We start from the raw sequence: 57671 nt of genomic DNA on the forward strand, positions 1-57671 counted from the left end.
AATTAAAGATTAAAACAGACCTTTAATGGTTTCATCAGTCAATTGGTTCAAAAGTTTATCAGACTAACAACATAATTGCTGGATAATAAAAATGACGGTAAAATAAAGGGCTTAACAAATTTGTTAAGCCCTTTATTATTTTCTAAGATTTTATAGTTAATTAACCATTTAACGAATGATACTAATGAACTAATATGTCTCGCTATCCGGCGGAATGCCATAGTCGATAAATTTCTTTGCTTTTTTATCTTTACGGGTACCAAACCAGCCTTTAACAGAATTATAAATGGCTGATAAATGCTCAGCATCTAAAGATTTACCCACTTTCCCTGAAACAAGGCCAACCGCTGCTTTTGTTAAGAAACCTGCGCCTCTAAAAAGAGTTTTGTTCATCACCATTGGCAACAGTAGAGACATTGCAGTACCGCTGATGTTTAATTTATCATCTGCTTTAAATAAATTACCGGGAGTAGCATACTTCTTAATTAATGCACCAAAAGTAAATTGTTTCGCAAATGTTTTGGTGTCTGCAACCAACAGATTCTGTTTGAGTGTGTACTCTACCTTAAGTTCTAATTTTTTAGCTTGCAAAGCTTCCAGATTACTGATGTTTTTATAACTTCTCATCTTCTTCCTCCTTATCTGCAAGTTTGTTGAAATACTTACTAATTGCGATATTTATGATTGCCTTTTCAATGTATTTATCCTTAGTTAAATACACCACAACGGCAAGTAAAATATAAATCAATGAAACGCAGCCAAACCCTCCGGTATAACTCCCTAAAACGCTGGATAAGAAGAGGGCTAATGTTACACTACCAAATAAAAACGCCAGGATAAAGCATACAATTACTACCGTATTAGTAACTAAATCAGCAAATATTTTAGAAACCTTTTCTACGAGGTAGAGTCGGGTATATTCTACTCTCGCCTCTAAATAGCCCTTGGCATCCTCGAAAATATCCTCGATACCTTTCTCTTTATTTTCTTGCATAGTTAGGATGAAATTTAACTGGGCGCAGTTGTACGCCCAGCTATTATTTTATTGCTTAGGCGTGCTCTACGTCGTCACTATACTCTTCTTCAACACTTCTCAATTTGGTTTTAATTGAGGTTACAACTTTATCTTTCAGGCTAGATAAGCTGTTAATTTCATCAGCAGCTTTGTCTTTAATAGAATCGCCTAAATCTTTTAAAGACTGGCTTAATTTGTCGCGGGTTTCGTCACCTTTATCTGGTGCAAATAAGATACCTAAAGCGGCACCGGCAGCTAATCCTGCTAAAAGAGCAACTACAACTTTCGAGTTATCATTCATAATTATTTATTTTAAGGGTTTAACATTTCCAATATAAGAAATACTATATTATTTAATTGTTAAGCTATGAATTATAACTCATTATGCTCAATATTTGTTTTAATTCTTTCTAATCTTTCTGATGCCAATGTACTGGATTCATAAATCTTAATCAGCAGAATAAAATAAGATAGCAAAAGTGGTCCAAAAACAAGCCCAAGTATTCCGAATAATGGAATACCAATAATTACGCCAATTACGGTTATAATGGGATGAATATTGCCGACTTTTTTCGCAATAATGAATCGGAGAACGTTATCAATATTGATGATAACGATAAATCCAAAAGCAATCATTGCCCATCCTTCGAAATTATGTCCGTTTACAATCTGCAAAATAGCTGCCGGCACGAAGACTACCGGCGGGCCCAGGATGGGGATAAAGGAAATAAAGGTTGTGATCACTCCCCAAAATATTGGATCCTGATAGCCTAATACATAAAATGACAAACTTACAAGCGATCCCTGCACCAAACAAATTAAGCCCTGGCCAAGCACATTTGCGAAGGTTGTATTTTTCATTTCATTCCCAAAACGCAGGGCATTCTGTTCGCGGAAAGGGGCGTATTTCACTAATGATGCTTCAAATTGCTTCCGTTCGATGAGCATAAAGTAGAGTAAAAAGTACACCACCAAAAGACTCAGTATAATATTTACGGCGCTTGAGATTAGGGATGGAAATAGTTGGGTTGCCCAATTGCCCAACCTGTTCAATCCTTCCTGAATGACATTTTCATTGATTTCAAATGGCAAAAGATGCTGAAGTTTAACCAGTAAATTTTTAAAGAAGATTTCATTTTGCCGCAACTCGGAAATTTTGCTGATTACCATACTGCTTAAAGCATAAAAAGGCAGTACAATGAGAACCAAACTGATCGCAATTAGCAGGATGGCAACAAAACGTTTGTTCCAGTTTTTTACTTCGGCTAAGTGAATGTAAACCGGGCGAAGAATGGTATATAACACCAATGTACTCAGTATTGCTGAAAAAATATCTTGTAGGGAATAAGCGATGAGCACGCCAAGTGCAATGATGATAACAAGATTGATGTTTTGGCGCTGTTTATAAGAAAATACTGACATAAGTTAATGCTCGGTACCTCTTTAAATAGCAAAAGCAACCAATTTGTTTTAACATTAATCAGATTGCGGTTAGCCATCTAATCTAATGCCTTTCATTTTATTGTAAAGTGTTTTCCGATCTATTTTTAATATCTGTGCGGCTTTGGTTTTATTGAAATTCACTTTAATTAAAACACTTAAAATAGCATCATATTCTGCTTCCTGTGCTGCATTTTTTAAACCGAGTGGCTTATCTGCAATATCAGCTTTCATTTGAACAAGCGGTTTATCAGGTTCGCAAACTTTAACGTAATTCAGTAGCTCTAAAGGTAAAACATCTACCTGAATTTCATTGCTTTCTGTTAGCAGTGCTAATCTTCTTACTACGTTCCGTAATTCGCGTACGTTACCTGGCCAGCCGTAATTAAGAAAGCATTTTTTAACTCCTTCAGAAAAACCCCTTATTTTTTTATTGAGTTCGGTGTTAGCAACTGCGAGAAATTTATTAGCAAAAATTAAAATGTCGTTCCCGCGTTCTTTCAATGATGGCAAATGAATAGAGAACTCATTAAAGCGATGAAATAAATCTTCTCTGAAGGTGCCCTTATCTATATTTTCAGCAAGGTCTTCGTTGGTTGCCACAATGATTCTTACATCAAGTTCAATTTCTTTAGTACTACCAATTCGCTTCACCTTCCGTTCCTGAACGGCTCTTAATAGCGTTGCCTGGATTTCATAAGATAGATTACCCACCTCATCTAAAAATAGCGTCCCTCCGTTTGCCTGCTCAAAATGTCCTATTTTCGTAAATAACGCACCGGTAAATGCTCCTTTTTCATGCCCAAAAAACTCACTTGTGGCAAGTTCTTTGGTTAACGATCCACAGTCCATTGCCACAAAGGGTTTTTCCCTCCTTAAACTATTTGAATGAATAGTTTTGGCTACACATTCTTTACCTGTACCGCTTTTGCCCGTTAAGATGATGCTATAAGAGGTTGGTGCAATGAGTTGGATCTGCTTAAATAAGCTGGATGATGCCTCACTTTCCCCATCGATATATTCATCATCATTAACATCATCAGGTTCATGCTCTTTGTTGGCGCTGCTATCTGTACTGTTTTTTGTTTCTTTTAAAGTTTTTTGAGCTGCCAATGCTTTTTTAATGGTATTTAAAATCTCATCAGGGTAAAGCGGTTTAGTGATGTAATCATATGCCCCAAGTTTAATCAACTCAACAGCAAGTTTAATATCAGAATATCCTGTAATAATGATTACGCTGGTAGAAGGATAGTTTTCTTTTACTTTTATTAAAATTTCACGCCCGTCTGTATCGTGAAGGCGATAATCACAAAGAATTAGATCAAATGTTTCTCTAGAGAGAAATTCCAGTGCAGAAGCTCCGGAGATAGCATTGGTAACTTCAAAGCCATCTCTGGTGAGGAATTTTGAAAGTAGCAATCCTATATTGACTTCATCATCTACTATTAAAATCTTCTTTTTCATGAGCGATACACGGTAGTTTGGCTAAAAGATCTCCATGTTGGCGAATAGAAACATTTTGGAGAGCGTGACACCATAGAATGGTATGGAGACACATTATCCGCTTAAACGTTTTTAACCGGGGAATATTTCCTCAATTAATGTAAAAACGCAATTAATCAACTGCTTTTTTCTAATTCCCTTTAAAAAAAGCTTTGCGCTTATCAATAAATGCAGATACCCCTTCCTTAAAATCTTTTGTTTCGAAACACTTTCCAAACTCGGCTATTTCGATCTCAAAGCCGTTACCTTCATTAACGGATGCATTAATAGATTTTATTGCAGCTGCCACGGCTAGCGGAGCACGTTGTTTAATCAGGTTCAATATTTCTTCTGCTTTAACCATTAAATCTGCTTGCGCTACAGTATGATTCACTAAGCCAATTTTTAAGGCTTCACTTGCTGTAACCATTCCCGCTGTAGTGATTAATTCGATTGCTTTTCCTTTTCCAACGAGCTGGGTTAATCTTTGTGTGCCACCATAACCCGGAATTAAACCCAGCGTTACTTCAGGCAATCCTAATTTTGCAGTTTCTGATGCTACCCGCATGTGGCAGGCCATCGCCAGTTCCAAACCTCCGCCTAATGCAAAACCATTTATGGCGGCAATGAAGGGCTTGGTCGAATTTTCAATCGCATCAAAAACATTGATCTGTCCTTCTCTGGCTAAGCCCTCTCCTTGTTCCCCTGTATAATCAGCGAACTCTTTGATGTCTGCACCAGCAACAAAAGCTTTTTCACCTGCCCCGGTGAGGATCACTCCCCTAACCTCTGCAGTTTTGTCCGCGTAGGCAATTACATCAGCAAGTTCGGTAAGTGTGGCTTTATTTAAAGCGTTTAATGCTTTTTCACGGTTTATGGTAACGTAAAGTATATTTTCTTTTATTTCTGAAATTAAATTCTGATATGCCATAGTTTAAAAATTTCTGTTTTCTATAACCCAATTTTGAATATATTCTACAATACTTGCCATGGTAGTTCCCGGAGGGAATAGTTCTCCAACACCCATTTCAGCAAGCTTTTTACGGTCTGCTTCAGGTATAATTCCTCCTCCGGTTAACAACACGTCATCTAACTGCTTTTCTTTCATGAAATTGATAATCTTAGGAAAAACAGTCATGTGTGCGCCAGAGAGAATAGATATTCCGATGGCATCTACATCTTCCTGCAATGCCGTATTCACTACCATTTCCGGGGTTTGGCGCAAGCCTGTATAAATCACTTCCATGCCAGCATCCCTTAGCGAAGTCGCAATTACCTTGGCACCTCTATCATGGCCATCCAAGCCTACCTTAGCAACCAAAACACGTATTGGCCTGTTTAATACTTTGCTCATAGTGAATATTAAGTTGATGTAAATGTATCGATTTTGGGGAGATAAGGAAATAGCTAGTGTGGAAATATAAAGGGAGAAATGGGAAATAGATAAAAGGCACAGGTGCCAGAATAGGTCTCTCCTTATTTTATATTTCCTATTACCGGTTTTCTATTTCCTTTTTTTTTCATTATCCATTTTCTATTCCCTTTTTCCGCTCATCTATTTACTATTCCTTACCTTATTATGCTCAATCTTTTTAACTTTGCATTCCTAATTTACAGGTTTTTATGAGTGAAGAAAAGTCATTGAACTTTATTGAAGAAATTATTGAGAACGACCTAAATAATGGTAAGTACGAAACTTTAGTTACGCGTTTTCCGCCAGAGCCTAACGGTTATTTACACATTGGGCATGCGAAGGCGATATGTTTAAACTTCGGATTAACACAAAAATACGGCGGTTATACCAACTTGCGTTTTGATGATACCAACCCGGTTACCGAAAAAACCGAATATGTAAATAGTCAACAGGAAGATATTAAATGGCTGGGCTTTAACTGGAAGAATGAATTATATGCATCAGATTATTTTGATGAATTATATTCTTTTGCTATTAAACTCATTGAGAAGGGTTTAGCATATGTTGATGAAAGTTCTGCTGATGAAATTGCCGCTTTAAAAGGCACGCCAACAGAACCTGGTCAGGATAGCCAGTACCGGAATCGCAGCATTGAAGAGAATTTAGACATTTTTACCAGAATGAAAAATGGTGAATTTGCTGATGGCGCCTATATTTTACGGGCGAAAATCGATATGGCGAGTCCGAATATGTTGATGCGAGACCCAATTATTTACCGCATTAAACATGCAGAACATCACCGTACAGGCAACAAATGGTGCATTTATCCTATGTATGATTTTGCACATGGACAGAGCGATAGTATCGAAAACATCACGCATTCTATTTGTACTTTAGAATACGTTTCACACCGTGAATTATACGATTGGTTTATCGAAAAATTAGAGATTTTTCCATCTAAACAGTATGAGTTTGCGCGTTTAAACCTTACTTCGACAGTAATGAGTAAGCGTAAACTGTTGCAGTTGGTAAATGAAAATTTAGTTAACGGCTGGGATGATCCCCGGATGCCAACCATATCTGGTTTACGCAGGAGAGGCTTTACACCTAAAAGTGTTCGTGAATTTTGCGACCGTATCGGGATTGCAAAACGCGAAAACCTGATTGAATTGAGTTTACTGGAGTTTTGTATCCGTGAAGATTTAAATAAATCTGCTAACCGTGTGATGGCGGTTTTAGATCCGATAAAATTGGTAATTACCAATTATGAAAAAGGAACAGAAAATTTGATCGGCGAAAACAATCCTGAAGCTGAAGATGGTGGTGGCACCCGTATAATCCCTTTCAGCAATGAACTGTGGATTGAGCGTGAAGATTTTATGGAAGTACCTGCAAAGAAATGGTTCCGTTTGGCACCAGGTACAATGGTTCGTTTAAAATTCGCCTACATTGTAAAGTGCGAAGATTTTGTGAAAGATGAAAATGGAAATGTAACAGAGATTCACTGTACTTACATTCCGGAATCAAAAAGCGGGAATGATACCAGTGGCATTAATGTGAAAGGAACGATTCACTGGGTGAGTGCACAGCATGCTAAAACCGCAGAAATTAGGTTATACGATCGCTTATTCACGTCAGAAACACCAGATGCCGAAGAAGGAGATTTCAAAGATTATTTAAATCCGGAAAGCTTAACCGTTCTTCCAAGCGTTTATATTGAACCAGCTTTAGCTGACGCAGATTTAGACGGCCGTTATCAGTTCATTAGAAAAGGTTATTTCTGTTTAGATAGAGATTCGACAGCAGATAAATTGGTTTTCAACCGGACGGTTACCTTAAAAGATACTTTTAAGAAGGCAAAATAGATTTTTCTTAATAAAAAAACACGGATAAATTAATCTTATCCGTGTTTTTTTATGACATTTTTCAGAAAAAGCATTGAGCTAAAAATGGCGTTTAATACATACAACATTATCATTACAAAAATTTAGTTAAATTTGAATTAATGAAAGTGATTGAAAATCATATTGATAGCATAAAAGAACTTTGTAATACCCATCATGTAGATAAAATGTATCTTTTTGGTTCGGCCCTGAATTCGGATTTTAATGACAAAAGCGATATAGACTTTCTGGTGAGATTTAAGGATATAGAGCTTTCAGGATATTTTGATAACTACTTTAATTTCAAAGAGAACTTACGAAGCCTTTTTAAACGTAACGTAGACCTGATTGAAGAACAAACATTAAAAAATCCAATATTAATTAAGTCCATAGACCGCAATAAGGAACTTGTTTATGGATGAGAGAATTATTAAGTGGCTTTTTGATATTAAAATTGCGATAACAGAAATTGAAGGATACTTTCTTGAATACCCGAAAGACTTTTTCAAATACCGTAAAAATGTAATGTTAAAACGCGCTGTTGAGCGAGATCTTGAAATAATTGGAGAAGCAATGAATCGAATTTTAACAAGAGATGTTGAGTTTTAAATCAAAATTACTGATGCAAAATTAATCGTAGGTCTTAGAAATCAAGTTATTCATGCCTATGATAATATATCTGATGAAAGTATTTGGTCTATATTAATCAACCACCTTCCAAAACTTAAATTAGAAATAGATAATCTTCTAGAAAACAACCTGCCTTATAGCTGACTTGTAATTGTACAACCTAAAATAAGGGAGCGAAAGAACAATTATTTAATCATTGCGAATTAGACCCGATAAATATCATAATAACAGATAATTAACTTCGAGCTTCATTCAAAATCAATTTAATACTTAGTATAAACATTATACAACACCAACAAATCTACCGGTGTTAGTTTCGGTGTAATATCACTTTGTATAAAATGGCGTTTAAAACCAATAATAGCAGCATTCAAATCGCTGGTATCATAACCCATTAATTTTAATGCATTTGGCCCGTCGAAATTTACAGGTGGGTTTTGAAGCACATCATCATACCAATAACCAAAGCCCTTTAAGGCCAGTTTTTTCCATGGAAACTTATTAGGATCGGGCTTGCGTTTTGGAGCAATATCAGAATGACCGATAAAATTTGCCGTTGGGATGTTATAGGTTTTCTTTAAAGTCTCCAATAATTTAACCAGGCTATTTATCTGTGCATCCGGCCATGGATCTGTTGTTCCGTTATTATCTAACTCTATCCCAATTGATGAAGAGTTCAAATCTGTATCTTTTCCCCATTTACCTACACCGGCGTGGTTAGATCGTAAATAATCATTTACCATGTGCACTACTTTTCCATCCCTGCTAATTACATAATGCGCACTCGTAGCTGCTTTGGTAGAGTGAAATGTTTTAATGGTTTGTGCTAAACTATCTTGCGCGGTATGGTGAAGGATCACAAAATTAGGTTTTCGGATTCCAAAATTTACAGAACCAACCCAGGTTTGATTTGTTGGATTAGCTAAATCATACAACTGGCCTGCAGGTGGCGCAGCAGAAATGATGGCTGCAAAATCTTTTGTCTTTTGCTTATAAATTTTTTCTGTTGCAGCATATTTATTCGTGCTGCATGCAGAAATAAGTAAGGCCAATGTTAAAATAGAAGCGCCGCGGAAAGAATGAAATTTTACTGGAAACATGGTAATATTTTAATAGAATATGAAGTTACAAAGTTATACTAAACTTCATCCAATACATCAAACTTTATACAAAGCTTTCAAATTTTAGTAATTTAGCAACGATATTTTGTAATAATGAAGAAACTATACAAACCCATACTCTTTCTCTCTGCAATAGCCTGCTCTGCCAGTTTATTTTCTGCTTGTACCAATACAGGCAAACCTACTGAAGAAAAAACAACGGTGGTACAAAAAGATAGCTTAACGGATTATGTTGCCAACAGACTCCCTGTATATGAGAGGGTAAAACTGACCACCAACCTTAACCAACTGAGCGTTAACGACCGGAAGATTTTACCCCTTCTGATCCAGGCCGCTGAGATTATGGACGAACTTTACTGGAAACAAGCTTATCCGCAACGCGATAGTCTGATGGCTACAATTAAGGATGAAAAAACCCGTGAATTCGTAAACATTAATTATGGTCCCTGGGATAGACTCAATAATGAGAAGCCTTTCGTTGCAGGTGTGGGAAATAAACCGGAGGGGGCATCCTTTTATCCAATAGGCGTTAAGAAAGAAGAAATTGAAAAGGCAGATTTAGCTGATAAATACGGTGCTTATTCGGTAATAAAAAAGGATAGTACCGGAAAATTTATCACCGTGCCATACCATGTGTTATTTGCATCTGAGTTACAAAGGGCAAGTTCTCTATTGAAACAAGCAGCACTAATTGCTGAAGATGCCGGCTTAAAAAAATATTTAAACCTGCGCGCAGATGCCCTGGTAACAGATAAGTTTACGGCGAGTGATTATGCCTGGCTGGATATGAAAACAAACGGACTGGATATCATTATTGGTCCGATTGAAAATTATGAGGATAAACTTTTCAATGCCCGGACCAGCTACGAAGCTTATGTTTTAATTAAAGACAAGGAATGGAGTAAACGCCTGGAGAAATACGTAAAGCTTTTACCAGAGTTGCAAAAGAACCTTCCTGTGCCGGCAAAGTATAAAAAAGAAACGCCTGGCACAGATTCTGAACTTAATGCTTACGACGTAGTTTATTATGCCGGCGATTGCAATGCAGGATCTAAAACCATTGCTGTTAACTTACCCAATGATGAAAAAATTCAGCAGGAAAAAGGAACCCGCCGCTCGCAGCTAAAAAACGCAATGCAAGCAAAATTTGATAAAATTCTGCTGCCAATATCTAAAGAATTAATTGATGCAGACCAACAGAAATATATAAAGTTCGATGCTTTTTTTGCCAATGTGATGTTTCACGAAGTTGCCCATGGTTTAGGCATCAAAAAAACAATTACCGGAAAAGGCTTTGTTCGCGAAGCTTTAAAAGAACAATATAGCTGGCTGGAAGAAGGCAAAGCCGATATTTTAGGTCTGTACATGGTTACCGGTTTACTAAAGAAAGGTGAACTTCAGGGCGATATTAAAGATTACTACACTACCTTCATGGCAGGTATTCTGCGTTCTGTTCGCTTTGGTGTTTCAGAAGCTCATGGCAAAGCAAACATGCAATGCTTTAACTACTTTGCAGAAAAGGGTGCTTTCGAGCGTACATCCAAAGGAACATATAAAGTTAATTTCGAGAAGTTTGGCTCCGCTATGAATGAATTAAGTGCATTCATTATTACTTTACAAGGAAACGGTGATAAGGCTGCTGTAGAGAAAACACAAAAAGAGAAAGCAGTTATCCCTGCTACACTTCAGCAAGATTTAGATCGCCTGACTAGAAAAAACATTCCGGTTGACATTGTTTTTGAACAAGGCGTGGACGTTTTAGGCGTAAAATAAAAGTATAAAATCCAACGCCGCTTTGGGCGAACATGATAAACCCCTGAATTAAAGGTCGCTAGGTATCTTTATTTCAGGGGTTTTTCTTTTTTTTAAAAAAACCCGTAACCTTTTAAAAAAACGGTCGTCTGATTAATAACTAAACAGCGGGAACTATTCGTTCCGAGCCAAACTTTAAACAAGAAGGCAAAAAAATGGAAAACGTATGCACATGCGTTATGGAAAACATTTTGCCAAATTTTTAAAACTTAAGACCAAAACAAATGAATTTTTTTTACAAAATATCACTTTTCACCATCGCTACTTTCTCTTCTATGAGTTTGTTTGCACAAACTACTCCAAAGGTTAACGTAACAGGAACCATCCTCGACGAGAATAAAAAACCAGTAGATTACGCAACTGTAGTACTATATAAAGCAGCAGACTCCAGCATTGTAAAAACCAGTTTCACAGATCAGAATGGTGTCTTCGGCTTTTACGTAAGTACAAAAGGGCTTTATTTTTACAAAGCCAGCAATATGGGCTATAACACGATTAAAAGTAAAATCATTACACTTGCTAATGAAAATCAGAAAGTAGATTTTGGTTCAGCGGCCCTTGTTTCGAGCACCCAAAATTTAAAAGAAGTTAGCATTGCCATAACCAAGCCCTTAATTGAGCGGAAAATGGATAGAGTAGTTATGAACGTTTCCAGCAGCGCAATCATGACAGGATCAAATGCGCTGGAAGTTTTACAGAAAGCACCTGGTGTTTCGGTTGATCAGAATGATAACATTTCAATGCAGGGCAAACAAGGCGTATTAATTCAGCTCGATGGAAAACAAACCTACATGAGCAGCGCCGATGTTGCCAATTTACTTCGAAATATGCAGAGTTCAGAAATCGAAACGATAGAGCTGATCACGAATCCATCTTCCAAATATGATGCAGCCGGAAACTCCGGAATCATCAATATCAGAACCAAGAAAAACAAAGCTGGCGGCACCAATGGAAGCATCAACGCAACGGCTGGTTATGGTAAAAACTTTAGAGGCAATACGGGCATAAACCTGAATCATAGGACGAAAAAACTCAATCTGTTCGGAAACTACAACTATGGAAATACCACACGGGAGAATATCATCACCATTGACCGGATCTCAAACGGCACGCCTGATACTTATTTCATGCAGTCTGGATCTAGCTTAAGGAAGCAGCAAAACAATAATTTTAAAGCCGGTTTAGATTATTTTATCAACAAGAATAATACTATAGGCGTGTTAGTAAACGGTTATTTTAACAATGGAACAGAAGCTTCTAAAAACAATACCTTAATTGGTCCGTCTTTTCAGCAGGTAGATTCAACGTTAATATCCAACAGCCTGCAAACGAACAAATATAATAATGTGTCTTATAACCTTAATTATAAATCGGTTTTGGATACTGCAGACTCTGAAATTTCTGCAGATTTTGATTATTCGAAATACAATGGAAACGACGGTTCCGAATATGAAAATGATTACATGTTCGCCAATGGAAACAGAATTCGCCCGGTAAATTATACCAGAAATGGTACACCATCGAAAATTGACATCAAAGCTTTTAAGGTTGATTATAAAGTTGGTTTGAGTAAAACAATCAAACTGGAAGCCGGCATAAAAAGTAGCTGGGTAAAAACAGATAACGATTTGCAGGCAGAAGAGTTGGTTAACAATATCTGGCAAAACGATGTTCGCCGCAGCAATCAGTTTATTTACGATGAGAACGTAAATGCGGCTTATACAAATATTAATAAACAGTTTAAAAACACCAGTATTCAGCTTGGTTTAAGAGTTGAGCAAACCAATTCTAAAGGAAACCTCGTTACCACAAATACGGTAGTAGAAAGAGATTATTTTGATTTTTTCCCTACGCTATTTGTGCAGCAAACGCTTTCAAAAAACCATCAGTTGGGTTTCTCCTACAGCCGCAGAATAGACCGCCCAAGTTATGATGCCTTAAATCCGTTTATTTATTACCTTGATCAATACACCTACAATAAAGGTAATCCATTTCTAAAACCTCAATACACCAACAATGTAGAGTTGAGTTACACTTTTATGCAGAAATATTTGCTTTCGGTTGGTTACAGCAGAACTAATGATGTAATTACAGAAGTTTTGTTACCAGATTCTGCGCAGAAAGCATTATTTCAAACAAATGAAAATCTTGCTAAAAATACCAGTTATAACGCAAATTTAAATATCCCTGTTCAGGTAGCGAAGTGGTGGTCTATGAACAACAATCTGAACGTTTTCTACCTAAGCTTCGAAGCACCTGATTTGGCTGGTGTAGCTTTAAAAACGGGTAAAACATCTTTCCAGTTTAAATCTCAGCAAAGTTTTACCATTGCCAATGGCCTTACGGGGGAACTAAACGGAAGTTACGAGTCTCCTTTAGATTACGGCACACTTCGAATTAAAGCACGTTACTCTATTGATGCGGGTTTAAGTAAATCGCTTTTTGATAAAAAGGCAACTTTGAAACTGGCTTTATCAGATATTTTCAATATGTATAAAAACGATATTTCAAGTGCATATCCTGGTTTGAAATATGAGGTACATCAGAAAAATGAAAGCCAGATTGGGAGAATCAGTTTCACTTACCGTTTTGGTAAAGAGATTAAACCCGCCCGTCGCCGTGCTACGGGAACAGAAGCTGAGCAAAACAGGATGAAGAATTAATTATCATTATTGCCATGGGCTTAAGCCCATGGCAATAAACAAAAAAGGCGATGTTTCCATCGCCTTTAGCTCTTATTATTTACTTAGATACATTGATTTATCTTTGTACAGCTTACGGAAGTAAGGATCTTCCAGATCTTTGATAAAACGAATCGCTTCACCTGTTGATTTCATTTCAGGACCTAACTCTTTCTGAACTTCAGGGAATTTATCATAAGAGAAAACAGGTTCTTTAATGGCATAACCTTTTAGTTTACGAACAATGGTAAAATCTTTCAATTTTGCTACACCTAACATAATTTTAGCTGCAATATTGATATAAGGAACATCGTAAGCTTTCGCAATGAAAGGAACCGTACGTGACGCTCTTGGATTCGCTTCGATTACATAAACTTTTTCATCCTTGATGGCAAACTGAATGTTCAATAAGCCACGTACATCTAAAGCTTTTGCAATTTTGATCGAATACTCTTCCATTGCCTTCGTTACCGTTTCTGGCAAGCTAAAAGTAGGGAGTACCGCGAATGAATCGCCTGAGTGAATACCTGCAGGCTCGATGTGTTCCATCATACCCACAATGTGAACATCATCACCATCAGAAATTGAATCAGATTCAGCTTCTTCTGCCCGGTCTAAAAAGTGATCAATCAATACACGGTTCCCGGGTAAATCACCTAATAATTTCACTACTGCTTTTTCGAGGTCTTCATCGTTAATTACGATGCTCATTCCTTGTCCGCCTAATACATAACTCGGGCGAACCAAAACCGGATAACCTACTTCATTAGCAACTACAATTGCTTCTTCAGCGTTTTCCGCTACCCCATATTTCGGATATGGGATGTTTAATTCTTTTAACAAATCTGAAAAGCGACCACGATCTTCAGCAATGTCCATATTCTCGAAAGATGTTCCGATAATTTTAACCCCAATCTGCGTTAATTTCTCCGCCATTTTAAGCGCCGTTTGGCCACCTAACTGAACAATTACGCCCACTGGTTTCTCTAACTCGATAATTTCACGAACGTGTTCCCAGAAAACCGGCTCGAAGTATAACTTATCGGCCATGTTAAAATCTGTAGAAACCGTTTCAGGGTTACAATTTACCATAATGGCTTCGAAACCAGATTCTTTCGCAGCTAATAAACCGTGCACACATGAATAATCAAATTCGATCCCCTGACCAATACGGTTCGGACCAGAGCCCAGAACAATCACTTTTTTATTTTCCGAAGGGATAGATTCATTTTCTTCATCAAATGAAGAGTAGTAATATGGTGTTTGTGCCGGGAATTCCGCGGCGCAGGTATCAACCATTTTGTATACCCTATTTATACCTAAGGCTTTACGGCGATCGTAAACTTCATCCTCCGTTACATTTCCTAGCAACCAGGCAATCTGAATATCAGAGAAACCTTTTTGTTTAAGGGTGAAGAAAAAATCCTGAGGGATGTTATTTAAAGAATATCTTTTTAGCTCAATCTCCAAGGCAACAAGCTCCTGAATTTGGTTTAAGAACCACTTATCAATTTTGGTTACCTTACGGATAGATTCCAAAGGCACACCCATTGTCATGGCATCTTTTATTAAGAACAAACGGTTCCATGAAGCATGCTCCAGACCATCCATAATTTCTTCGATATTGCGGACTTGCCTGCCATCTGCACCTAAACCTGCGCGGTTTATTTCTAAACTCTGACAAGCTTTTTGCAGTGCCTCAATGAAAGTACGGCCGATTGCCATTACCTCACCAACAGATTTCATCTGTAAACCAAGTTCTTTATTGGCACCTTTAAATTTGTCGAAATTCCAGCGAGGGATTTTCACAATTACGTAATCTAACGTAGGCTCAAAATATGCCGAAGTTGTTTTGGTAATTTGATTTTCTATTTCATCAAGGTTGTAACCGATTGCCAGTTTCGCTGCAATTTTAGCGATTGGATAACCCGTTGCCTTACTTGCCAAAGCCGATGAACGAGATACACGTGGGTTAATTTCTATGGCGATAATGGAATCATCTGCAGGGTTAACAGAGAACTGAACGTTGCAACCACCAGCAAAGTTACCGATAGCACGCATCATTTTAATGGCCTGGTTACGCATATCCTGGTAACAACGATCAGATAAAGTCATTGCTGGTGCTACCGTGATCGAATCTCCTGTGTGGATTCCCATTGGATCGAAGTTTTCAATCGAACAGATAATGATTACGTTGTCGTTGCTATCTCTCAATAACTCTAACTCGTATTCTTTCCAGCCTAAAACGGCTTTCTCTACTAAAACCTCATGCGTTGGAGAAGCTTCTAAACCACGTTTAAGTGCGGCATCAAATTCTTCTTTTTTGTGCACAAAACCACCACCGGAACCACCTAAGGTATAAGATGGACGAATTACTAACGGAAAGCCGATTAGCTGGGCAGCTTCTTTACCTTCTAAGAAAGAATTGGCAATTTTCGACTCTGCCACTCCTACGCCTATATCCACCATTAACTGGCGGAAAGATTCACGGTTTTCGGTTTTCTCAATCGCATCAACATCAACCCCAACAACCTTCACACCATATTTTTCCCAAACGCCACGTTCTTCTGCTTCTTTACAAAGGTTTAGTGCCGTTTGGCCACCCATTGTAGGTAATACAGCATCAATTTTTGGCAGATCAGAAGAAGCAATGTGCTCTTGCAAAATCTCTTCGATCGAATCAACTGATAAAGGTCTCAGGTAAACATGATCCCCGATTACCTTATCCGTCATAATCGTAGCCGGATTGGAGTTGATAATGGAAACGGTAATCCCTTCTTCTTTTAAAGAAAGTGCCGCTTGCGAACCCGAGTAGTCAAATTCACAGGCCTGGCCAATAATGATAGGTCCTGATCCGATGATTAATACTGAGCGTATTGAAGTGTCTTTAGGCATGATAAAGCTTAAACAATGATTAAAATTCTAAAGTAAATTGGCTCCATTTTGAAACCATGAAAGCAACGAGATTTTGTGCTTGTAAGAAGAAAAATCCCAACTGTTCTGTCGGGATGCAAAGATAGGTTTTTTGAAGCGTTTTTTAATTTAATTTTTCAAAATTAAAATGTGCATTGAAAATACATTAAAGCATGGCTGATTTAACTCGCATAAGCACATTAAATTTGGATGATGAAATCATTAATTGTCACCTAAAATGATGGGGAAGGGACTAGATCTAAAACAATAAATAAATGATAATAAAAATGCATAAAATCAAAAAAGGAGCATGTGCTCCTTTTTTGATTTTAATTATTGCTGTAATTTAATTTCTCCCAAGTCTGTAGTCGTACTGTCTTTTACAGCTACATTCTCAATAACAGCATCTTTATATGGTGCATTTGCCTTTATCAAAATGTTATACACACCTTCTTTCAAATTGATAAAGGAAAAAGCGCCCTGATTAACCTGTATTTTAACTGTATCCGAACCTGCAACAAGCGAAACACCGGCGACAGCATCTGGAGGACTAACCCTGCCAATAATCCCACCAGCTTTAACAAATGTAAAAGCAACAAACAAAATAGAAGACAGAATTAAGGCGACGCAAAAAACACTCAGCTTTTTCATATAATTTATTTTAGTTCTTAAATGCCATTTCATGGAACCCATATTAAACCGATCGTATAACTAATTTGTTTGTCGCAGAAATAGAACACTGTAGCATTTTTAAGAAACAGATAACCCATTCAGGCGCATCACAAATTGGCGTATTCTCTGTAAAACGACCGCTAAAGTAATAAACAATCGTTAAAATAATGTTAAAACGTAACATTAATATAGTGTTAAAAGAACACGAAGTCATGTCTAAGTCATGAAAGATGCTTTTCCCTAATATTGGCAAAAATCTTGTAATAAGCAGAACATATATGCGTTTTGTATATACTTTAGAAAAAGATCTAAAGCTTCCTCGCGGAGTAGTTAACCGCAATGAGGATTTCTTCATAAATAGTTTGTTTGGTTTATTATCCGGTTTGAGGAGCCCTCCTCAGCCGGATTTTTTCTTTTATGGCTTTTTCTCCTACATTTGATCTATATGGTCGTGTTACAAGCATCATTTTTTAAGTTCTTATTGTCGCAGCTGCACCAAACCACTGCTTTAGAATGGGTTGCTGTAGTTACCGGCTTTATTTGCATTTACCTTGCCGCTAAAGAAAGTATCTGGAACTGGCCAATTTCTATTATAAGTGTAATATCTTATGGTTTTTTATTTTTCGGAGAAGCCATGTACGGAGATATGACGCTTCAGATTTATTTCCTCTTTACCGCATTTTACGGCTGGTACTTCTGGATCACAAACCAAGTAGCGCACAGTAAACCGATTACTAGGCTGGCCACAAAATATTGGCTTCTGGTTATTATTTTCGTTCTGGCATTGAGCATCTTTCTGGGTTGGTTTATGGCCAGTTTCACCAATAGTACCGTACCCTATGCAGATGGATTTTGCACCTCAGTCAGCTTTGTTGCGCAGTTTCTGCTCACCAGAAAAATACTTGAAAACTGGTTACTCTGGGTGTTTGTAAACATTTGCTATGTCCCTTTATTTATCTATAAAAACCTAAATCTAAGTGCCCTGTTATATGTGGTATTAATTATCATTGCCTTTAAGGGTTATTTAGATTGGAGAAAAACCTATCGTGAACAAATCAATTAAGAAAATAGCCATCGTTGGCCCCGAGAGCACGGGCAAGTCTACCATGTCTCAGCTTTTGGCAAAGCATTACAAAGTGTCATGGGTACCGGAATATGCGCGATACTATTGTGAAAACTTAACTACACCCTATACTTTGCAGGATGAGGTAAACATGTTTTATGGACAAATAGCATTGGAAGATGCCATATTAGTTACCACTGAAAGCGACTTTATTATTTGCGACACCACCTTCGTTACGGTAAAAATCTGGAGCGATGAAATGCTTGGCGAAACACCACAACTGGTTTTAGATGCATTACCAAAAAGGCCGTATGATCTTTATTTGCTGATGGATATTGATCTTCCATGGCAGGATGATCCACTTCGTGATTTTCCGCACCAACGAGAATATTTTATGGAAGTGTGGCATCAGGAACTAAATGCATTAAACGCTAACTATCAGGTAATTAGCGACCTGGGTGATCTACGAATACAAAATGCAATTAAAGCCATTGATGGCTTCCTGGCTGAGTAATTTAACAAATAGCTGATAAATGAAATCCGTCGCTCGATTTTGTTTTATTTAACTCCACTTATTTTAGGCTCTCCCTCATTCGGGAGAAAATTATAGACCAACGATTAAAACACAAAAAGCCCCGATTTTGGTCGGGGCTTTGGTATTATATTTTAAAAGGTTTAAACGAATTGTTTTCCTTTAACTTTACGTTCCTGTTCTGTTAAGAAGATTTTACGTAAACGCATACTTGCCGGTGTAACCTCGATGTACTCATCAGCCTGAATGTATTCCATAGCTTCCTCTAAAGAGAATTTAATTGCCGGAGCAATACGGGCATTATCATCAGTACCTGATGCACGCATGTTGGTTAAAGCTTTACCTTTGACAATGTTAACAACCAAGTCGTTATCACGGATGTGCTCACCCATAATTTGTCCTTCGTAAACATCAACACCCGGATCGACAAAGAAACGACCTCTATCCTGTAACTTATCAATTGAATAAGCAGTAGTCTGACCTTTATCCATTGAAACCAATACTCCGTTAGAACGACCTGGAATAGTACCTTTCCAAGGCTCATAAGCTTTGAAACGGTGAGCCATAATCGCTTCACCAGCAGTAGCAGTTAATACGTTATTACGTAAACCGATAATACCACGAGATGGGATTTCGAATTCTAAGTGTTGTAAATCGCCTTTTGGCTCCATAATTAACAACTCACCTTTACGCTGAGTTACCAATTCGATTACTTTACCAGAAACTTCACCTGGTACATCTACAATTAATGTTTCAATTGGCTCATGTTTTTTACCATCAATTTCTTTAACGATAACCTGTGGCTGACCAACCTGAATTTCATAACCCTCGCGACGCATGGTTTCGATTAATACCGATAAATGGAGAATACCACGACCGTAAACTAACCATGAATCAGGAGAAGCAGTTTCGATAACTTTTAAAGCTAAGTTTTTTTCCGTTTCCTTGATCAAACGTTCTTTAATACGTTGAGAAGTTACCAATTTACCTTCTTTACCAAAGAATGGAGAGTTGTTAATGGTAAACAACATGTTCATTGTTGGCTCATCGATACTGATTACAGGTAATTGTTCCGGTGCATCAAAATCAGAAATGGTATCACCGATATCAAAGCCATCAATACCTACAACCGCACAAATATCACCTGAACTTACTTCTGTAGTACGGATTTTTCCTAAACCTTCGAAAGTATACAGTTCTTTTACCCTGGTTTTAACAATTTTGCCATCGCGCTTAATTAAAGTAACCGGTTGGTTTTCTTTAATTGTACCACGGTGAACACGGCCAATTGCAATACGACCTACGAAAGATGAATAATCTAACGAAGTAATTTGCATCTGTAAAGTACCATCGTTAATTGGAGCAGGTGGAATGTTAGCCACAACAGCATCCAATAAAGCGAAAATATCTGTAGTTGGTTTTTGCCAGTCAGTACTCATCCATCCTTGTTTAGATGAACCGTAAATAACAGGGAAATCCAATTGCTCTTCGGTAGCTTCAAGGTTAAAGAACAATTCGAAAATTTGCTCATAAACCTCTTCAGGGCGACAGTTTTCTTTATCCACTTTATTTACAACCACAATCGGTTTTAAACCAAGGGCTAAAGCTTTTTGCGTTACGAAACGCGTTTGAGGCATTGCACCTTCAAAAGCATCGCAAAGTAAAAGTACACCATCTGCCATTTTCAAAACACGCTCTACCTCACCGCCGAAATCCGCGTGACCAGGAGTGTCAATAATGTTAATCTTTACATCTTTGTACTGCACAGATACGTTTTTAGATACGATAGTGATACCACGCTCGCGCTCTAAATCGTTATTATCCAATATCAAATCTCCTGTTTGTTCGTTGTCACGAAAAATAGAACAAGAGTGTAAAATCTTGTCAACCAACGTGGTTTTACCGTGGTCAACGTGTGCTATAATAGCTATATTTCTAATCTTTTGCATAAAATGCGCCTCAAATTTGGCGCAAAGATAGTGTTTAGAAATGGATTTTCAACTATATTGAACACTATTTAATGCTGTAATTGTCTCATTTTTAATTAGAAAAGTCGGAATCTTCGTTTTCCCATGAATTACATCCATTTTTCAAAAATTTAAAATTGGAATGTGGTTTTCACTCAAAATAATTCAATGAAGTTTTTTCGTACAATTGCTTATTGTTAATCAACAAGCCCTTTACTATGAAATATTTTCGAAATTCCCTTCTGATTATCTTTTGTTTTGCCGGCATTTTCACCTTAAAGGCACAACTGCCAGCAGCTGCAGGGCTGTCTGCAATAAAAGAAATCGATTTAAAGAATGATTTATACACCTTCGCCGGCGATGGTTTTAGGGGCAGGGAATTTTGCTCGCCTGATGAATTAAAAGCGGCAGTTTGGCTGGCAGATCAAATGCGGGCAACGGGAATGAAACCGGCCGGAATCGACGGAACATTTTTTCAATTCTTTAACGTACAAAGAAATCGTGTTTCCGCAGCAAGCACCATAAAAATTGGGGATAAAAACTTAACGCTCTGGAAAGATATTTTATCCATAGAAACCTTGCAGAGCAATATTGATGCGGATATTGTATATATAGGCCAAGGCACGAGAGAAGCGATAAGTGCAGCCAATTTAGCCGACAAAGTGGTTGCCTTAATCCCAACTTATGACGATCTCGACTTGAATGTTGCTTTCCCAAAAGTAAGGTTTATGCAAAGGCTGGCAATGTTGAAATACAGAAATTTACTGGCAGATAAAAAGGTAAAAGGCATTATATTTATAGCTGCGGATGAATTTACAAAAACAGGCTGGTCTGAGCATGTGCATGTTCGTTTTGAAAGAGGAATTTACAGGTTAGATAATGGCATTAAAACGCCACAGTACGCAGAAAATATGCCTGCATTTTGGATGCAGGATAAAGATCTGGCTTTGCTTAAAGGTAACAAGCCTCATTTCAGCGCAAACATCATTACCGAATCATTCTTATATCCATCTGTAAATCTAATTGGCAAAATTGAAGGGGCGGATTCAAAATTGAAAAATGAGCATGTACTTATTACCAGTCATATCGACCACATGGGTGTGAGGGAAGCACAAAATGGCGATTCGATCTATAACGGCGCAGATGATAATGGAAGTGCTGTAGTAGCGATGTTGGCCATTGCCAGAGCTTATCATCAGAAGCCGGCAAAAAGATCTCAGCTATTTATTTCTTTTGGCGCTGAAGAGCCGTATTTATTTGGCTCAACTTATTATACACAGCATCCAACAATTAAAAAGGAAGATATAGTTGCCGTTTTAAATGCAGATTTAATTGGTAGAAATGCCATTGATAGTGCGGCAATTTTGGGAACGCTTGGTGAAAATAATACCTCTATACTCCTAACTAAAATGGCACTCGAAGCAAATAATGAAAGCACAAAATTTAAGCTGGATACCGTTTGGGATAACCCGAACCATAAAGAAGGTTTTTTATATAGAAGTGACCATGCTCCGTTTTTGAAACTCGGCATTCCATCTGTTTTTTACACCACCTTATTACACCCTGACTACCATACTCCAAAGGATGATCCTGAACATATTGATTATAAAAAGCTAAAAAAAATGACAGAATGGATGTACCGCACCTCCTGGAAAGTTTCCAATTCAACAGCGCGGCCGGCCATGAATCCAGATTTTAAATACAGGAGATAAGTTAGCCTGTTGATCCGGGATTTTTTCCCAAATCTATTGACCTATAAATTTCTAATCCATGGCTGCTATAGGCAAAAAGATTAAAAATCCCTAAAAAGATTAGACCAAAATAATAAATCCCGACCAACTAACTAATAGGCTCTTTAACCTGTTGGTCCGGAAATTTTTTCCGGATCAATTAACCTATGGATTTCTAATCCATGGCTACTATAGGCAAAAAAAATTAAATAACATTAAAAATCCCGGCCAGCGGAAATGAACAAAACCAAATAAACATTTTGGATGTCTTACAGGAATGGAAAAATCGATACAAGAATTATTTGATCAGTACGAAGAAAAATCGCTGGAAGTAGAAGCCGCAAAAAAGGCCATGGATGAGGCTGTAGTTCCAGACTTATCAAAAGAAGAATACATCACTTCAGAACAAGCAGATGAACACCTGATTGCATGTGTAGAAAGAGAACGAAGGGAAAAAGAATTGGAAACACTCAGTCAGGAATGGAGCGAAATTCAGGATGCCCTGGTCGGTAAACTTTGTAAAATAAACACCAAAGTTCTGGTTAAAGACAGGCGCGATGAATGCACGGTATTGATTCATTGCGAGGGCGGTGGCATCATGATTGAAGATAGCGAAATAAATTAAGCAATTTACTGTCAAAAAGCTTGATTAGAATAGCATTTGGAAATGTTTAAACCATTGATAATGTTAACCAGATTTTTATCAAGCCATTAAGGTTTATTGAATTTGATACAAAGTATATTTTAGCATTATTTTTTCTTAATGCCTTAATAGTTTTAACTTTAATTCCAGGTTTACTGACCATTAGGCATTAAGATTTATTGAATTTGTACGGTGTGTATGCTTAATTTCGCAGGTGTTTACGCTTTACTCAACCAATCTTCATAAGAGATAACGCCTAATTCAGGCTTGGCCTCACCCTCCAAAATGGCGATGAATTCCAGCGCATTTCCATCCGGATCATCAAAATAGATAGCCAATGCAGGCATCCATGTAAAAACCATTGGGGCTAAGTCGTCACTTTTTAAAAAATTATATGGCTTCAGGTTATTCTCTTGCAAAAAGCCGATCGATTTATTCAGCACATCATCTACATCGCAGCTGAAAGCCAAATGCCTTACACAAATTTTATCCTTTGGTTTTTCCCAAAGGCCAAGCATTGCGCCTTTCGGAGGTCCAACCCAGAAGAAAGCAATTCTCCGCTCCTCTTCGTAGTAGCATTGCGTTAAACCCATTACATTTTTATAGAAATCAATAGATTTTTCTAAATCCTCTACATCAATATGTGTTTCGTATAATCCCTTTATCATAGCCTAAAAGTGGCCATTATATCTCAACAGAAAAAATCATCTTTTTTGATAAGCATATCACTAAAATCAATAATCATATTAAAAGGAATGTGTTTGGGTTACCCCACTAATTCATTTTGTATTAAAGGCAGACCCAACACCATTTTCAAATGAATAAACGGTTTCTAAAATATGCCGGCAGGTTTACTTCTATCTTCATCTTCTTAATTGGATGCTATTTTTTGATGGCTTTTTGTTTATCGCGGATTACCGTAAATGCTCATCCTATAAACAAACCGGAAGTGGCCATCTATATTTTATCCAATGGCATCCATACCGATATCGTAATGCCCGCAGCAAATTCAGCAATAAACTGGACAGAGAAAATCCCATATAGTAATACCCTTAAAGCCGACAGTACCTATCAATACCTCGCTGTGGGCTGGGGAGATAAAAGATTCTACTTAGAAACACCAGCATTTTCTGACCTGAAACTGACTACCGCTTTAAGAGCCATATCTGGCTTAAGCACTTCAGCCATGCATGCCACTTACTATCAATATGTGGTTGAAGATAAACAATGCAAAAAAGTAATGATCAGCAATGCGCAATATCAAAAACTGATTGAATATGTGAGCAACAGCTTTAAGCAAGAGGCCACAGGAGATTTTGTGGAAATCAAAACAAATATTCGTTACGATATTGGCGATGCCTTTTACGAAGCAAAAGGCAGTTACAGCATTTTTAAAACCTGTAATACCTGGACGAACAGTGCTTTAAAAGCTTGCGGACAGCGAAGTTGCCTTTGGACCATTTTCGATACAGGCATCTTGTTGAAATATGATTAAGTTTTTAAACTTCGAAAGCCCAGTTTAAAAAAGCAGGCATTACGTTTTCCCAGGTTTGAACATCATGCCTCCCACCTACTTTTTCATAATAAAAAATGTTTTCCGGGCGCTTATAACCTTTTTTTAGAAGCCCTTTCACTACATCAACGGTATCATCAATCGAATCAATAATCAGGTTTCTGTTCCGGTCTGCCTTTTCATCTTCTGTTCCGGTCATCAGCCAGAATTTCAGATCGGCTTTACTTTCTGTTGAATCAATTAGCTCATGGATAATTCGATCTGCATCGGTATAACCATCGGTCAGGTCTTTTTTACGCCACCAGAAAGCGCCAGAGAAGACACCAATTACATCAAAAACCGATGGATTGTTCCAGGCAACATCAAAAGCAGATAAGCCACCAAGTGAAAAGCCTGCAAATGCAACTTTACCTGTAACAGGCAGGGCAATTTTCTTTTTAACAAAAGGCAAAAGCTCTTTAATGATAAAGTCGTTATACAGCCCTGCATTTCCCCCTCTTCCTTTAAAATCTGGCTGACTAGCCACGCCATATTCCATTAACCGATCGGCAGAGGCTTTTATCGCTACTACAATTAACCTGTGTTTTCTTTTATTATAGTGAGCTTCTTCCAGAATTTTAGCAAAATTCATTTTTGCCACATCCTGTCCATCATTAATCAGGAGCAGTTCTATTTTCTCGTTGCCTAAAATCCCTTCAGGCACATACATATCTATTTCAACCTCATGCTCTAAATAAACAGAAGGAATTTTAAAACTATTAATATTAATTTTTACTGATAAAATTGCGGTGTACATATCTTTAAACTCCCTAACCCTGGCATCTCGCCATATAATTGGGCAAAGGTACAAATCTCGCTAAACTATTAATTATCAGTATTCAATTTTTACACTACTGTTTTATTTAAAGTAAAGATTATTCTTTTATAAGATTAAATTTCTATATTAAAACATTCAATTTTTGATATGAGAGAAGAACATAAGAAGTGGTATAGCCCAAATTTAAGTACTGAGATAGATATGCTCATCTTTGGTCATAGCGGCATCCCTGTTTTACTATTCCCTACAAGTATGGGGCGCTATTATGAAAACAAAGACTTTAAATTGATTGATTCTGTTGAGGGCTTTATTAACGAAGGAAAAATAAAAGTGTATTGCCCTGATAGCATCGATAAATTGAGTTGGTACAATAAGGGTATTCATCCTGCAGACCGGGTAAAAAATCACATTTGGTATGATAAATATCTACTTGAAGAAGTTGCTCCATTAGCCAGAAATGAAACCGGAAGCAATAAAATCATCACCGCTGGCTGCAGCTTCGGTGGTTACCACGCAGCTAACTTTGCCATTCGCCACCCCTGGTTAGTGAGCCACATGTTTAGCATGAGCGGTGCTTTTGATATTAAAGGCCAGTTAGATGGTTTTTATAATGATGATGTCTATTTTAATAATCCGGTAGATAACTTAATGAATAACAGCAACCCGGAATTGCACCACATGAAAATTGTTCTGGGAACCACAGACCGCGATATGTGCCGTGCCGACAATGAAAATTTATCCGGAATTCTCGCCAAAAAAGGAATAGACCATTGGCTGGATATCAGGCAGAACGCAGATCACGACTGGCCGATCTGGCGGGAAATGTTCCCAAATTATATAGCACAAATTTAAAAGATAATTGTTATTTGTTTATCGTTTTTCGAATTGCTTGAAACGAACGACGAAAAAAGACTAACGAACTAAAAACAATAAATAAATGAAAAAAATCGGGATTCTATTCGGCCAGGAGCGTTCTTTCCCTGAAGCCGTTATCGAAAGGATTAATCAAAAAGCCGAAGAAGGCATTACTGCCGAAGCAGTTAAAATCGACAAGATATTTCAGAACGTACCATTAGGTTATTCGGTCATTATCGATCGCATTTCTCAAGATGTTCCGTTCTACCGTGCATCGTTAAAAAATGCTGCAACCACCGGTACAGCAGTAATTAATAATCCATTCTGGTGGAGTGCTGATGAGAAATTCTTTAACAATGCACTTGCTGAACAAATTGGTGTTCCGGTTCCAAAAACTGCCTTAATTCCATCAAGGCAGCACCCAACTGGCACTACAGGAGAATCTTTTTCTAACCTAACCATGCCTTTGGATTGGGATGCTATTTTTGAATATACCGGCTTCCCTGCTTACATGAAACCTTATGATGGCGGTGGATGGAGAGATGTTTATAAACTTCATGATAAGGAAGATTTTTTTGATAAGCATAGTGGTACTGAACAATTGGTAATGCTTTTACAAGAGGAAATTATTTTTGAAGAATACTTCAGGTGTTACTGCATTGGCGGCAAACATGTGCGCATTATGCAATATGACCCTCGCAATCCCCATCATTTACGCTATGCGGTAGATGGTAAAGCACCTGACCCTAAATTACTGAAAACTGTAGAGGAGTATACACTTAAATTGTGCCAGTACTTAGGTTACGATTTTAATACTGTAGAGTTTGCCGTTCGGGATGGTGTGCCTATTGCTATTGATTTCTGCAACCCTGCGCCAGATGCAGACATTAAAAGTGTGGGACAGGAGAATTTTGATTGGGTAGTAGAAACTACGGCAAATTATGCCATCGAAAGAGCGAAAGCACAACAGGATGGTCAGGATAATTTAACCTGGGGTGAATATATTAAGGCTTCAGTAGCTGGAAAACCATTAGTTGCCAAAGCAGCACCAAAATTAACTGCGAAAAAAGCAGTGGCTGCGAAACCCGCTATAGAAAAAGCTGCTCCAAAGCCTAAAAAGGCAGCACCAAAAAAATAAAAGGGAGATTTATAAATACCAATCAGGATGAATGAATTTACGCTGGGCATAGAGGAAGAGTACATGGTGATTGATCCCGTTACCAGGGAGCTTACCTCACATGATCAAAAAATTGTTGAAGCTGCGCAAAAGATCCACAAAGACCAGGTAAAGGCAGAAATGCATCAGGCTGTGGTTGAAGTTGGGACCGGAATCTGCAAATCGACTACAGAAGCAAGGAAAGAGATTTCTCAGCTTCGTTACACCGTTTCGCAACTGGCAGGTGAGCAGGGTTTACGGATTGGTGCAGCAGGTACGCACCCCTTCTCCCATTGGGAAAAGCAGTTAATTACCGAACATCCGCGATACAATGAAATTGTAAACGAATTACAGGAGGCCGCAAGATCAAACCTGATCTTCGGCCTTCATGTTCATGTTGGTTTTCAATCGCGTGAGCTGGCTATCCATATTGCCAATCAGGTGAGGTATTTCTTACCGCACGTGTTTGCACTATCAACAAATTCGCCATTTTGGGAATCGAGAAATACAGGCTATAAATCATTCAGAACCAAGATTTTCGATAAATTTCCACGTACCGGAATTCCTGATATTTTTAATAGCATTGAAGATTATGATAGCTATGTTAAGCTGCTGATCAAAACCAATTGCATGGATAATGCTAAAAAAATCTGGTGGGATATTCGTGTTCATCCGTTCTTTGATACCGTGGAATTTCGCATTTGCGATTGCCCGATGCTGATTGATGAAACAATGGCCTTTACTGCACTGTTTCAAGCCCTTTGTGCAAAATTATATAAGCTGCGGTTGCAGAATATGGAATTCATCAGCTATTCCAGGGCGCTTATTAATGAAAATAAATGGCGTGCGGCCCGTTATGGAATTGATGGAAACCTGATTGACTTTGGCAAGGAAATGGAAGTAAACTGCCGCAACCTGATCCTCGAATTATTGGATTTTGTTGATGATGTGGTTGATGAATTAGGTTGCCGTGACGACATTAATTATGTTCACAAAATTCTGGAACACGGCACTGGTGCAGACAGACAGTTGGCTGTTTATCAACAAACTGGCAGCTTTGAATCAGTAGTAGATTACATTACTACCCAAACACTGATTGGTGCAAAGTAATTTTAAAATGAATAAAAAAGATTTAAAGGTCGCCGTTATTGACTTGAATAATGGTGCACCGAATCAAGGTATGCGGGGAATTCAGGAGATTCTTTTGCGCTTTAGAGATGACAACCACATTAATCTTTCTTTTGATCTTTTTGATTTAAGACAGAAAGGTGAAATTCCAGGACTGGAATACGACGCTTATATTTCCAGCGGCGGACCAGGAAGTCCGTTAGAAAGTGAAGGGGAAAAGTGGGAAAATGATTTTTATAACCTGCTTGATCAGATAGAAACTTTCAACATTAAAAATGAAGGACAGAAAAAGTATGCTTTTTTAATTTGCCATTCCTTTCAGCTTGCCTGCCGGAAATATAAATTGGGTAATGTGACCGAAAGAAGATCGAATGCTTTCGGAATTTTTCCAATTACGCTTACTGAAGAGGGTGAACAGGACGAAATTTTTAATGGCATTACCAATCCGTTTTTTTCTGTTGATAGCAGAGACTGGCAGGTAATAGAGCCAGATTTTGAAGCTTTTGAAAGAAAGGGGGCAACGCTTTTAGCGATAGAAAAGGAACGCAAGCATGTGGATTTGGAACGCTGTATGATGTCAATCCGGTTTTCAAATGAAATTATAGGCACGCAATTTCATCCGGAAGCAGACCCAGTTGGTATGAAAATGTACCTCCTGCAAGACGAGAAGAAAGAAGCAATTGTTGGGATGCATGGCGAAGTCAAATATCTTGATATGTTAAATAGTTTGGATGATCCGGACAGGATTGTATTGACACAAAGTGTAATCTTGCCTAACTTTTTAAATAAGGCAATCGGGAAGTTGCAGGAGGTATAAAAACTGCTGTATCCTGAAGTAGGTCGTCCTTGCGAAGCACGAAGCAATCCTATTCATTAACAGGCTTTAAGATTCCTTCGTGCCTCCCCAATGACGAAAACCCTTAATCGTAATCATTTATGATCCCTGCTCAACGAAAAAAATTTAATCAGCAATTAACAGCAGAAAAGTATAAAAGCTTTTTAGATCAACTTCAGGATGGTTACCCGGAAATCCCCTTTCGTGTAGCAGAAACACCGGTATTTATTCCAAAGGCTTTAAAAGAAAAACTGATTGCAGCAGGCGAAGAAATCATCAAGCTGATTAAACAACCTAACTTTAAAGACCTTACAACAGATGCCATTCCAACAGATTGGAATGTACCCAATGAGGGCGGGCAACCTCATTTTTTAACTTTCGATTTTGGCATTTGCAAAAATGATGCCGGAGAACTAACGCCTATGCTGATTGAAATGCAAGGTTTCCCATCACTTTATGGTTTTCAGCCTCACCTGGGGAAAACCTTTGCTTCGCATTTTGACATCGATCCATCGTTAAATTATTTCCTGAATGGATTTAATGAAGAGCAGTATATCCAATTACTGAAGGAAGTGATTATTGGAAAACACCAACCGCATGAGGTTGCACTGATGGATCTTGATGCGCCAAATCAGAAAACAGCAATCGATTTCTTTGTGACACAAAAATTGCTGGGCATAAAAATACTGGCATTAGAAGACATTAAGAAGATTGGTCGGCAGCTTTTCTATGAAGAAAATGGAAAACAGATTCAATTAAAAAGAATTTATAACCGCTTAATCTTCGATGAAGTTGCCAACGATACAGCAATCTTTAAAACCAGCTTCGATCCACGCGAAGAACTGGATATTGAATGGGTTACCCACCCAAACTGGTTTTACAGAATCAGCAAATACACCATGCCTTTTCTGGATAGTGAATTCGTTCCGGAAACCCGGTTCTTGAACCAGATAGATAGTATTCCTCCCGATTTAGAAAATTATGTACTAAAACCATTGTTTTCCTTCGCAGGCATGGGCGTAATAATCGATGTGACGGAACAAGACATCAATGCCATTCAAGATCCTGAAAATTGGATTTTACAGCAAAAAGTTAATTATGAACCAGCCGTACAGTCTCCAACTGGTGGTGTGAAAGCAGAAATCAGAATGATGTATTTATGGCCTGATGGTGGTGAGCCTCAGCTCTGTACTAATCTGGCAAGGTTAAGTCGTGGAAAAATGATTGGCGTAAGATACAATGCCAATTTTGACTGGGTTGGCGGCACCGTTGCGTTTATGGAGGAGTAGTATCCCTCATAAATGGCTCTTGGAGACATGAACCATAGCACATTAGAAAGAAAATTGCACATAGTTTTAGATGTAATCTTATCTCAGCAAGGTAAACAAAAGGCATTTCAATAAATTACATTCAGCTGAACACCAAAAATGGAAAAGCCTGTTATATTTGTGTTATGAATATTCAAACCATTTTAGTCTTTTTACTTTTTGCGGTAGCATTGGTATATGTTGGCCGCTTGGTTTACAAATCCCTTCAGGTAAAGAAAGATGGCTGCGGAGGCAATTGCAAATGCGGCGTCGATTTTTCAGACATTAACCCATCTAAAAAGTAAAATCTCAGCTTCATGATTGATCAGTTTAAAAACTATCTAAAAGAAAAAATAGCGATAACTGATGAGCAATTCGAAAGTATTTCTTCAGAGTTAAAGGTAAAGAAATTCGACAAGAGCGAGATCATTCAATATACCGGCGATAAACTCAAACACGGATTTTTTGTTTGCAAAGGTCTCTTACGGGCCTATTCTGTCGATGCCAAAGGAAAAGAACATATTTTACAGTTTGCACCGGAAAACTGGTTAATATCAGACCGGAATAATATGAACAACGAGCCATCTGTATTTTTTATTGATGCTATTGAGGCCACAGAAGTAGTATTAATGCCAAACGATTTTATGCAACAGGCTGCTATGCGGGTGCCGTGCCTGCAGCCCTTGCAAATAAACCTGCTTAATAATTCTATTCGCTTTATGCAGAAAAGAATTAACATGCTGCTAAGTGCAACTGCAGAAGAACGCTATCTCGACTTTATCAAACTTTACCCAAATCTTACGCTTCGTGTTCCCCAGTGGATGATTGCCTCTTATTTGGGCATTACGCCAGAATCACTTAGCCGGGTAAGAAAAGAACTTGCCCACAAGCATTTCCGACCTTAAGCAATGTTGAATGATTGAGTTTTGAATGAGGAATGGCTTTTCAATTATTCTCTGATTCTCCCATTAAATCCTTCAATAATTTATTAATTACCATACATCAACCCTTATCCTAAGCTTGTACCGTAATTTTGTAATGCAATATTAAACGCATCAAATCAAAATATATGGCAACTATAAAATGGGTCTTAGATCCAACACATAGCGAACTTCAGTTCAAGGTTAAACACTTAATGATCACAACCATTACCGGCAACCTGAAATCTTTTTCGGCAACGTTAGCTGCTGAAGGCGAAGATTTTGATCATTCGGAAATTACTTTCAAAGGCGATATTAACTCTCTGGATACCGGAAATACAGATCGCGACAACCACTTAAAAAGTGCAGACTTTTTTGATGGTGAGAAATTCCCTCATCTATCCTTCAAATCACAATCTGTTGAGAAAGATGGTAGCGATTACATTCTTAAAGGTGATTTAACAATCAAAGGCGAAACCAAACCTGTACAATTAACTGCTGAGTTTGGAGGTATTGCTACAGATCCCTGGGGGAATACTAAAGCAGGTTTCACACTAAATGGAAAAATTAACCGAACAGATTTCGGCTTAACCTGGAATACCGCTATTGAGGGTGGTGGCGTAATGGTAAGCGAAGAAGTTCGGTTATCAGGTGAGCTTCAATTTGTAAAAGAAGCTTAAGTCACTTCCTGCGCTCCCGTTTTTTTATCTCAATACGCATTTATATGGAAGTAAAATCAGTATCCAGAATATTAAATCCGCCTGTACCACATATGGTTGGGGATGGCTTTCGGGTACATACCTTTTTCCCGGGTGGATATGATATTAATATGAGTCCGTTCTTCCTGATGGATTATGGCTCAAAAATCAATTTTTCTGCCCGCAAAGATCCCCGGGGAGTGGGTATACATCCACACCGTGGTTTTGAAACCGTAACAATAGCTTATCATGGAGCAATTGCGCACCATGATAGTGCTGGAAATTGTGGTACTATCTATCCCGGAGATGTTCAATGGATGACCGCCGCAAGTGGCATTCTCCATAAAGAATACCATGAAACGCAATATAGCCTTACCGGTGGGCCTTTCCAGATGGTTCAACTTTGGATTAACTTACCTGCAAAGGATAAATTGGGAAAACCTAAATATCAGGCTGTTAAACAATCGGAAATGGTATCTGTTGATTTGCCGGATGAGGGAGGAAAAATTGAAATTATTGCCGGAAATTATCAAGGTATTAAAGGGAACGCGAATACTTTTTCTCCGATAAATGTATATAATGCAAGATTAAACAAAGGCGGCAAAGCACATTTTAGTTTCCCGGAAAACTTCAATACCGGTTTTATGGTTATTGAAGGAGCCATAAAAATAAACGGATCAGAAAAGGCTGATGTAAATCACTTTATCTATTTCGAAAACACCGGAACAGAGATTGAAATCGAAGCTTTAGAAAATACCGTGGTTCTGGTACTTAACGGAGAACCCATTAATGAGCCAATTGCACATTACGGGCCTTTTTTAATGAATACCGAAGCAGAAATTCAACAAGCCATCTCAGATTATAATCAGGGAAAATTTGGCTATCTTGATGAATAAACAAACCCTTGAGGCAAATAGAATAAGTAAAGAACAAGCTGGATGAAACTAATTAACCCGGCATGTTCTTTTTGTAGTTATTATCTTTAAATATTTATGCTTTTTCAATGAGGCAAACGGCATAAGCCACTACGCCTTCTTCCCGGCCCACAAAACCCATTAGCTCATTTGTTGTTGCCTTTATAGAAATCTCTTCGGTAGAAATGCCAATAGCAGCTGCAATATTTTCCTGCATCGCAGGAATGTGGGGATTGATTTTTGGTGCTTCTAAACAAAGCATTGCATCGATATTTCCTACTTGCCAGCCTTTTTCAGTGAGTAATTTAACCGTTTCCTTTAATAGGATTATGCTGCTGATCCCTTTCCATCGGTCGTCTGTATTTTTGAAATGGAAGCCGATATCACGTAGGTTAGCTGCACCTAAAAGCGCATCACATATGGCATGTAGCAAAACATCAGCATCTGAATGGCCGAAAGCCCCCTTATGGTGTTCCAAAGTTACGCCACCCACTACAAAAGGGTGTTGATCTTTTAACTGGTGCACGTCGAAGCCGAAGCCTACTCTAATTTTCATTGAATTAAATTTATAGATCTGATTGGATAAATCGATTGATTAAACCGTTAAATAATGAGATTACTTTACGGTTTTCTTATCACCAAAGTTAAACAAAAGACCAAAACGTAAGGTATTGGCAAGCGGACTTGTTTGGGCATTTGCCAATAAGTAAGAAAAATCGATGTTAAAAACATTGTATTTTAAACCTAATCCCAATGTAAAATAGCGGCTATCGCCTTTCATCGGACTCTGATGATTATAACCTGCTCTGATTGCAAATTGTTGATTATGCCAATACTCTACTCCCGTAGAGATGCCAACTTCTTTAAGTTCTTCACTAAAACCGCCTGGTGCATCACTAAAAGAACCAAATATTCCCGCAGGAACAGATCTGTTTGGATCTTTACCGCTTACAATATTATTATTGGCATCGTAAATAGGTTGCGTTGGCACGAGTAACTTATTAAAATCAAGTGCAAAAGTGAAAGTGCTGTAATCGTCTAACGTAATGGTAGAAGCGCCGCCTAATTTAAAATTAGTTGGCAGAAAAAAATCCTGGCCATTATCAGAGTAACTCATTTTTGTACCGATGTTCGAAATATTTGCGCCGGCAGAAAAAACGGCTGGCTTACCAAACAAGTTGCTTGATGTTTTATACAAACCTGAAACATCAACAGCAATGGCATTTCCTCCACGAACCTGGCCGGAAGCGAACTGACCGGAAGCCAGGTTGGAATAAATGTAACGTAAAGTAGTTCCCAATGAGAAATCTTCACCGAATTTTCTTGCAAAAGAAACATCAAACGCCAGTTCGTTCGGGTTGGCAATTCCAAGCTCTTGCTGGTTGATGTCTGTTAACTGAATTGACCCCAACGAAAAATACCTTAAAGATGCACCTATGGTATTTCTATCATCTAACTTATAGAAACCACTAAGATAGGTAAGGCTAATATCTGGCACCAGATTTTTTAACCAGGGACTGTAAGAAACAGCAAAACCATATGGTTTATCAAGAAAAGCTAATTTAGAAGAATTAATGCTGGCTGAATTTACATCGCCGGCAACTGCTACGCCAGCATCTCCCATCGAGCCGGCCCGGGCGTCAGGAGTAATTAATAAAAATGGAACCGCGGTTACAATATTATTAGATTCACTACCGCTGGTTAATGTATTGCCAGCAACTACTTGTGCGTTTGTTTTACCAAACACCAAGGCGAAAGAGAGTGCAGAAAAAGCAAGTTTACAAATGTACTTGAGATTCATCCTTTAAAGGTACGTAATTTTAGATTTTGGGATTTAGAAAAAAACTTGCAGATATGTTATTTAACGTTAAACCAAAAACTATATTTTACCAAAATACGAATTAACTCATAATTTACTAATTAAACCCTCATTTTTTTACATCCCGATGCACTTCCAAAATCTACAATTCAAAGCCTGTCAGCGAGTTATTGTATTATAGCTACCTACTATTTTTTTTAAACATACATTTAGCATTTCCATGATGGTTATATTTTCTGATCAGAAAAATATCCGTTAATTATTTTAAATCCTATTCCTTTATCTGCTATATCTATAACCAGCTTGTTCATCAGGTTTTTTAAAACTAATTTATCAGTTTACTTTCCCACTAAGCTTATTGTTGATGACAGATGTAATCTTTGTATCTTTTCAATTTACGGGAAGTATAGAAAGATAGCTGAAGCACCTATAAAACTAAGAGGAATACAATTGGAAATGCCAGAAGCTTTTTTAATCATGACTATTCTATTTGGAAAATTATTTGTTTGGATGCGAGCTGGTTCAAATAGATTATGAAATTTTTTAGACCCCTTATTTACAAGGCTTTAACAAAAACACCTGCTTTAAAATTTAATAGACACCATACCAGAGAAATTAATACTTTGTTACTTTAAAAGTATATGATAATAAAATATTATTATATTTATATTCATTTAAATTTGTTTAATTTTATTTGTTGAAATGTTGTGGGGCGATACTTTTTAAAGTAACATATGAAAAAACTATTACTATATTCTTTTACCTGTTTGTCATTGGCAGTTCTGCTCTCTGGTTGCAGCACCAAGGGCGGAAACAGTTCTAGCAAAACGGGTATTCCTTATGCAGATAGAAAGAGCAAAAATAATGCATCAGGCGCTTTTGCTGTTGCTACACAATACAAGCGTGCACCAGGCCCCGGATTGATTCCGATAGAGGGTGGCGTTTTAGTTGTTGGCGGTAGCGCAATTGAAGTACCAGGCGTGGAGCCAAATATCTATAACTACAAAAGACAGGTCACAGTTCCTTCATTCTACATGGATGAAACGGAAGTTTCTAACACCGATTGGTTGGAATATTTACACTGGATCAGATATAATTACCCTGAAGATCGCGAGTTCTATTACAATGAGTTGCCTGATACTTTGGTGTGGCGTAGCGCATTATCTTACAATGAGCCTTACGTTGATAATTATTTAAGACATCCTGCATATCGTGATTACCCTGTTGTTGGTGTATCATGGGAACAAGCTTCGCGCTATTGCGAATGGAGAACTTCAAGAGCGAATGAATTTATATTGCGTGAGAAAGGGATTTTGACAGATTATAAAACCCTTAATGCAGGCAATACCGGCAAAGGCAACAACGCAACAGCTGCAGCAACGCCAAAGCCGGATAAGCCTTTTAACACTGATGCTTACATTAATGGTCAGTATGATGATAAAGGAAAAAATGCGCCAATTGACTACAATACTAAAGCCGGAGCAGCAACAACAACCGCCGGTGCTGGAAAAGGAAATACCCAACCACGCAGAACTGCAACATTGGAAGATGGTGTAATCATGCAGCCTTATCGTTTACCAACAGAAGCTGAGTGGGAATATGCTGCACTTGGACTTATTGGTAACACAGAATACGAAAATATTAACCAGAATAAAATTTACCCGTGGAACGGACTGGGTGTAAGTTCTGCAAGTAAAAAAACAAGAGGTCTCATTCAGGCCAACTTTAAAAGAGCGCCCGGAGATTATATGGGTGTTGGCGGGTCTTTAAATGATAAAGGTGATTTAACCGTGCCGGTAATCCAATACACTGCGAATGATTTCGGCTTGTATAATATGGCTGGAAATGTGAATGAGTGGGTAAATGATGTTTACAGAACGGGGACCTTTACAGATGCTGATGCCTTTAACCCTTACCGTGGTAACTACTTTACCAATAAAAAATTAGAGGATACGCAAAGCGGTAAAATTGCGCTTGATAAATATGGCAATCCAATTAAGGAAAATGCCTATTCAGGCAGGAAACAAACCTGGGCTGAAAAACAAGCGCAGGCTAAACGTGTAGACTCTATCTCAAAATCTACAGATCCGCAAACTATTCCAGTTGCTAACGCATATCAGGCAGATCAAAGGGGTTATCGCGACAGACAAAATATCATCTTGAATGAAGAAGGTGTAACGTTGGTAAACGATAAATCCAGGGTTTATAAAGGCGGATCATGGAACGATATGGCTTACTGGTTAAACCCGGCTACGCGCCGTTTTATGCAACAGGATGAATCATCATCAGAAGTAGGCTTCCGTTGTGCAATGACCATGCTTGGAGCGCCCGAAATTAGCACAGCAGGCAAAAGAAGTTTTAAAACACCTCCTCCGAAACCTTACCGGGTAGGTAGAAGCAAATAAATTTAAAAGTCCTGGTTTTTAACCGGGACTTTTCTTTTATCAATAAAATGAGTATTATTTAAATTGAATCAGGATTTGGTTTTTCTCTACTTTATCTCCTTGTTTAATGGCTACTTTGCTGATAATGCCATCCGTAGTCGATTTTAAGATGTTTTCCATTTTCATCGCTTCGAGTACTAAAAGATTATCACCTTTTTTCACTTCTGCATGCTCTTCCACCAGTACTTTTAATACCAGGCCCGGCATTGGCGCTTTAATTTCAGCCACTTTACCGGAAACTAAATTATCCATCCCCAGCTGCTTTAATAACTGATCGAACTGGTCTTCTGCTTTAGTCTCATAGATGGTACCATTAACTTTTATTTTGCAGGTTTTATCTTGCTGATTGAGGTCAATAACTTCAATATTATAAGATTTATGCTGATATAAAATATGAGCCTGTGAAGAAGATATCATGCTTAAATCCAGTTCCACCTCCTGATCATTGACGATAGTTTTTGCTTCCCGCTCTTCAATATTAAACAGCGTATGTTCATTTATTGCAACCTTATACATAGTATTATTGTGTTAAAGCATATTGCACCAGATTTGCGCCCATTTTAAGCGCTTTTAAACGCGTTTCTTGCGTATCTTCAGGATAGGTGCCGAAATCTTCCCATCCATTACCCAGATCACACTCAAAGGTATAATAGCAAACTACCCTGCCTTTATAAATTAATGCAAATCCTTGCGGACGTTTATTGTCATGTTCGTGGATCTTCGGCAATCCTCCGGAAAATTTGAACTTTTGATTATAAATAACATGATTAGATGGCAACTCTACAAAACTGAGTTCGGGAAATACCTTCTTCATCTGCGGCCTGATAAACTTATCTAAGCCATAATTATCATCAATATGAAGAAAGCCTCCGCCAATTAAATATTGCCTTAAATTTTTCGCTTCCAGATCGCTGAACTGCACATTTCCATGTCCGGTCATGTAAACAAATGGGTAACCGAAAATTTCCTTTCCTCCAACTTCAACAATGCTTTCTTCTGCAAAGAAATTGGTTTTTAGATTTGAGTTGCAAAAGGCGATCAGGTTTGGCAAAGCCGTTCGGTCTGCATACCAGTCTCCCCCACCACTGTATTTCAATTTCGCCATCCGGTAGGTTGGTGGAAAAGAGCTAAAAGCAGAAAGCAAAAAGCAGAAAGCCAAAAGACTCAAGCCGCAAGCAATAAACTTGAATTTCGGAACCTGAAAACTGAAAACTGAAAACTTCAAATTGATTATCGGTTAAGGTAATTGATTTCAAAACAAACAGATAATGCAGCCGTTTCTGTGCGCAACCTGTTCTCACCTAAAGTTAATGCTTTAAAGCCTTTATTCAAAGCTAATTCAACTTCTTCTGGTGTGAAATCACCTTCGGGACCAATAAGGATTAAATATTTTTGATGGGGAATAACCAGATCAGAGATAAACTTCTTTTCAGCATAATCAATACAATGGGCAATTAATTGCTCACCGTCAAATGGTTGTTTTAAAAAATCGCTAAACGAAGTCGCCTCATTTAGCTTCGGATGATAGGCTTTGATTGATTGTTTTACGGCTGATGTAATTACTTTATTTAAGCGGTCATCTTTAACTACTCTTCGCTCTGAGCGGTCAGTAATAATCGGCGTAACTTCATCAATACCTAATTCCGTGGCTTTTTCTAAAAACCATTCTAACCTGTCGATGTTTTTAGTTGGGGCCACAGCAATGTGCAAATAGTGATTTCGCTTCTGGAATTCGTGCTCTACATTCAGAATAGATAAGACAACTTTTTTAGGCTGATCAGCAATAATTTCTGCAGTATAGAAACCACCAACACCATCAACCAGGTTAACAATAGTGCCTTTTGAAAGGCGAAGAACACGAACACAGTGTTTGCTTTCTTCTTCGTTTAAGGTGTAAGTGTTTTGGGTAATATCAGGCGTATAAAAAATATGCATGCGTTGAAATTAGTGATTATCAACCATATCTTCTTCGTTAATAACCAATTCTAACTTGATGGTTTCAATGTTCTTTTCGGTCTTTTTCAGGATTGTGAATAGGTAACCATAAGATTCATTGCTTTCTCCAACTTCCGGAATGCGTTCAAACACATGCGATACTAAACCACCAATGGTATCAAAATCCTCATCCTCTGGCAAATCATGTGGCAAATGCTCATTAACATCATAAACTGTTGCAAAGGCATTTACGATAAACTCATTATCAGATACTTTTTCAACCAATGGCTTCTCTTCATCATATTCGTCCTGAATTTCGCCCACTAATTCTTCTACAATATCTTCTAACGTCACCATTCCTGCCGTTCCGCCGAACTCATCCAATACAATTGAGATTTGAATGCGGTTGCTTTGCAGTTCGCTCATCAAATCATTAATTTTTTTAGTTTCTGTAACGAAGTATGGCTTGCGGATAATATCGTTTAATGTCCAGTGTTGATTTCCTGCTGCCACTAGCGGAAGAATATCCTTCGCGTGAATGATCCCAACGATTTTGTCCATGATTTCATCATAAACCGGCAAACGGGAATATCCTTCTTTGATAATCCGGTCTATTACTTCCTCCTTTGGAGATGTTAATTCAATACCAGAAATTTTCGTTCTGGGCACCATGATATTTTTAACTACACGTTCATTAAAATCGAATACGTTTTTAATCAATTCATGCTCATTATTATCAAGGGCACCGCTCTCTTTACCTTGCTCCAATAAATACTGTAACTCTTCAGTACTGTGAAGCGATTCATGACCAGCAGAGGTATCGATGCCAAATGGCTTTAAAATTATTGCGGCAAGGCTATTTAATGTCCAGATGAATGGCCTGAAAACCACATAAAAGATCTGTAAAGGCACAGAAATGAATAATGTGGTAGCCACCGGACGTTGAATAGCGAAAGATTTTGGAGCTAACTCACCAAATACAATATGCATGACCGTAATGAGCGAAAATGCTACTATTGTTGATGCGGTATGGATGGTAGCATCACTCAGGCCCCAATGCAGGCTATCAAAAAGATTTTTAAAGATGGTATGCATAACGCCTTCACCAACCCAACCTAAGCCTAGCGATGCAAGCGTTATACCTAACTGTGTGGCGGCCAGATAACCATCCAGATTATGGATAATTGTTTTGGCCATTTTACCCACTCTACTGCCTGTTTTTGCTTTGATTTCAATTTGAGATGCCCGAACTTTAACAATGGCAAATTCTGCCGCAACGAAAAATCCATTCAACAATACCAGAAATAAGGCAAAAAATAACCGCCATCCAACTGAAGCTGTATCAGTCTCCGCTAAGGCAACCATCGCCAGATCTGATGATGGAAGGATTGCGCTTAATTTAAAATTTAAAAACAAGCAAACCGTGGGTAAATCCATTAAGCTAATTCTCTAAATGTTGTGTTATAAAGTTCCATGCTCTCTTTAATTACTTTATGAGCATAGCGAACACCCAACAAATGTTCGATAGTTACGTTCTTATCTTCTAAAGCTTTATAATCCTGGAAGAAACGCACAATTTCTTTCATTTGGTGAGGAGGCAATTCATCTAAATCGTTAATATAATTAACAGACATATCGTGAGCTGCTACTGCAATAATTTTATCGTCTTGCTCACCATTGTCTACCATATGCATCACACCAACAACTTTAGCTTCAATTAAAGTCATGGGATAAACATCTACCGAACAAAGCACCAAAATATCTAATGGATCTTTATCATCACAATAAGTTTGAGGAATAAAGCCATAATTAGCAGGATACATTACTGATGAAAAAAGAACCCTGTCTAATTTAATTAAACCAGATTCTTTATCTATCTCGTATTTTGCTTTTGAGCCTTTTGGAATTTCAATAATTGCATTTACAATTTCCGGTACGTTTTTACCTGGTGATACGCTATGCCAAGCGTGAGTTTCTTCTTTTGCCATTTTAATTTAAATCTGTCTTTTCCTCGTCAGAACTTGTTACTTTACTTTTTACAAATGTAATCAATAAAGGGATAGTTGTAATAAAGATAAATCCAATAATAATATATAATAAGTAATCGTTAATTTCTTTTTCAAACCTCTTTCCTAAGAAATACCCTAATAACGTCAGGGAACAAATCCACAATACACCGCCAACCACGTTATAAAGTGCAAATCGTTTAAAGTCTAATCTAACCACACCAGCAAAAATCGGTGCAAAAGTTCTAACGATGGGTACAAACCTACCCATAATTAGTGCGAAAGCGCCTTGTTTGTTATAATATCGTTCTGCTGCCTTAAGATATTTCTTTTTAAAAAAGAAACTGTCTTTTCTGGTGTACAGCACCGGACCAGTTTTTCGTCCAAACCAATAACCGGTAAAATTACCGGAGATTGCCGCAACACAGAGACCAGCCAGAAGCAATGCAATATTTACATCTAACTTTCCTGTGGCAACAAACATGCCAGCAAGAAACAACAAATAATCGCCAGGGAGAAAGAAACCGAAGAATAAACCGGTTTCTGCATAAATTACAAATACAACAAGATAGAAACCGCCTTCCCTCAATAATTTCTCGGGATCAATCAGGTGATGCAGGTTATTCCAAAAATCGTGCATATTGAATTATTCGTAAAACTACAAATAATTATCTAACAACTGTATACCTATATTAGGTTTAAAATAATTGCAGGATAAATACCCAAAATAAGAGTAATCGCCACAGAAACTAATAAAACCACCTTATACTGGCCCGGTGTAGAAAGTTCAATCTCTGCACCATCTTTGAACCACATTGCTACGATCACTTTGAAATAGTAATAAAAACCTACCAAAGCATTTAAGATTGCAAAAGCGACCAATAAGGTTTGGTACTCTCCCATCACGTTCAGGAACATCAGGTATTTACCAATGAAACCAGCAGTTAATGGAATACCAGCTAACGATAACATAGCCACTGTAAGAGAAAGTGCTACCAGCGGATTTTTCTTACCTAAACCATTGAAACTTTCGAAGCTATCGCTTCCTGTTTTTTGTTTTACCAGGATCAGTACTGCAAAAGCAATAATAGAGGCGAAAGTATAAGCTGCTGCATAAACGAGCACATTGTTTTCAGATTTCGCACTTAAAACGATCAGCGAGAATAACAAATAACCTGCATGAGATATACTTGAATAGGCTAACATCCGCTTAAAGTTCTTTTGGAACAAGGCGGTAACATTACCGATAAATAAAGTTAAGCAAACAATAACCATCAGTGGCACAACCCAGAAATCGTGAAGCGGCGCAAATGAACCCGCAAATAATCTTAAGAAAGCCGCAAAGCCAGCTGTTTTTACAACGGTACTCATGAAGGTAGTAATCAGCGTTGGTGAACCTTCGTATACATCCGGTGTCCAGAAATGGAACGGTGCTGCGCCAACTTTAAAGCATAAACCTATCATCATTAGGATTACACCCGGGTAAAAGATCGGTGAAATTGCTTTGCTGTTATCTACCAGGTAAGCCTGAATTTTGTCCAGGTCGAAAGATCCGGTAGCACCATAAATTAAAGTAATGCCAAACAATAAGAAACCAGTTGAGAAGGCACCCATTAAAAAGTATTTCAATGATGCTTCGTTCGAGGCAAAATCTCTTTTACGAATACCAGCAAGAATATATAAACTTACTGACATAATCTCCAGTCCAACAAAAAGCATCGCCATATTTTTATACGATACCATCATAATCATCCCTGCGAGGGCAAAAAGGATTAGGGTAAAATATTCGGCTACGTTATCGCTTTTAGCGTGAAAATAGTTTTGGGTAAGCAGAAAGATCAAAAGTGTACCAATTATACAGATCCCAGAAAATGCCAATGCAAAATTATCCGTCTGCATCATGCCAAAATGAACAGCATTACCGTTCCAGGCACCTATAGTGAAACCCAAAGCAGTAAGTAACCCAACAACGGTAAGCGGCAATAATGCTTTTTTGGCTTTAAACAAACCTGCGTAAAGTACAATAAAAGCGGTTATACTAATGGTTATGATAATATTCATTGCTTATTTTACTGATGTTAATTTTTGATTTACCTGTTCTAATAAATGTTGTACAGATGCCTCTGTGATGTGCAATAACGGCTTCGGATAAACACCCAAAATGATAATTAAGGCACAAATGATATAAAGTACTAATTTTTCAGTCCCCTGAATATCTTTAAAGTTAATGGTTAACGTGTTAGTTTGTCCAAGCATTACATTCTGATACATGCGTAACATGTAGACAGCTCCGAAAATGATGGTTAAACCTGCAATAGCTGCAGTCCAAATACCATAATTGTAAACCCCCATTAGCAATAAGAATTCGCCAATAAAGCCATTTGTTCCTGGTAAGGCTACGGTTCCTAAAACGATAATCAGAAAAACTATCGCCAGTTGCGGTGCTGCTTTTGCAATACCACCCAGTTCCTCTATTTTATTGGTTTTTGTTCTGGAGAAAATAATATCTAAGACGAAGAATAAACCTACTACATTAATCCCGTGACTTAACATCTGAACCATTGCACCTTGCATCCCTTGTTGGTTTAACGCAAAGATCCCTGCTGAAATTAACCCAACATGTGCAATCGATGAATAAGCAACCAAACGTTTTGTATCCTTTTGTGTGAAAGCAATTAGTGAGGCATAAACAATTCCAATAATGGAAAGCACCATTGCTAACCCTGACCAGTCTTGAACGCCAGTTGGAACAATAGGCAACAGCCACCTGATTACGCCATAAATCCCCATCTTTAACATGATACCAGATAGCAACATCGTACCCTGCGTAGGAGCGGTAGTATAGGTATCTGGCTGCCAGGTATGGAAAGGAAAAATCGGCATCTTAATGGCAAAAGCAATGAAGAAAGCCCAGAAAATCCATCCTTGTTGAGCACTATCTAAGTTTAAAGCATAAAACGCCTGTATATCAAAATTATCAGCCGGGTTTTGCAGGTACAGGTAAATAATACCCATTAACATAAATAAAGAACCTGCAATGGTATAAACAAAGAATTTCATGTTGATGCGAATCCTGTCTTTACCCCCCCAGAATGCACAGATGAAGTAAATCGGAATCAATGCAGCTTCCCATCCGATATAGAATAAGAAAGCATCCATCGCTGTAAACACCAAAAGCAATCCGGTTTGCATAAACAATATCAAAGCGTAAAAAGCAGCCGGATTCTTATAATCATGTTTATAGCTTGATAAAATGATAATTGGAATTAACAGGTTAGTCAGCAATACCACAAGCATGCTGATTCCATCAATGCCTGCGTGGAAGCGGATGCCTAAATCGGCAATCCATGGTAAATTTGCTTCGAACTGAGTGCTTGCATCCGGAATAAAGTTACCAGCAATGAACAAAGCCAGAACTAAAGAAGCAACCGAAATTACGGTTGAAATTATTTTAGCCGACTTACCAGCAAAGGCTGTAATGATAGCACCTGCAAGCGGAAGAAATATAAGTAGTAAAAGTTGTTCCATTATTTAATTTTGAACCCTTTTTATATGTATAAAAATGTATATAACAATAATGCGACGATACCAAATACCATCATAAATATATAGAAACCTACGTTTCCACTTTGCAGTAAACGAATGCCTTTACTGGCCTCGTTTGTACTCCAGCCTAATCCATTTACAATGCCATCGATGAATTTCGTATCGATAACCCGGTAGAAGAATCTTGAAAAAGCATCTAATGGCTTGGTGATGATGAAATCGTAAATCTCATCCAAATAGAATTTATGGTATGATAACTTCGCAAGTGCAGAACGAGGCGCCTCATCGGCTACCGGAACGCGTGCACCCTTTACGTATCTGGTGTATGCATAAAGTAAAGCAATAATAGCTGCAACTACTGATGTACCCATTAATGCATATTCCGTAGAATGACTTAAATCTAATTCATGTTGTGCAACGCCTGCACCAGATAACCAATGCGCTAACCATTCATTGCCACCAAAAACATGAGGAAGATTGATTATTCCGCCGATTGCAGCTAAAACAGCCAAAACGATTAAGGGTGTAGTCATTGCAGCCGGCGATTCATGAACATGACTTTCTTCATGATGCGTTCCCCTGTATTTTCCTGAGAAAGTAAGGAACATCATTCTGAACATATAAAATGCGGTTAGGAATGCAGTAATTACACCAATACCCCAAAGCACAGGACTATACTGAAATGCATGTGCTAATATTTCATCTTTAGAAAAGAACCCGGAAAATGGCGGTAAACCTGCAATGGCAATGGTACCAATCATCATGGTTAAAAACGTAACCGGAAGTTTCTTTCTTAATCCACCCATGTGGCGCATATCTTGTTCGTGGTGCATGGCATGGATCACCGAGCCAGCGCCCAGGAACAGTAAGGCTTTAAAAAATGCATGTGTTAATACATGGAAGAATGAACCTGTGTATGCACCAACGCCTAAGCCCAGAAACATATATCCCAATTGAGACACTGTTGAATAAGCCAGTACTTTTTTAATGTCTGTTTGAGTAAGTGCAATAATTGCTGCGACTAATGCGGTTGCCGCGCCAACAATTGCAATAATATGTTGTGTGAAAGGTGCAAGATCAAATAAAACGCTTGAACGGGCAATCATATAAATCCCTGCAGTTACCATGGTTGCCGCGTGGATTAATGCAGAAACAGGCGTTGGTCCGGCCATTGCATCTGGTAACCATGTAAATAGTGGCAACTGAGCCGATTTACCGCAGGCACCTATAAATAATAAAATGGTAATTAAAATTAGGGTATTATTACCCGGCAACATATTAGCTGCCTGTGGGAAGATTTTTGAGAATTCAACACTTCCGAAGAAATTGAACATCAGGAATACACCAAGTAAAAAGCCTAAATCACCAATCCTGTTCATCACAAATGCTTTTTTAGCTGCCGATGCATAAGCACTGTTGGTGTACCAGAAACCGATTAAAAGGTAAGAGCATAAACCAACGCCCTCCCAGCCGATGAACATGACGATATAATTTGAACCCAATACTAATAAGAGCATAAAGAACACAAACAGATTCAGGTAAGAGAAAAACTTGCCAAATCCTTCGTCATCGTGCATGTAGCTGGTAGAATATAAATGGATCAGGAAACCGATTCCAGTAATAATCAAAAGCATGATTGAACTTAAGGGATCAACCAAAAATGATAAAGGGATGTGTAATGTTCCTGCGCTAATCCAATCGAATAAAAATACTTCGTGAGATTTTTGTGTATCGCCTTGTAAACTAAAGAAAATAACTACGCTGATGATGAACGAGGCCAGGATTACGCCACTTCCGATGATTCCAACAAGTCCTTTAGATAAAGAGTTTCTGCCTAGCCCGTTAATTACAAACCCTAAAAAAGGAAGTAAAGGAACCAACCAAATCAATTGTTCTATTGTCATTCTTAATATATATTTACCACTTAAGGCGATTTAAAACATTAATATCTATCGATTTCGTATTTCTGTAAACCATTACAATAATTGCCAAACCAACTGCAACTTCTGCAGCCGCAAGTGCCATAATGAAGAATACGAAAACCTGTCCGGATGGGTCGTTGCTATGAACCGAAAACGCAGTTAAAAGCAAGTTTACTGCGTTTAACATCAGCTCTACCGACATAAAGATTACGATTGCATTTCTGCGGGTTAACACGCCTATTACACCTATTGTGAAAATAATTGCACATAAGTAGATGTAGTGATTTAGCGGAACGCCTGCCATTTGTGTAGTTAAATTTTCCATTATGCCTCTACCTCATCTTTTTTAGATAACAAAACAGCTCCAACCATTGCGGCCAATAGTAACAAAGATGATAATTCAAAAGGCAATAAGAATGGTCCGAAAAGCTCTTTACCTAAGTTTTCTACCAAACCCAATCCCTGATTTTTTAAAATTAACGGACTGTTAATGCTTGCTGCTTTAAATGAACCTACTAAAGTTACAACTAAACAACATCCTGCAATTACACCCACAATTTTAATCAATGGAGATTTTGATGGCTCTGTTTCATTGTTCAGGTTGAGGAGCATAAGTACAAATAGAAATAATACCATAATGGCCCCCATATAAACAATAAAGTTTACAACGGCTAAAAACTGGGCATTCAATAATACATAATGTACAGTGAATGTGAAAAAGGTAAGGATTAAGTACAGTACACTGTGAATCGGATTTTTTGCAAAAATCACCATCAGTGAAAAGATGATACTTAATGTGGCTACGAAATAGAATACTTGTGTACTCATTAATTTGTTATTTTTATACTCCTCGTCATTGCGAGGTACGAAGCAATCTTATTAGTTTTACGTCTATCGCATTAGGATTGCTTCGTTCCTCGCAATGACGGACTGGGTTTAATTATTTTTTCATCTCCAATGGCGCCTCTACCAACTTATCTTTCCCGTAAATAAAATCTTTACGTAAATAATCAGCAGGTACAATTGGGCCGTCCAGGTAAATAGCCTCTTTTGGACAAGCTTCTTCACATAATCCACAGAAAATGCAACGCAACATGTTGATTTCATAAGTTGCAGCATATTTTTCTTCACGGTATAAATGCTTCTCATCATTTTTCCGTTCTGCAGCAATCATGGTAATTGCTTCAGCCGGGCAAGATAATGCACAAAGACCACAAGCGGTACAACGCTCTTTTCCGTTCTCATCACGTTTAAGGGAGTGCATACCTCTGAAGTTAGCAGAAAACTCACGTTCTACTTCCGGATATCTTACCGTAGCCTCTTTTTTGAATAAGTGACTAATGGTAATGCCCATACCTTTTGCAATTGCAGGCAGGTACATCCGCTCCATAAAGCTTAAGGGCTTTTGCTCCAGTACTTTTTTCTTGTTACTTAATGATTCCATAATTAAAACTTCTCTATAATCGCAATCACAACTCCTGTTATTATAATGTTGGCAATGGCCAAAGGTATTAAACCTTTCCAACCTAAATTCATCAATTGATCGTAGCGGAAACGAGGGATTGTCCAGCGTACCCACATGAAGAAAAAGATAAAGAATACTATTTTACCGAAAAAAACAGCAGTGCCGAAAAGCGGTGCCCATGTTGGACCTAACCAAACTGCCATTGAATCCATGCCTGGGTAATTATAGCCACCAAAATATAATGTTGCCATCACTGCTGATGAAACGAACATGTTAATGTATTCGGCAAACAGGTAGAAGCCTAATTTCATTGATGAATACTCCGTATGGTAACCACCGATTAATTCTGTTTCACATTCAGGCAAATCGAAAGGCGCACGGTTGGTTTCTGCGAAGGAACATACCATAAAAATTAGAAATCCTAATGGCTGATACCATACGTTCCAGTTTAAGCCGTGTTGTTGTTCTACGATTGTTTTTAAGCTTAAGGTATTTGTCATCAAAAGCAATGCGATAATTGATAAACCCATTGCAATTTCATAACTGATGTTTTGCGATGCGGCACGAATAGCACTCAATAAAGAGTATTTGTTGTTCGAAGCCCAGCCACCAATCATTACGCCATAAACCCCTAAAGAAACCACACCAAAAATGTATAAAACACCAACATTGATATCGGCAACCTGTAACGGAACGAGTTTACCGCCAATAAGCATCGGGCTTCCCCATGGGATAACCGCGGTACCAATACAGGCACAAAGTAAGGCCAAACCTGGTCCAATAATAAATAACCATTTGCTTGATGAAGCAGGAATAATTTCCTCTTTCATAAACATTTTAACCCCATCGGCCAAAGGCTGTAAAATACCAAACGGACCTGCCCTATCCGGACCTAAACGATCTTGAAGGTACGCAGCAACCTTTCGTTCTGCATAAGTAGAATACATGGCTACGACTAAACTGATCCCGAAAATAACGGCAACCAGAATAAACTTTTCTATAATAAAACCTGTATCCATTAGTATTTTACCGTTTTATGTAATTCAATTTCATTCGCTGCCTGTAATGCCGAATTTGGCTTGATTACAGGAAGTGGTTTCAATGTTTCGTAGTGATTAGAGGCAATTACCGAAGTATCATCAATATGTGTTGGATGTTCAATGGTCCAGTCTGAAGTTACTTTTTTATCGAACCGACAAGTATTGCAGATGAATTCCTCAACCTCCCCGAACTGATCTTTACGAGCAGTTACGCGTAAAACATCTTCTCCTTTATACCAAAGTGTTACTTTACCATTGCATTTTTCATGGTCACAGTTGCGATGTGCATCAACCGGTTTGGTGAACCATACACGGTTCTTGAAACGGAAAGTTCTATCAGTCAACGCACCAACCGGGCAAACATCAATTACATTTCCTGAGAAATCATTGTCAACAGCCTGTTGAATATAAGTTGATATTTCTGAATGATCTCCACGGTTTAAAATTCCATGAACACGTTTATTCGTAATCTGATCAGCAGTGAAAACACAACGGTAACACAAAATACAACGATTCATGTGTAACTGAATTTTATCACCTATATCAATACGATCAAAAGTACGACGCTCAAACTCATAACGGGTTTTTTGCAATCCATGCTCGTAGCCTAAATTCTGCAAATCGCACTCTCCTGCCTGATCACAAACCGGGCAATCTAACGGGTGGTTAATTAACAAAATCTCTACCACACCAGCACGCGCTTCCAGAACTTCCGGAGAAGTAATGTTTAACACTTCCATACCATCCATTACAGTTGTACGGCAAGATGCAACCAATTTTGGCATTGGGCGTGGATCTTTTTCCGAACCTTTTGTTACCTTAACGATACAGGTACGGCATTTACCACCACTGCCTTCTAATTTAGAATAATAGCACATTGCCGGCGGAACGATTTCACCTCCGATTTGCCTTGCAGCATTAAGGATCGTGGTTCCGTTATCAACCTCTACTGTTATTCCGTCTATCGTAACCTTAACTTTTTCACTCATGGTTAATGATAATCTTTTATTTTTTGTGCTTATACCGTCATTGCGAGGCATAAACAGTTCTTTCTTATTTATTCTCTTTCGAGATTTTATAGCCAATTTCTTTTCTTGGCTGCTCTTTTTGCTCTAGTAACTCATCAAAATACCTGAATATAACTTCAATATTTTTATCTTGATTATCTACTTTCTTTTTTATTTTCTCTACTTCTAATCTTATTTCTGTATTACTCAAAACCATTGTTCTAAGCTGTACAAAGACATCAATAATTTTAATACTAACTTCTATCGCCTGTCTACTTTTTAAAACATTTGATAGCTGCAAAATACCATGTTCGCTAAATGCGAATGGAAGATATTTTGAATGTTGTCCATGTCTTAAGGTCACAATTTGTGACCTTAAGACATCATTCTCTTCTTTTGTGAGTTCAAACATAAAGTGTTCCGGGAAACGCTCAATATTTCTTCTAACTTGTTGTTTAAGTTGCTTTGTCTCAACACCAAAAAGCTCTGCCAAATCAGAATCTAACATCACTTTAACACCTCTAAAAAGATATATTTTATTAATTATTACTTCGTTAGGGATGACTGCGAGTGATGTTTCTTCTTTCATTTACATACTATCATTGTGTTAAGTTAAACTTGCTAAGGTCGCAAATTGCAACCTTAGCTTTATTTTTCTTCCGTTACCGGAGCTTTTTCAATTGGAACCGCATAATTAGCGATACCATAATTTTGTTGCTGACTTTTTACTGGCTCCTTAATGTGCCATTCGAATTCATCTCTGAAATGACGGATTGCGCTGGCTACCGGCCATGCAGCTGCATCACCTAAAGGGCAAATGGTATTTCCTTCAATTTTGCGCTGAATATCCCAAAGCAAATCTACATCGTCCATCGATCCATGACCATGTTCAATTTTATGCAATACTTTTTCCATCCATCCGGTACCTTCACGACATGGTGAACATTGTCCGCAACTTTCGTGGTGATAAAAACGGGAAAAATTCCAGGTATTACGAACAATACACTGATCTTCATCAAAAGCAATAAAGCCGCCTGAACCCATCATGGTTCCGGTAGCAAATCCACCTTCTGATAAAGATTCGTAACTCATTAAACGAGGTTCGCCGTTTGCATACTTTAAGGTTAAGTTTGCAGGTAAGATTGGCACAGATGAACCACCTGCTACCGTTGCTTTTAAACGTTTTCCATTGGCAATACCACCACAATATTCATCAGAATAGATAAATTCTTCCACGGGTAAACCCAATTCGATTTCATAAACACCCGGTTTAACTAAGTTTCCGGATGCTGATATTAATTTTGTACCTGTACTTCTACCGACACCGATTTTCGCATATTCATCACCACCATCATTGATGATCGGCACCACTGCAGCAATTGACTCTACGTTGTTAACTACTGTAGGGCAACCATATAAACCTGCAATTGCAGGGAAAGGTGGTTTAATTCTTGGATTACCTCTTTTACCTTCTAACGATTCTAACAATGCGGTTTCTTCACCACAAATATAAGCACCACCACCTGGCTGAACATATAATTCTAAATCATAACCTGTACCTAAAATATTTTTTCCTAACCATCCGGCGGCTTTTGCTTCTGCAATCGCTTTTTCCAGAATGCGGATTTGAGGCATCATTTCTCCACGAACATAGATATAGGAAACCTTTGCACCGAGGGCGAAACTGGCAACTATCATTCCCTCAATTAAAGCATGAGGAATATACGTCATCAGGTAACGGTCTTTGAAAGTTCCTGGTTCAGACTCATCAGCATTGCAAACTAAATAACGTGCAACGCCTTCTGGTTTTGCCAAAAAGCTCCATTTCATCCCGGTAGGGAAACCCGCACCCCCGCGACCGCGTAAGCCTGATTTCTTAACTTCTTCAACAATCTCTTCAGGTGTTAAAGTTTTAAGGGCTTTTTCTACGGCACGATACCCGCCTTTTTGGCGATAGACCTCAAGTGTATTGATGCCGGGTACATTTATATGCTCAAGTAACAGTTTTCGAGACATTTTTATTAGTCTATAGTCTGTAGTCTGCAGTCCGTAGTCTTGAATCAAATGACTCACGACTTAAGACTTTCGACTTAGGACTTATTTTTCAAATCTTCAATCAATTTATCTACGCTTTCGATAGTCAGGTTTTCGTAGAAAGTATATTCCGGGCTAATTTGCAATACCGGACCGAAACCACAGGCAGCTAAACATTCAACTCCTCTGAAGCTAAATAAACCATCGGCGGTAACTTCACCTTCCTTAATACCTAACTTATCTTCCAGGTGATCTAATATTTTCTCTGCACCAACCAAGCAGCAAGGACCAGTACGGCAAACCTCCAAAGCATATTTACCTTGTGGTTTTAAGAAGTACATGGAGTAAAAAGTAGCTACCTCATAAACTTCAATTGGCTGAATATTTAAATATTCGGCAACTTTATCCATTGCAGATGTTGGTACCCAAAGAAATTCCGCTTGCACCAGATGTAATAATGGTAGCAAAGCTGATTTACTTTTATCTGAAGGATAACGCGTTATAATTTCATCAAATTTAACAAGCAATTCTGATGAAAACGCTACAGGTGTTTGTTCTTCTACTTTAAGCATCTAATTCTCCTGCAATAATATTCATACTACTCATGTTGATAATGGCATCGGATAATAACATTCCTTCGCTCATTGGCGCAAACATCTGGTAATTTACAAAACTTGGTCTGCGGAAGTGCAAACGATAAGGCGTGCGGCCGCCATCATTAATCAGATAGAAACCTAACTCACCATTTCCGCCTTCTACAGCGTGATAAACTTCTGCTTTTGGTGCATCAATTTCACCCATCACAATTTTAAAGTGATAGATCAATGCTTCCATATTGTTGTAAACTTCTTGTTTTGGAGGAAGATAAAAATCAGGAACATCAGCATGAAAAATACCTTTTGGTTCTGTTTTCAATTTTACAATTGCCTGCTCAATAATCCGCAGGCTTTGCCACATTTCCTCATTACGAACCAAATACCTATCATAAATATCGCCACTTGTACCCACAGGAACTTCAAAATCGAAATCCTGATAAGAAGAATACGGATCGCTCACACGAACATCATAATCTACACCCGTCGCACGAAGAAGCGGACCAGTCCAGCTGTATTCTAAAGCGGCCTCTTTGGTTACTTCAGCAACACCTGCTGTTCTATCTATAAAGATACGGTTACGGGTTAAGAGATTTTCAAACTCTCTTAATGCAACCGGAAATTCTTTTAAAAATTTATTGATTTTCGTAAAGGCAATTTCATTGAAATCTCTTTCAAAGCCACCAATACGACCAATGTTTGTGGTTAAACGGGCTCCACAAACCTCTTCAAAAATCTCGTAGATATGCTCACGAAACTGGAACAAGTAAAGGAAAGTTGTTGTTGCGCCTGTATCCTGACCTATAATCGTATTACAGATAATATGATCCGCAATGCGGGAAAGTTCCATGATGATTACGCGAAGATAATCTACACGTTTGGGCATCTGGATATTCAACAATTTTTCAACCGTCATGTGCCAGCCCATATTGTTAATAGGCGAAGAGCAGTAATTTAAACGGTCTGTTAATGGTGTAATTTGGTAAAACGGGCGATGTTCGGCAATCTTTTCGAATGCACGGTGAATGTAGCCAATTGTAGAAACGCCGCTTACAATACGTTCGCCATCTAACTGCAATACGTTTTGAAAAACTCCGTGTGTTGCAGGGTGGGTTGGACCTAAGTTTAAGGTTACCAGCTCTTCCTGCGGATCGTTATCTGTATATACCGGATGGTTATGATTCATATAATTACCTTCCAAAAAATTCGTCTTTTTTATCTACTCTGTTTGGATCTTCCAATGGATATTGTTTCAACATTGGATGAACACCTAAGTCATCCATATTTAAAATACGACGCAAATCAGGGTGACCTTCAAACTTCACTCCAAACAAATCGTAAGTTTCACGTTCCATCCAGTTTGCACCTTTCCAAATCGGTGTAGCTGTAGGAATGGTAGGATTTTGCTCAGAAATAAACACTTTGATTCTGATTCTCACACGCTCTACCATATTATTTAAATGGTAAACAACGGCAATACCATGGTCTTTACCAGGATAGTGAACCGCAGTAATATCCGTAAGGAAGTTAAATTTTAATTCGTCTTTTAAGTACGATAAAACATTTATGATTACATCCTTATAAGTTACAAAGGTTAATAAACCATAAGGCTCAGAAACTGCAGTTACCTTTTCGCCAAACTTTTCAGTCAGCTTAACATGGATGGTATTATTCAGGGTCGTATCTTCCATTACTTAATGCCGTATTGACCTAAAAGTTCTTTATAATAATCAGAGTTTCTTCTTCTTCCTGATTCGTTTCTTACCAAATCCTGAATACGTTGAAAACCATCTAAAATTGCTTCTGGTCTTGGTGGGCAACCAGGAACGTAAACGTCAACCGGAATTACCTCATCAATACCCTGCAATACAGAGTAGGTATCGAAAATACCCCCACTACTTGCGCAAGCACCAACTGCCATTACCCAACGAGGCTCGGCCATTTGGATGTAAACCTGTTTAAGTACCGGAGCCATCTTTTTAGCAATGGTACCCATTACCATTAGAACATCGGCCTGACGTGGAGAAAAACTTAAGCGCTCGGCACCAAAACGACCCAAATCGTAGTGAGAACCCATGGTAGCCATGAATTCGATTCCACAACATGAAGTTGCGAAAGGCAATGGCCATAATGAATTTGAGCGTGCTAAGCCAATCACTTTATCCAATGAAGTGGCAAAATATCCAGGCCCTTCGGTTCCTGGAGGCGCATCAACTATATTAATTTCACTCATGTTTATAAACAAAAAATGCTCATCCCTTTGCAGAATGAGCAACAAATTTACAATATTTTAAAGGCAATTGAACTAGACCGCCTTGATTTAGAACCTTTCTAAATAAATTAAAACCGCTGAGGTAAGTGTAATTGATACACACTCAATTTTCAATTAGTAGTTTTCAGTACACAGCTCAAAAACCAAGCATTGAAAACCATAGCCTAAATTAGTTCCAGTCGAGCACTTTTTTCTTAATGACGTAGATAAAGCCTAACAATAATGTCCCCATGAAAATGAACATTTCAATCATACCATCCATTTTTAAGGCTCTGAAATTTACAGCCCAGGGGTACATAAAAATCACCTCAATATCAAACAATACAAAAAGAATTGCCACTACGAAATATTTAATCGAAAAGGGCTGACGGGCATTACCTACACTTTTAACACCTGCTTCAAAAATCTCAAGCTTATCACTGGTTTTACGTTTTGGCCCTAAAAAGTGTGTAGCCACCAACGTGGTTACCACGAAACCTAAAGCAACAACTACTTGAAATATAATTGGTAAAAAATCTATGGAGGTACTTTGCGCTTGCATAATTAAATTTTCTGATGCAAAAGTAAAAGAAAAAGGCAGAGTAACCAAACTCTGCCTTTTCTAAATTATTTAAGTTGGTGATTATTTACCTTTTCCTTTAGCTGCAGGAGCTGATAATTCTTTCAATTTAGCGGAAGCAAAAGTACCAGATGGATAAGCAGCTACACTTTTCTCAAAATACTCTTTCGCTTTTGCTTTATCAGTATTGAAATAGTATCCTCCAAGGTTATCGTATGCTTCTGATAATTTCTTAGCATTGGCTGTAACTAATTCTGGTTTTTCAGTTACTTTTTTAATAAACATCTCAAAATGAGGCACCATTAATCCTTTTGGTGCTTTTTCATCATCTAACAAGCTATTTACCCTAGCACGATATAAATATGCATCAGTAGTTTCTGGAGCAAGTTGAGCTACTTTTGCAATAGAAGAATCTGCTTTAACCAATAAATCTTTAGATGGATTTTTCTTAGCAGCATACTGAGTTGCATAATCGAAGTAATAAGCTAAACCATCATAGAAATAGCTATATAAAACACCTTTTCCATTTGGACTAGCGGCAATAACTTTGTCATAAATTTGTGCTGACTTAGCATATTTTTTAGCATCGAAGAAAGTTTTCGCAACCTCAGCTAAAGCGTCAACGTTAGTAGTGTCTTTTTCAACTGCTTTAGTAATATTGATTAATGCTAAACTATCCTGACCTGATTTTAATTGTGCTTTACCTAAATACAAATAATCAAACCCTAAAATTTTATTTGGATCTTTTTCTTTAGCAAAGAAATCATTCATACTTGTTAAGGCTTGAGGATAGTTTTTGTTCTCATAAGCCGCCCAACCTTTCATTCTTGATACTACCGCACCTTTAGAATCATTAGCAGAAACCTTAATCGCTGAAGCTACTTGTTCTAAAGTCTGAAAATCCTTTGCATAAAATAAAAATTGTGCATAACGTAATTGAGACTCTAAAGATTTGTCAGTCAAATCCATATATTTTTTATAATTCTCAATACCTTTTTTCGCTTTCTCCTGGTCTGTACCGAAACTACTCCACTGTAAGTACAGCTCACCTAATTCACGGTAAGCAGGACCGTAGTTTGCATCAGCAGCAATTACATCCTGTAATTCTTTTTCTCCTTCCGGAAAAGCTCTTGATTCTTTGTACATTTTACCAATCTGTGTCTTCGCTCTGCGGTTGTTTGGATCAACGTCACCAACACGCATATATGGTCCTAATGCTTCAGAATTTTTCTTTTGCAATGCATATGCATCACCCAAAGCTAAGAAAACCTCTGCGTCTTTATCTTTTGAATCCAACTCATCAGCTTTAGTGATATTTGCCAAAGCGTTTGTAAAGTCTGGCTTAGATACATCATCACTTGGTTTATCTTGCGCTAAATAAGCTTTACCAATCTCTAAATAAGTTTTATAATTTTTCTTATCCAGCTCGATTGCTTTATCAAAATTTGTTTTAGCAGATGTTGGGTTATTAGATAACATATCTGCCTCGCCTAAGCCAATTAGGTTTAAGTTATTTTTAGCATCTGCCGTTACACCCTTAGTGAAAACAGCACGGGCCGAATCAATATAACCAGTTTTTAAGTAAACTAAACCAAGATTATAATAATTTTCACCGTTAGAAGCTTGTGAGCTCACCAATGATTTAAGCATTGATGTTGCTTTCTGATACTGTTCAGCGTCAATGGCTTTTTTCGCGTCATTTAAATTTTGAGCAAAAACTGCAGAACCCATCAACACCAAACCTACATTTAAGGTTATTGCTTTCTTTGAAATTTTCATCGGATATTCTGTTTTTTTAATAAAAATGAAGTGTCTGTTGAGATTACTTCGTGGTTCAATTATAATTTGTTATTTATTTTCCTTTGTCAGGTTAATTTCCCTAGGCATT

General features: G+C 38.0%; 58 protein-coding genes and 1 pseudogene (2 of these 59 running past the window's edge). 21 read left to right on the forward strand and 38 right to left on the reverse strand.

Features of this window, described 5'->3' with window-relative positions; genetic code table 11:
• A protein-coding gene (aspS, locus tag GJU39_RS04770; RefSeq protein ID WP_154279555.1) for an aspartate--tRNA ligase crosses the window boundary here: on the forward strand, positions 1-26 show its 3' portion. 1720 nt of this gene lie to the left of the window's left edge; 26 of the gene's 1746 nt are visible here — the last part of the coding sequence; its start codon lies beyond the left edge, outside the window; its stop codon occupies positions 24-26.
• 163 nt (positions 27-189) lie between these two features.
• Here the strand turns inward: aspS and GJU39_RS04775 are convergent, their stop codons facing one another.
• The 7 genes from GJU39_RS04775 to GJU39_RS04805 form a co-directional block, all read right to left on the reverse strand.
• Positions 190-627: a hypothetical protein gene (locus tag GJU39_RS04775; protein WP_154279556.1), complete on the reverse strand. Its 438-nt coding sequence runs from the start codon at positions 625-627 to the stop codon at positions 190-192.
• Positions 614-994, reverse strand: a complete 381-nt coding sequence (locus GJU39_RS04780) for a phage holin family protein (RefSeq protein ID WP_154279557.1) — start codon at positions 992-994, stop codon at positions 614-616. The genes GJU39_RS04775 and GJU39_RS04780 overlap by 14 nt, the downstream gene beginning before the upstream one ends.
• 55 nt (positions 995-1049) lie before the next feature.
• Positions 1050-1316 (reverse strand): YtxH domain-containing protein, encoded by a 267-nt coding sequence (locus GJU39_RS04785; RefSeq protein ID WP_088299745.1) that lies wholly within the window; start codon positions 1314-1316, stop codon positions 1050-1052.
• Between the two features lie 71 nt (positions 1317-1387).
• Positions 1388-2437: an AI-2E family transporter gene (locus GJU39_RS04790; RefSeq protein ID WP_154279558.1), complete on the reverse strand. Its 1050-nt coding sequence runs from the start codon at positions 2435-2437 to the stop codon at positions 1388-1390.
• Positions 2438-2506: 69 nt separating this feature from the next.
• The gene (locus GJU39_RS04795; RefSeq protein WP_154279559.1) at positions 2507-3919 is read right to left on the reverse strand and encodes a sigma-54-dependent transcriptional regulator; all 1413 of its coding nucleotides are present in this window, start codon (positions 3917-3919) and stop codon (positions 2507-2509) included.
• 169 nt (positions 3920-4088) lie between these two features.
• Complete coding sequence (locus GJU39_RS04800) at positions 4089-4868, reverse strand: enoyl-CoA hydratase/isomerase family protein (protein ID WP_154279560.1); 780 nt, start codon at positions 4866-4868, stop codon at positions 4089-4091.
• A gap of 3 nt (positions 4869-4871) precedes the next feature.
• Positions 4872-5291 carry a cobalamin B12-binding domain-containing protein gene (locus GJU39_RS04805; RefSeq protein WP_154279561.1) on the reverse strand — a complete coding sequence of 140 codons (420 nt, stop codon included), beginning with the start codon at positions 5289-5291 and terminating at the stop codon, positions 4872-4874.
• Positions 5292-5560: 269 nt separating this feature from the next.
• Here GJU39_RS04805 and GJU39_RS04810 point away from each other — a divergent pair, with 269 nt between their 5' ends.
• From GJU39_RS04810 to GJU39_RS24170, 3 genes and pseudogenes are all read left to right on the forward strand, one after another.
• Positions 5561-7216 carry a glutamine--tRNA ligase/YqeY domain fusion protein gene (locus GJU39_RS04810; protein WP_154279562.1) on the forward strand — a complete coding sequence of 552 codons (1656 nt, stop codon included), beginning with the start codon at positions 5561-5563 and terminating at the stop codon, positions 7214-7216.
• A gap of 140 nt (positions 7217-7356) precedes the next feature.
• Positions 7357-7656 (forward strand): nucleotidyltransferase family protein, encoded by a 300-nt coding sequence (locus GJU39_RS04815; protein ID WP_154279563.1) that lies wholly within the window; start codon positions 7357-7359, stop codon positions 7654-7656.
• A pseudogene (locus tag GJU39_RS24170) lies at positions 7649-8008 on the forward strand (HepT-like ribonuclease domain-containing protein). Before GJU39_RS04815 ends, GJU39_RS24170 begins: the two are co-directional and overlap by 8 nt.
• Positions 8009-8127: 119 nt before the next feature.
• Here GJU39_RS24170 and GJU39_RS04825 read toward each other — a convergent pair.
• Positions 8128-8964 (reverse strand): N-acetylmuramoyl-L-alanine amidase, encoded by an 837-nt coding sequence (locus tag GJU39_RS04825; protein WP_154279564.1) that lies wholly within the window; start codon positions 8962-8964, stop codon positions 8128-8130.
• A 114-nt stretch (positions 8965-9078) separates the two neighbouring features.
• Here GJU39_RS04825 and GJU39_RS04830 point away from each other — a divergent pair, with 114 nt between their 5' ends.
• Both GJU39_RS04830 and GJU39_RS04835 read left to right on the forward strand, forming a co-directional pair.
• On the forward strand, positions 9079-10758 hold the full coding sequence (locus GJU39_RS04830; protein ID WP_154279565.1) for a dipeptidyl-peptidase 3 family protein: 1680 nt from the start codon (positions 9079-9081) through the stop codon (positions 10756-10758).
• A gap of 263 nt (positions 10759-11021) precedes the next feature.
• Positions 11022-13460 (forward strand): TonB-dependent receptor domain-containing protein, encoded by a 2439-nt coding sequence (locus tag GJU39_RS04835; RefSeq protein WP_154279566.1) that lies wholly within the window; start codon positions 11022-11024, stop codon positions 13458-13460.
• Between the two features lie 75 nt (positions 13461-13535).
• On the opposite strand, the gene carB is transcribed toward GJU39_RS04835, so the two are convergent.
• On the reverse strand, positions 13536-16373 hold the full coding sequence (gene carB / locus GJU39_RS04840) for a carbamoyl-phosphate synthase large subunit (RefSeq protein ID WP_154279567.1): 2838 nt from the start codon (positions 16371-16373) through the stop codon (positions 13536-13538).
• Between the two features lie 351 nt (positions 16374-16724).
• The gene (locus tag GJU39_RS04845; RefSeq protein ID WP_167515637.1) at positions 16725-17042 is read right to left on the reverse strand and encodes a carboxypeptidase regulatory-like domain-containing protein; all 318 of its coding nucleotides are present in this window, start codon (positions 17040-17042) and stop codon (positions 16725-16727) included.
• A 466-nt stretch (positions 17043-17508) separates the two neighbouring features.
• Here GJU39_RS04845 and pnuC point away from each other — a divergent pair, with 466 nt between their 5' ends.
• Both pnuC and GJU39_RS04855 read left to right on the forward strand, forming a co-directional pair.
• Positions 17509-18126: a nicotinamide riboside transporter PnuC gene (pnuC, locus tag GJU39_RS04850; RefSeq protein ID WP_154279569.1), complete on the forward strand. Its 618-nt coding sequence runs from the start codon at positions 17509-17511 to the stop codon at positions 18124-18126.
• Positions 18110-18640 (forward strand): ATP-binding protein, encoded by a 531-nt coding sequence (locus GJU39_RS04855; protein ID WP_342448178.1) that lies wholly within the window; start codon positions 18110-18112, stop codon positions 18638-18640. Before pnuC ends, GJU39_RS04855 begins: the two co-directional genes overlap by 17 nt.
• Before the next feature lie 161 nt (positions 18641-18801).
• Here GJU39_RS04855 and typA read toward each other — a convergent pair whose 3' ends face one another.
• Positions 18802-20607 (reverse strand): translational GTPase TypA, encoded by a 1806-nt coding sequence (gene typA, locus GJU39_RS04860; protein WP_154279570.1) that lies wholly within the window; start codon positions 20605-20607, stop codon positions 18802-18804.
• Between the two features lie 236 nt (positions 20608-20843).
• On the opposite strand from typA, the gene GJU39_RS04865 reads away from it, so the two are divergent.
• Together GJU39_RS04865 and GJU39_RS04870 are read left to right on the forward strand one after the other, a co-directional pair.
• Entirely contained in the window at positions 20844-22337 is a 1494-nt protein-coding gene (locus tag GJU39_RS04865) for a M28 family peptidase (RefSeq protein ID WP_154279571.1), read from the forward strand.
• A gap of 295 nt (positions 22338-22632) precedes the next feature.
• Positions 22633-22980: a hypothetical protein gene (locus GJU39_RS04870; protein WP_154279572.1), complete on the forward strand. Its 348-nt coding sequence runs from the start codon at positions 22633-22635 to the stop codon at positions 22978-22980.
• A gap of 236 nt (positions 22981-23216) precedes the next feature.
• On the opposite strand, the gene GJU39_RS04875 is transcribed toward GJU39_RS04870, so the two are convergent.
• Positions 23217-23666: a VOC family protein gene (locus GJU39_RS04875; RefSeq protein ID WP_154279573.1), complete on the reverse strand. Its 450-nt coding sequence runs from the start codon at positions 23664-23666 to the stop codon at positions 23217-23219.
• 149 nt (positions 23667-23815) lie between these two features.
• Between GJU39_RS04875 and GJU39_RS04880 the strand changes: the two genes are divergently transcribed.
• Positions 23816-24493 (forward strand): TIGR02117 family protein, encoded by a 678-nt coding sequence (locus GJU39_RS04880; protein WP_154279574.1) that lies wholly within the window; start codon positions 23816-23818, stop codon positions 24491-24493.
• A 4-nt stretch (positions 24494-24497) separates the two neighbouring features.
• Here GJU39_RS04880 and GJU39_RS04885 read toward each other — a convergent pair whose 3' ends face one another.
• Complete coding sequence (locus GJU39_RS04885; protein WP_154279575.1) at positions 24498-25307, reverse strand: alpha/beta hydrolase; 810 nt, start codon at positions 25305-25307, stop codon at positions 24498-24500.
• Between the two features lie 168 nt (positions 25308-25475).
• Here GJU39_RS04885 and GJU39_RS04890 point away from each other — a divergent pair, with 168 nt between their 5' ends.
• The 9 genes from GJU39_RS04890 (at position 25476) to GJU39_RS04930 (ending at position 33123) form a co-directional block, all read left to right on the forward strand.
• Entirely contained in the window at positions 25476-26180 is a 705-nt protein-coding gene (locus GJU39_RS04890) for an esterase family protein (protein ID WP_154279576.1), read from the forward strand.
• A gap of 85 nt (positions 26181-26265) precedes the next feature.
• Complete coding sequence (locus GJU39_RS04895) at positions 26266-27321, forward strand: ATP-grasp domain-containing protein (protein ID WP_154279577.1); 1056 nt, start codon at positions 26266-26268, stop codon at positions 27319-27321.
• A gap of 27 nt (positions 27322-27348) precedes the next feature.
• The gene (locus tag GJU39_RS04900; protein ID WP_154279578.1) at positions 27349-28449 is read left to right on the forward strand and encodes a carboxylate-amine ligase; all 1101 of its coding nucleotides are present in this window, start codon (positions 27349-27351) and stop codon (positions 28447-28449) included.
• 7 nt (positions 28450-28456) lie between these two features.
• Positions 28457-29284, forward strand: coding sequence for a type 1 glutamine amidotransferase (locus tag GJU39_RS04905; RefSeq protein ID WP_154279579.1), 828 nt, complete (start codon positions 28457-28459; stop codon positions 29282-29284).
• 119 nt (positions 29285-29403) lie between these two features.
• Entirely contained in the window at positions 29404-30591 is a 1188-nt protein-coding gene (locus tag GJU39_RS04910; RefSeq protein ID WP_154279580.1) for a hypothetical protein, read from the forward strand.
• A gap of 164 nt (positions 30592-30755) precedes the next feature.
• A complete protein-coding gene (locus GJU39_RS04915; protein WP_154279581.1) occupies positions 30756-30914 on the forward strand; it encodes a FeoB-associated Cys-rich membrane protein in 159 nt (52 codons plus the stop codon).
• A gap of 12 nt (positions 30915-30926) precedes the next feature.
• Positions 30927-31514 (forward strand): Crp/Fnr family transcriptional regulator, encoded by a 588-nt coding sequence (locus GJU39_RS04920; RefSeq protein ID WP_154279582.1) that lies wholly within the window; start codon positions 30927-30929, stop codon positions 31512-31514.
• A gap of 164 nt (positions 31515-31678) precedes the next feature.
• Positions 31679-32209, forward strand: a complete 531-nt coding sequence (locus tag GJU39_RS04925) for a YceI family protein (protein WP_154279583.1) — start codon at positions 31679-31681, stop codon at positions 32207-32209.
• A 44-nt stretch (positions 32210-32253) separates the two neighbouring features.
• The gene (locus GJU39_RS04930) at positions 32254-33123 is read left to right on the forward strand and encodes a pirin family protein (protein WP_154279584.1); all 870 of its coding nucleotides are present in this window, start codon (positions 32254-32256) and stop codon (positions 33121-33123) included.
• A gap of 94 nt (positions 33124-33217) precedes the next feature.
• On the opposite strand, the gene ispF is transcribed toward GJU39_RS04930, so the two are convergent.
• Both ispF and porV read right to left on the reverse strand, forming a co-directional pair.
• The gene (ispF, locus tag GJU39_RS04935) at positions 33218-33697 is read right to left on the reverse strand and encodes a 2-C-methyl-D-erythritol 2,4-cyclodiphosphate synthase (protein WP_154279585.1); all 480 of its coding nucleotides are present in this window, start codon (positions 33695-33697) and stop codon (positions 33218-33220) included.
• A 60-nt stretch (positions 33698-33757) separates the two neighbouring features.
• Positions 33758-34942 (reverse strand): type IX secretion system outer membrane channel protein PorV, encoded by a 1185-nt coding sequence (gene porV, locus GJU39_RS04940; protein WP_154279586.1) that lies wholly within the window; start codon positions 34940-34942, stop codon positions 33758-33760.
• A gap of 752 nt (positions 34943-35694) precedes the next feature.
• Here porV and GJU39_RS04945 point away from each other — a divergent pair.
• Entirely contained in the window at positions 35695-37365 is a 1671-nt protein-coding gene (locus GJU39_RS04945; protein ID WP_167515638.1) for an SUMF1/EgtB/PvdO family nonheme iron enzyme, read from the forward strand.
• A 54-nt stretch (positions 37366-37419) separates the two neighbouring features.
• Here the strand turns inward: GJU39_RS04945 and GJU39_RS04950 are convergent, their stop codons facing one another.
• The 23 genes from GJU39_RS04950 to GJU39_RS05060 form a co-directional block, all read right to left on the reverse strand.
• Entirely contained in the window at positions 37420-37920 is a 501-nt protein-coding gene (locus tag GJU39_RS04950) for a biotin/lipoyl-containing protein (protein WP_154279587.1), read from the reverse strand.
• 4 nt (positions 37921-37924) lie between these two features.
• Positions 37925-38509, reverse strand: coding sequence for a DUF4159 domain-containing protein (locus GJU39_RS04955; RefSeq protein WP_379104747.1), 585 nt, complete (start codon positions 38507-38509; stop codon positions 37925-37927).
• Between the two features lie 125 nt (positions 38510-38634).
• On the reverse strand, positions 38635-39339 hold the full coding sequence (locus tag GJU39_RS04960) for a 16S rRNA (uracil(1498)-N(3))-methyltransferase (RefSeq protein ID WP_154279588.1): 705 nt from the start codon (positions 39337-39339) through the stop codon (positions 38635-38637).
• A 9-nt stretch (positions 39340-39348) separates the two neighbouring features.
• Entirely contained in the window at positions 39349-40704 is a 1356-nt protein-coding gene (locus tag GJU39_RS04965; RefSeq protein ID WP_167515641.1) for a hemolysin family protein, read from the reverse strand.
• A 71-nt stretch (positions 40705-40775) separates the two neighbouring features.
• Positions 40776-41327 carry an inorganic diphosphatase gene (locus GJU39_RS04970; protein ID WP_029282047.1) on the reverse strand — a complete coding sequence of 184 codons (552 nt, stop codon included), beginning with the start codon at positions 41325-41327 and terminating at the stop codon, positions 40776-40778.
• Position 41328: 1 nt separating this feature from the next.
• The gene (locus GJU39_RS04975; protein ID WP_154279590.1) at positions 41329-41985 is read right to left on the reverse strand and encodes a DedA family protein; all 657 of its coding nucleotides are present in this window, start codon (positions 41983-41985) and stop codon (positions 41329-41331) included.
• Between the two features lie 47 nt (positions 41986-42032).
• Positions 42033-43406, reverse strand: coding sequence for an NADH-quinone oxidoreductase subunit N (locus GJU39_RS04980; protein ID WP_154279591.1), 1374 nt, complete (start codon positions 43404-43406; stop codon positions 42033-42035).
• 3 nt (positions 43407-43409) lie between these two features.
• Positions 43410-44873, reverse strand: coding sequence for a complex I subunit 4 family protein (locus GJU39_RS04985; protein WP_154279592.1), 1464 nt, complete (start codon positions 44871-44873; stop codon positions 43410-43412).
• Between the two features lie 20 nt (positions 44874-44893).
• Complete coding sequence (gene nuoL / locus GJU39_RS04990) at positions 44894-46789, reverse strand: NADH-quinone oxidoreductase subunit L (RefSeq protein WP_342448179.1); 1896 nt, start codon at positions 46787-46789, stop codon at positions 44894-44896.
• Positions 46790-46808: 19 nt separating this feature from the next.
• Entirely contained in the window at positions 46809-47138 is a 330-nt protein-coding gene (gene nuoK, locus GJU39_RS04995; RefSeq protein ID WP_010601897.1) for an NADH-quinone oxidoreductase subunit NuoK, read from the reverse strand.
• Entirely contained in the window at positions 47138-47641 is a 504-nt protein-coding gene (locus GJU39_RS05000; protein WP_154279594.1) for an NADH-quinone oxidoreductase subunit J family protein, read from the reverse strand. Before GJU39_RS05000 ends, nuoK begins: the two co-directional genes overlap by 1 nt.
• A 112-nt stretch (positions 47642-47753) precedes the next feature.
• Entirely contained in the window at positions 47754-48257 is a 504-nt protein-coding gene (locus tag GJU39_RS05005; protein ID WP_154279595.1) for a NuoI/complex I 23 kDa subunit family protein, read from the reverse strand.
• 2 nt (positions 48258-48259) lie between these two features.
• A complete protein-coding gene (gene nuoH, locus GJU39_RS05010) occupies positions 48260-49297 on the reverse strand; it encodes an NADH-quinone oxidoreductase subunit NuoH (RefSeq protein WP_154279596.1) in 1038 nt (345 codons plus the stop codon).
• Complete coding sequence (locus tag GJU39_RS05015) at positions 49297-50307, reverse strand: 2Fe-2S iron-sulfur cluster-binding protein (protein ID WP_154279597.1); 1011 nt, start codon at positions 50305-50307, stop codon at positions 49297-49299. Before GJU39_RS05015 ends, nuoH begins: the two co-directional genes overlap by 1 nt.
• 64 nt (positions 50308-50371) lie before the next feature.
• The gene (locus GJU39_RS05020; protein WP_154279598.1) at positions 50372-50914 is read right to left on the reverse strand and encodes an ORF6N domain-containing protein; all 543 of its coding nucleotides are present in this window, start codon (positions 50912-50914) and stop codon (positions 50372-50374) included.
• Positions 50915-50973: 59 nt separating this feature from the next.
• Entirely contained in the window at positions 50974-52341 is a 1368-nt protein-coding gene (gene nuoF, locus GJU39_RS05025; RefSeq protein WP_154279599.1) for an NADH-quinone oxidoreductase subunit NuoF, read from the reverse strand.
• Between the two features lie 74 nt (positions 52342-52415).
• On the reverse strand, positions 52416-52931 hold the full coding sequence (locus tag GJU39_RS05030) for an NADH-quinone oxidoreductase subunit NuoE family protein (protein WP_154279600.1): 516 nt from the start codon (positions 52929-52931) through the stop codon (positions 52416-52418).
• The gene (locus GJU39_RS05035) at positions 52924-54138 is read right to left on the reverse strand and encodes an NADH-quinone oxidoreductase subunit D (protein WP_154279601.1); all 1215 of its coding nucleotides are present in this window, start codon (positions 54136-54138) and stop codon (positions 52924-52926) included. Before GJU39_RS05035 ends, GJU39_RS05030 begins: the two co-directional genes overlap by 8 nt.
• A 4-nt stretch (positions 54139-54142) precedes the next feature.
• Positions 54143-54643: an NADH-quinone oxidoreductase subunit C gene (locus GJU39_RS05040; protein WP_154279602.1), complete on the reverse strand. Its 501-nt coding sequence runs from the start codon at positions 54641-54643 to the stop codon at positions 54143-54145.
• Positions 54643-55185, reverse strand: coding sequence for an NADH-quinone oxidoreductase subunit B (locus tag GJU39_RS05045; RefSeq protein WP_025146324.1), 543 nt, complete (start codon positions 55183-55185; stop codon positions 54643-54645). The genes GJU39_RS05040 and GJU39_RS05045 overlap by 1 nt, the downstream gene beginning before the upstream one ends.
• Before the next feature lie 208 nt (positions 55186-55393).
• A complete protein-coding gene (locus GJU39_RS05050; RefSeq protein ID WP_154279603.1) occupies positions 55394-55765 on the reverse strand; it encodes an NADH-quinone oxidoreductase subunit A in 372 nt (123 codons plus the stop codon).
• Positions 55766-55846: 81 nt separating this feature from the next.
• A complete protein-coding gene (locus GJU39_RS05055) occupies positions 55847-57562 on the reverse strand; it encodes a tetratricopeptide repeat protein (protein ID WP_154279604.1) in 1716 nt (571 codons plus the stop codon).
• Positions 57563-57631: 69 nt separating this feature from the next.
• Positions 57632-57671, reverse strand: the 3' end of a protein-coding gene (locus tag GJU39_RS05060) for a PstS family phosphate ABC transporter substrate-binding protein (RefSeq protein ID WP_154279605.1). Its footprint extends 866 nt past the window's final position; 40 of the gene's 906 nt are visible here — the last part of the coding sequence; the start codon falls outside the window, past its right edge — the gene reads right to left on this strand; its stop codon occupies positions 57632-57634.

The organism is Pedobacter petrophilus (genome assembly GCF_009674725.1).
In the GTDB taxonomy this organism is placed as follows: domain Bacteria; phylum Bacteroidota; class Bacteroidia; order Sphingobacteriales; family Sphingobacteriaceae; genus Pedobacter; species Pedobacter petrophilus.

Excerpts from the sequence above, each read along its gene's own strand:
- GJU39_RS04775 (WP_154279556.1), bottom strand. The coding sequence starts at position 627 with ATGAGAAGTTATAAAAACATCAGTAATCTGGAAGCTTTGCAAGCTAAA.
- GJU39_RS04780 (WP_154279557.1), bottom strand. The coding sequence starts at position 994 with ATGCAAGAAAATAAAGAGAAAGGTATCGAGGATATTTTCGAGGATGCC.
- GJU39_RS04785 (WP_088299745.1), bottom strand. The coding sequence starts at position 1,316 with ATGAATGATAACTCGAAAGTTGTAGTTGCTCTTTTAGCAGGATTAGCT.
- GJU39_RS04790 (WP_154279558.1), bottom strand. The coding sequence starts at position 2,437 with ATGTCAGTATTTTCTTATAAACAGCGCCAAAACATCAATCTTGTTATC.
- GJU39_RS04795 (WP_154279559.1), bottom strand. The coding sequence starts at position 3,919 with ATGAAAAAGAAGATTTTAATAGTAGATGATGAAGTCAATATAGGATTG.
- GJU39_RS04800 (WP_154279560.1), bottom strand. The coding sequence starts at position 4,868 with ATGGCATATCAGAATTTAATTTCAGAAATAAAAGAAAATATACTTTAC.
- GJU39_RS04805 (WP_154279561.1), bottom strand. The coding sequence starts at position 5,291 with ATGAGCAAAGTATTAAACAGGCCAATACGTGTTTTGGTTGCTAAGGTA.
- GJU39_RS04810 (WP_154279562.1), top strand. The coding sequence starts at position 5,561 with ATGAGTGAAGAAAAGTCATTGAACTTTATTGAAGAAATTATTGAGAAC.
- GJU39_RS04815 (WP_154279563.1), top strand. The coding sequence starts at position 7,357 with ATGAAAGTGATTGAAAATCATATTGATAGCATAAAAGAACTTTGTAAT.
- GJU39_RS04825 (WP_154279564.1), bottom strand. The coding sequence starts at position 8,964 with ATGTTTCCAGTAAAATTTCATTCTTTCCGCGGCGCTTCTATTTTAACA.
- GJU39_RS04830 (WP_154279565.1), top strand. The coding sequence starts at position 9,079 with ATGAAGAAACTATACAAACCCATACTCTTTCTCTCTGCAATAGCCTGC.
- GJU39_RS04835 (WP_154279566.1), top strand. The coding sequence starts at position 11,022 with ATGAATTTTTTTTACAAAATATCACTTTTCACCATCGCTACTTTCTCT.
- carB (WP_154279567.1), bottom strand. The coding sequence starts at position 16,373 with ATGCCTAAAGACACTTCAATACGCTCAGTATTAATCATCGGATCAGGA.
- GJU39_RS04845 (WP_167515637.1), bottom strand. The coding sequence starts at position 17,042 with ATGAAAAAGCTGAGTGTTTTTTGCGTCGCCTTAATTCTGTCTTCTATT.
- pnuC (WP_154279569.1), top strand. The coding sequence starts at position 17,509 with ATGGTCGTGTTACAAGCATCATTTTTTAAGTTCTTATTGTCGCAGCTG.
- typA (WP_154279570.1), bottom strand. The coding sequence starts at position 20,607 with ATGCAAAAGATTAGAAATATAGCTATTATAGCACACGTTGACCACGGT.
- GJU39_RS04865 (WP_154279571.1), top strand. The coding sequence starts at position 20,844 with ATGAAATATTTTCGAAATTCCCTTCTGATTATCTTTTGTTTTGCCGGC.
- GJU39_RS04870 (WP_154279572.1), top strand. The coding sequence starts at position 22,633 with ATGGAAAAATCGATACAAGAATTATTTGATCAGTACGAAGAAAAATCG.
- GJU39_RS04875 (WP_154279573.1), bottom strand. The coding sequence starts at position 23,666 with ATGATAAAGGGATTATACGAAACACATATTGATGTAGAGGATTTAGAA.
- GJU39_RS04880 (WP_154279574.1), top strand. The coding sequence starts at position 23,816 with ATGAATAAACGGTTTCTAAAATATGCCGGCAGGTTTACTTCTATCTTC.
- GJU39_RS04885 (WP_154279575.1), bottom strand. The coding sequence starts at position 25,307 with ATGTACACCGCAATTTTATCAGTAAAAATTAATATTAATAGTTTTAAA.
- GJU39_RS04890 (WP_154279576.1), top strand. The coding sequence starts at position 25,476 with ATGAGAGAAGAACATAAGAAGTGGTATAGCCCAAATTTAAGTACTGAG.
- GJU39_RS04895 (WP_154279577.1), top strand. The coding sequence starts at position 26,266 with ATGAAAAAAATCGGGATTCTATTCGGCCAGGAGCGTTCTTTCCCTGAA.
- GJU39_RS04900 (WP_154279578.1), top strand. The coding sequence starts at position 27,349 with ATGAATGAATTTACGCTGGGCATAGAGGAAGAGTACATGGTGATTGAT.
- GJU39_RS04905 (WP_154279579.1), top strand. The coding sequence starts at position 28,457 with ATGAATAAAAAAGATTTAAAGGTCGCCGTTATTGACTTGAATAATGGT.
- GJU39_RS04910 (WP_154279580.1), top strand. The coding sequence starts at position 29,404 with ATGATCCCTGCTCAACGAAAAAAATTTAATCAGCAATTAACAGCAGAA.
- GJU39_RS04915 (WP_154279581.1), top strand. The coding sequence starts at position 30,756 with ATGAATATTCAAACCATTTTAGTCTTTTTACTTTTTGCGGTAGCATTG.
- GJU39_RS04920 (WP_154279582.1), top strand. The coding sequence starts at position 30,927 with ATGATTGATCAGTTTAAAAACTATCTAAAAGAAAAAATAGCGATAACT.
- GJU39_RS04925 (WP_154279583.1), top strand. The coding sequence starts at position 31,679 with ATGGCAACTATAAAATGGGTCTTAGATCCAACACATAGCGAACTTCAG.
- GJU39_RS04930 (WP_154279584.1), top strand. The coding sequence starts at position 32,254 with ATGGAAGTAAAATCAGTATCCAGAATATTAAATCCGCCTGTACCACAT.
- ispF (WP_154279585.1), bottom strand. The coding sequence starts at position 33,697 with ATGAAAATTAGAGTAGGCTTCGGCTTCGACGTGCACCAGTTAAAAGAT.
- porV (WP_154279586.1), bottom strand. The coding sequence starts at position 34,942 with ATGAATCTCAAGTACATTTGTAAACTTGCTTTTTCTGCACTCTCTTTC.
- GJU39_RS04945 (WP_167515638.1), top strand. The coding sequence starts at position 35,695 with ATGAAAAAACTATTACTATATTCTTTTACCTGTTTGTCATTGGCAGTT.
- GJU39_RS04950 (WP_154279587.1), bottom strand. The coding sequence starts at position 37,920 with ATGTATAAGGTTGCAATAAATGAACATACGCTGTTTAATATTGAAGAG.
- GJU39_RS04955 (WP_379104747.1), bottom strand. The coding sequence starts at position 38,509 with ATGGCGAAATTGAAATACAGTGGTGGGGGAGACTGGTATGCAGACCGA.
- GJU39_RS04960 (WP_154279588.1), bottom strand. The coding sequence starts at position 39,339 with ATGCATATTTTTTATACGCCTGATATTACCCAAAACACTTACACCTTA.
- GJU39_RS04965 (WP_167515641.1), bottom strand. The coding sequence starts at position 40,704 with ATGGTTGCCTTAGCGGAGACTGATACAGCTTCAGTTGGATGGCGGTTA.
- GJU39_RS04970 (WP_029282047.1), bottom strand. The coding sequence starts at position 41,327 with ATGGCAAAAGAAGAAACTCACGCTTGGCATAGCGTATCACCAGGTAAA.
- GJU39_RS04975 (WP_154279590.1), bottom strand. The coding sequence starts at position 41,985 with ATGCACGATTTTTGGAATAACCTGCATCACCTGATTGATCCCGAGAAA.
- GJU39_RS04980 (WP_154279591.1), bottom strand. The coding sequence starts at position 43,406 with ATGAATATTATCATAACCATTAGTATAACCGCTTTTATTGTACTTTAC.
- GJU39_RS04985 (WP_154279592.1), bottom strand. The coding sequence starts at position 44,873 with ATGGAACAACTTTTACTACTTATATTTCTTCCGCTTGCAGGTGCTATC.
- nuoK (WP_010601897.1), bottom strand. The coding sequence starts at position 47,138 with ATGGAAAATTTAACTACACAAATGGCAGGCGTTCCGCTAAATCACTAC.
- GJU39_RS05000 (WP_154279594.1), bottom strand. The coding sequence starts at position 47,641 with ATGAGTACACAAGTATTCTATTTCGTAGCCACATTAAGTATCATCTTT.
- GJU39_RS05005 (WP_154279595.1), bottom strand. The coding sequence starts at position 48,257 with ATGGAATCATTAAGTAACAAGAAAAAAGTACTGGAGCAAAAGCCCTTA.
- nuoH (WP_154279596.1), bottom strand. The coding sequence starts at position 49,297 with ATGGATACAGGTTTTATTATAGAAAAGTTTATTCTGGTTGCCGTTATT.
- GJU39_RS05015 (WP_154279597.1), bottom strand. The coding sequence starts at position 50,307 with ATGAGTGAAAAAGTTAAGGTTACGATAGACGGAATAACAGTAGAGGTT.
- GJU39_RS05020 (WP_154279598.1), bottom strand. The coding sequence starts at position 50,914 with ATGAAAGAAGAAACATCACTCGCAGTCATCCCTAACGAAGTAATAATT.
- nuoF (WP_154279599.1), bottom strand. The coding sequence starts at position 52,341 with ATGTCTCGAAAACTGTTACTTGAGCATATAAATGTACCCGGCATCAAT.
- GJU39_RS05030 (WP_154279600.1), bottom strand. The coding sequence starts at position 52,931 with ATGCTTAAAGTAGAAGAACAAACACCTGTAGCGTTTTCATCAGAATTG.
- GJU39_RS05035 (WP_154279601.1), bottom strand. The coding sequence starts at position 54,138 with ATGAATCATAACCATCCGGTATATACAGATAACGATCCGCAGGAAGAG.
- GJU39_RS05040 (WP_154279602.1), bottom strand. The coding sequence starts at position 54,643 with ATGGAAGATACGACCCTGAATAATACCATCCATGTTAAGCTGACTGAA.
- GJU39_RS05045 (WP_025146324.1), bottom strand. The coding sequence starts at position 55,185 with ATGAGTGAAATTAATATAGTTGATGCGCCTCCAGGAACCGAAGGGCCT.
- GJU39_RS05050 (WP_154279603.1), bottom strand. The coding sequence starts at position 55,765 with ATGCAAGCGCAAAGTACCTCCATAGATTTTTTACCAATTATATTTCAA.
- GJU39_RS05055 (WP_154279604.1), bottom strand. The coding sequence starts at position 57,562 with ATGAAAATTTCAAAGAAAGCAATAACCTTAAATGTAGGTTTGGTGTTG.